This window comes from Gordonia oleivorans (assembly GCF_040044975.1).
GTDB classification, from domain to species: domain Bacteria; phylum Actinomycetota; class Actinomycetes; order Mycobacteriales; family Mycobacteriaceae; genus Gordonia; species Gordonia oleivorans.
The window spans coordinates 1-57671 of sequence record NZ_JBDZDI010000022.1 but is presented as its reverse complement, the minus strand read 5'-3'; the positions used below and the strand labels follow the sequence as shown (position 1 = coordinate 57671).

At 68.1% G+C, this 57671-nt stretch carries 44 protein-coding genes (1 of these 44 running past the window's edge); 30 read left to right on the top strand and 14 right to left on the bottom strand.

Translation table 11 applies throughout. The features are described 5' to 3' along the window. On the top strand, positions 1-174 hold the end of the coding sequence (locus ABLE92_RS22125; protein WP_348806953.1) for a hypothetical protein. 1335 nt of this gene lie to the left of the window's left edge; 174 of the gene's 1509 nt are visible here — the last part of the coding sequence; its start codon lies off the left edge, out of view; it ends in the stop codon at positions 172-174. Between the two features lie 10 nt (positions 175-184). Continuing rightward, a complete protein-coding gene (locus tag ABLE92_RS22120) occupies positions 185-760 on the top strand; it encodes a GNAT family N-acetyltransferase (RefSeq protein WP_348806952.1) in 576 nt (191 codons plus the stop codon). Between the two features lie 12 nt (positions 761-772). Here ABLE92_RS22120 and ABLE92_RS22115 read toward each other — a convergent pair whose 3' ends face one another. From ABLE92_RS22115 to ABLE92_RS22090, 6 genes are all read right to left on the bottom strand, one after another. Continuing rightward, positions 773-1345 carry a hypothetical protein gene (locus ABLE92_RS22115; RefSeq protein WP_348806951.1) on the bottom strand — a complete coding sequence of 191 codons (573 nt, stop codon included), beginning with the start codon at positions 1343-1345 and terminating at the stop codon, positions 773-775. A gap of 69 nt (positions 1346-1414) precedes the next feature. Further along, positions 1415-2362: an 8-oxoguanine DNA glycosylase OGG fold protein gene (locus ABLE92_RS22110; protein WP_348806950.1), complete on the bottom strand. Its 948-nt coding sequence runs from the start codon at positions 2360-2362 to the stop codon at positions 1415-1417. A 107-nt stretch (positions 2363-2469) separates the two neighbouring features. Next, positions 2470-3195: a hypothetical protein gene (locus tag ABLE92_RS22105; protein ID WP_348806949.1), complete on the bottom strand. Its 726-nt coding sequence runs from the start codon at positions 3193-3195 to the stop codon at positions 2470-2472. A gap of 83 nt (positions 3196-3278) precedes the next feature. Beyond that, on the bottom strand, positions 3279-5033 hold the full coding sequence (locus tag ABLE92_RS22100) for a glycosyltransferase family 87 protein (RefSeq protein WP_348806971.1): 1755 nt from the start codon (positions 5031-5033) through the stop codon (positions 3279-3281). Continuing rightward, a complete protein-coding gene (locus ABLE92_RS22095) occupies positions 4924-7260 on the bottom strand; it encodes a transglycosylase domain-containing protein (RefSeq protein ID WP_348806948.1) in 2337 nt (778 codons plus the stop codon). The genes ABLE92_RS22100 and ABLE92_RS22095 overlap by 110 nt, the downstream gene beginning before the upstream one ends. Positions 7261-7452: 192 nt before the next feature. After that, positions 7453-7842: a DUF5318 family protein gene (locus tag ABLE92_RS22090; protein WP_348806947.1), complete on the bottom strand. Its 390-nt coding sequence runs from the start codon at positions 7840-7842 to the stop codon at positions 7453-7455. Positions 7843-8018: 176 nt separating this feature from the next. Between ABLE92_RS22090 and ABLE92_RS22085 the strand changes: the two genes are divergently transcribed. Both ABLE92_RS22085 and ABLE92_RS22080 read left to right on the top strand, forming a co-directional pair. Next, the gene (locus tag ABLE92_RS22085; RefSeq protein WP_348806946.1) at positions 8019-8747 is read left to right on the top strand and encodes a PadR family transcriptional regulator; all 729 of its coding nucleotides are present in this window, start codon (positions 8019-8021) and stop codon (positions 8745-8747) included. Next, the gene (locus ABLE92_RS22080) at positions 8740-9837 is read left to right on the top strand and encodes an inositol-3-phosphate synthase (protein WP_348806945.1); all 1098 of its coding nucleotides are present in this window, start codon (positions 8740-8742) and stop codon (positions 9835-9837) included. The genes ABLE92_RS22085 and ABLE92_RS22080 overlap by 8 nt, the downstream gene beginning before the upstream one ends. A 154-nt stretch (positions 9838-9991) precedes the next feature. Here ABLE92_RS22080 and ABLE92_RS22075 read toward each other — a convergent pair whose 3' ends face one another. The 3 genes from ABLE92_RS22075 to ABLE92_RS22065 form a co-directional block, all read right to left on the bottom strand. Then, the gene (locus ABLE92_RS22075; RefSeq protein WP_348806944.1) at positions 9992-11680 is read right to left on the bottom strand and encodes a plasmid pRiA4b ORF-3 family protein; all 1689 of its coding nucleotides are present in this window, start codon (positions 11678-11680) and stop codon (positions 9992-9994) included. Positions 11681-12016: 336 nt separating this feature from the next. Beyond that, positions 12017-13093 (bottom strand): hypothetical protein, encoded by a 1077-nt coding sequence (locus ABLE92_RS22070; RefSeq protein WP_348806943.1) that lies wholly within the window; start codon positions 13091-13093, stop codon positions 12017-12019. A 69-nt stretch (positions 13094-13162) separates the two neighbouring features. Next, positions 13163-13828, bottom strand: a complete 666-nt coding sequence (locus ABLE92_RS22065) for a TetR family transcriptional regulator (protein WP_348806970.1) — start codon at positions 13826-13828, stop codon at positions 13163-13165. Between the two features lie 131 nt (positions 13829-13959). Here ABLE92_RS22065 and ABLE92_RS22060 point away from each other — a divergent pair, with 131 nt between their 5' ends. The 7 genes from ABLE92_RS22060 (at position 13960) to ABLE92_RS22030 (ending at position 25608) form a co-directional block, all read left to right on the top strand. Next, a complete protein-coding gene (locus ABLE92_RS22060; protein WP_348806942.1) occupies positions 13960-14763 on the top strand; it encodes an SDR family NAD(P)-dependent oxidoreductase in 804 nt (267 codons plus the stop codon). 25 nt (positions 14764-14788) lie between these two features. After that, positions 14789-15193 (top strand): ester cyclase, encoded by a 405-nt coding sequence (locus ABLE92_RS22055; protein ID WP_348806941.1) that lies wholly within the window; start codon positions 14789-14791, stop codon positions 15191-15193. Positions 15194-15366: 173 nt separating this feature from the next. Continuing rightward, positions 15367-18969 carry a DUF4132 domain-containing protein gene (locus ABLE92_RS22050; RefSeq protein WP_348806969.1) on the top strand — a complete coding sequence of 1201 codons (3603 nt, stop codon included), beginning with the start codon at positions 15367-15369 and terminating at the stop codon, positions 18967-18969. Then, complete coding sequence (locus ABLE92_RS22045) at positions 18966-20075, top strand: ATP-binding protein (protein ID WP_348806940.1); 1110 nt, start codon at positions 18966-18968, stop codon at positions 20073-20075. Before ABLE92_RS22050 ends, ABLE92_RS22045 begins: the two co-directional genes overlap by 4 nt. A gap of 12 nt (positions 20076-20087) precedes the next feature. Next, positions 20088-22505: a DUF5682 family protein gene (locus tag ABLE92_RS22040; RefSeq protein ID WP_348806939.1), complete on the top strand. Its 2418-nt coding sequence runs from the start codon at positions 20088-20090 to the stop codon at positions 22503-22505. Then, a complete protein-coding gene (locus ABLE92_RS22035) occupies positions 22502-23641 on the top strand; it encodes a VWA domain-containing protein (protein ID WP_348806938.1) in 1140 nt (379 codons plus the stop codon). The genes ABLE92_RS22040 and ABLE92_RS22035 overlap by 4 nt, the downstream gene beginning before the upstream one ends. Then, positions 23638-25608: an SWIM zinc finger family protein gene (locus tag ABLE92_RS22030; protein WP_348806937.1), complete on the top strand. Its 1971-nt coding sequence runs from the start codon at positions 23638-23640 to the stop codon at positions 25606-25608. Before ABLE92_RS22035 ends, ABLE92_RS22030 begins: the two co-directional genes overlap by 4 nt. A gap of 2 nt (positions 25609-25610) precedes the next feature. Here the strand turns inward: ABLE92_RS22030 and ABLE92_RS22025 are convergent, their stop codons facing one another. From ABLE92_RS22025 to ABLE92_RS22015, 3 genes are all read right to left on the bottom strand, one after another. After that, the gene (locus ABLE92_RS22025) at positions 25611-25955 is read right to left on the bottom strand and encodes a hypothetical protein (RefSeq protein WP_348806936.1); all 345 of its coding nucleotides are present in this window, start codon (positions 25953-25955) and stop codon (positions 25611-25613) included. A gap of 125 nt (positions 25956-26080) precedes the next feature. Further along, positions 26081-26578: an LURP-one-related/scramblase family protein gene (locus tag ABLE92_RS22020; RefSeq protein ID WP_348806935.1), complete on the bottom strand. Its 498-nt coding sequence runs from the start codon at positions 26576-26578 to the stop codon at positions 26081-26083. Positions 26579-26603: 25 nt separating this feature from the next. Next, positions 26604-27443: a hypothetical protein gene (locus tag ABLE92_RS22015; RefSeq protein WP_348806934.1), complete on the bottom strand. Its 840-nt coding sequence runs from the start codon at positions 27441-27443 to the stop codon at positions 26604-26606. An 11-nt stretch (positions 27444-27454) separates the two neighbouring features. Between ABLE92_RS22015 and ABLE92_RS22010 the strand changes: the two genes are divergently transcribed. Then, positions 27455-28357, top strand: coding sequence for an HNH endonuclease family protein (locus ABLE92_RS22010; protein WP_348806933.1), 903 nt, complete (start codon positions 27455-27457; stop codon positions 28355-28357). 67 nt (positions 28358-28424) lie between these two features. On the opposite strand, the gene ABLE92_RS22005 is transcribed toward ABLE92_RS22010, so the two are convergent. Next, positions 28425-28961, bottom strand: coding sequence for a Uma2 family endonuclease (locus ABLE92_RS22005; RefSeq protein ID WP_348806932.1), 537 nt, complete (start codon positions 28959-28961; stop codon positions 28425-28427). A 489-nt stretch (positions 28962-29450) separates the two neighbouring features. Between ABLE92_RS22005 and ABLE92_RS22000 the strand changes: the two genes are divergently transcribed. The 13 genes from ABLE92_RS22000 to ABLE92_RS21940 all read left to right on the top strand — a co-directional run bounded on the left by ABLE92_RS22000 (position 29451) and on the right by ABLE92_RS21940 (position 51692). Beyond that, on the top strand, positions 29451-29960 hold the full coding sequence (locus ABLE92_RS22000) for a hypothetical protein (RefSeq protein ID WP_348806931.1): 510 nt from the start codon (positions 29451-29453) through the stop codon (positions 29958-29960). Then, the gene (locus tag ABLE92_RS21995; RefSeq protein ID WP_348806930.1) at positions 29957-32896 is read left to right on the top strand and encodes a vWA domain-containing protein; all 2940 of its coding nucleotides are present in this window, start codon (positions 29957-29959) and stop codon (positions 32894-32896) included. Before ABLE92_RS22000 ends, ABLE92_RS21995 begins: the two co-directional genes overlap by 4 nt. A 59-nt stretch (positions 32897-32955) precedes the next feature. Next, a complete protein-coding gene (locus ABLE92_RS21990) occupies positions 32956-36558 on the top strand; it encodes a tubulin-like doman-containing protein (RefSeq protein ID WP_348806929.1) in 3603 nt (1200 codons plus the stop codon). Further along, positions 36558-39257 carry a hypothetical protein gene (locus ABLE92_RS21985; protein WP_348806928.1) on the top strand — a complete coding sequence of 900 codons (2700 nt, stop codon included), beginning with the start codon at positions 36558-36560 and terminating at the stop codon, positions 39255-39257. Before ABLE92_RS21990 ends, ABLE92_RS21985 begins: the two co-directional genes overlap by 1 nt. Then, positions 39257-41725 carry a SaeA-related protein gene (locus ABLE92_RS21980; protein WP_348806927.1) on the top strand — a complete coding sequence of 823 codons (2469 nt, stop codon included), beginning with the start codon at positions 39257-39259 and terminating at the stop codon, positions 41723-41725. Before ABLE92_RS21985 ends, ABLE92_RS21980 begins: the two co-directional genes overlap by 1 nt. Beyond that, a complete protein-coding gene (locus tag ABLE92_RS21975; RefSeq protein WP_348806926.1) occupies positions 41722-44376 on the top strand; it encodes a GAP1-N2 domain-containing protein in 2655 nt (884 codons plus the stop codon). The genes ABLE92_RS21980 and ABLE92_RS21975 overlap by 4 nt, the downstream gene beginning before the upstream one ends. A gap of 1 nt (position 44377) precedes the next feature. Next, entirely contained in the window at positions 44378-45385 is a 1008-nt protein-coding gene (locus ABLE92_RS21970; protein WP_348806925.1) for a vWA domain-containing protein, read from the top strand. Next, complete coding sequence (locus ABLE92_RS21965; RefSeq protein ID WP_348806924.1) at positions 45382-46539, top strand: TRAFAC clade GTPase domain-containing protein; 1158 nt, start codon at positions 45382-45384, stop codon at positions 46537-46539. Before ABLE92_RS21970 ends, ABLE92_RS21965 begins: the two co-directional genes overlap by 4 nt. A gap of 3 nt (positions 46540-46542) precedes the next feature. After that, a complete protein-coding gene (locus ABLE92_RS21960) occupies positions 46543-47280 on the top strand; it encodes a hypothetical protein (protein WP_348806923.1) in 738 nt (245 codons plus the stop codon). Positions 47281-47325: 45 nt separating this feature from the next. Further along, positions 47326-47841 (top strand): TerD family protein, encoded by a 516-nt coding sequence (locus ABLE92_RS21955; RefSeq protein WP_348806922.1) that lies wholly within the window; start codon positions 47326-47328, stop codon positions 47839-47841. Beyond that, positions 47841-48773, top strand: a complete 933-nt coding sequence (locus tag ABLE92_RS21950) for an NADP-dependent oxidoreductase (protein WP_348806921.1) — start codon at positions 47841-47843, stop codon at positions 48771-48773. Before ABLE92_RS21955 ends, ABLE92_RS21950 begins: the two co-directional genes overlap by 1 nt. A gap of 481 nt (positions 48774-49254) precedes the next feature. Next, entirely contained in the window at positions 49255-50673 is a 1419-nt protein-coding gene (locus tag ABLE92_RS21945; RefSeq protein WP_348806920.1) for a phenylacetate--CoA ligase family protein, read from the top strand. Positions 50674-50681: 8 nt separating this feature from the next. After that, positions 50682-51692: a ThiF family adenylyltransferase gene (locus ABLE92_RS21940; protein ID WP_348806919.1), complete on the top strand. Its 1011-nt coding sequence runs from the start codon at positions 50682-50684 to the stop codon at positions 51690-51692. A 21-nt stretch (positions 51693-51713) separates the two neighbouring features. On the opposite strand, the gene ABLE92_RS21935 is transcribed toward ABLE92_RS21940, so the two are convergent. Then, positions 51714-52442: an MSMEG_1198 family transcriptional regulator gene (locus ABLE92_RS21935; protein WP_348806918.1), complete on the bottom strand. Its 729-nt coding sequence runs from the start codon at positions 52440-52442 to the stop codon at positions 51714-51716. A 142-nt stretch (positions 52443-52584) separates the two neighbouring features. On the opposite strand from ABLE92_RS21935, the gene ABLE92_RS21930 reads away from it, so the two are divergent. The 5 genes from ABLE92_RS21930 (at position 52585) to ABLE92_RS21910 (ending at position 57207) form a co-directional block, all read left to right on the top strand. Then, positions 52585-53181 carry a helix-turn-helix transcriptional regulator gene (locus ABLE92_RS21930; protein ID WP_348806917.1) on the top strand — a complete coding sequence of 199 codons (597 nt, stop codon included), beginning with the start codon at positions 52585-52587 and terminating at the stop codon, positions 53179-53181. Positions 53182-53251: 70 nt separating this feature from the next. After that, positions 53252-53686 (top strand): hypothetical protein, encoded by a 435-nt coding sequence (locus tag ABLE92_RS21925; RefSeq protein WP_348806916.1) that lies wholly within the window; start codon positions 53252-53254, stop codon positions 53684-53686. 42 nt (positions 53687-53728) lie between these two features. Further along, positions 53729-55120, top strand: coding sequence for an acyl-CoA synthetase (locus ABLE92_RS21920; RefSeq protein WP_348806968.1), 1392 nt, complete (start codon positions 53729-53731; stop codon positions 55118-55120). 211 nt (positions 55121-55331) lie between these two features. Further along, a complete protein-coding gene (locus tag ABLE92_RS21915; protein WP_348806915.1) occupies positions 55332-55907 on the top strand; it encodes a TerD family protein in 576 nt (191 codons plus the stop codon). A gap of 118 nt (positions 55908-56025) precedes the next feature. Further along, positions 56026-57207: a DUF475 domain-containing protein gene (locus ABLE92_RS21910; RefSeq protein WP_348806914.1), complete on the top strand. Its 1182-nt coding sequence runs from the start codon at positions 56026-56028 to the stop codon at positions 57205-57207. The last annotated feature ends 464 nt before the right edge of the window (positions 57208-57671 follow it).

The following is a 57671-nucleotide window of genomic DNA, read 5'->3' as shown; positions in this document are numbered from 1 at the left end:
AACGTCGGGGTGTGGGTGCATGCCGTCCTGCTGGTGTATCTCATCTGGGCGTTCGTTCATGCCGGTATGCGTGAACCGCTCGCCTCGATCGGTCGCCGCCGGGTTCCGGCGCCGTACGATCCACCCGAACCCGACGACGTCGGACCCGGCGACCACATCCGGGAAGACGCATGAGAGTGGTTGTATGAGTGGCTGGTTGGGCACCGACGCGCTCGTCGGCGATCGGGTGACGTTGCGTCCCTTCACCGTCGACGACGCCCCCGCACTGGCACGGGTGGTGGGTGACCCGGGCCGATTCCGCTGGTCACCGGGCATCCCCACCGGCGTCGACGCCGCCCGCGAGTGGATCACCGCCGCGGACGCCAACCCGGAACGTCGCGTCGCCTACGCCGTCATCGACAACTCCGACGGCACGCTCGTCGGATCCACCAGCTTCTACGACATCGACTCCCCCAACCTGGCCTGCGCCATCGGGTACACCTTCTACAGCGAACGAGTGCAGGGAACCGCCGTGAACCCGACCGCCAAGTACCTGCTGATGTCGCACGCCTTCGAGCGCTGCGGGGCCGTGCGACTGGTGTGGCACACCCACGAGAACAACACCCAGTCCCGGGCGGCGATCACCAAACTCGGTGCGACATTCGAGGGGTTGCTGCGCAAGCATCGGCGCTTCGGCGACGGATGGCGCACCACCGCTCAGTACGCGATGATCGACGACGATTGGCCGGCGGCGAAAGAGGCTTTGCGCGCGCGACTTTGACGTTGTGCGCAGTCAGACGCCGGCGACATTCCACACGCAGGGAGTGGTTCCCGGTCGCAAGGTGATCAGGAACTCGCGAGTGGTCGTCGTCGGTTCACCGACGTAGTCGGAGATCGCCACCGTCATCGTCAGATCCAGCGGCACCTCCGTGTCGGTTCGGCGTGCGGTGTCGATGGTCGCCTCCGGCGTGCCCACCGGCTTCGTCGTCAGGTTGGGTGAGTTCGTGATGGCGTTCTCGGTGTCGGTGATGTTCGCCTGGAGCTGACCGCGCGCCGGCGACCCCTCGCACGTACGGGTCAGCGCGGCCCGCGGCTGAGACACATCACCGCCGGTGACCGTCGCGACGTCGACCGCAAACGTCCGGGCGAAGGCGACGTAGTCGGCATCGGACGGGCCGGCGTCACCCTGATCGCGGTGTGTCACCACCACCCAGACCGACCCCACGACGACGAGCACGACGGCCGCCCCGAGCGTCAGGCCGACGACGAATCCCAGTCGGCGTCGACGCGGCGACCCCGCCTGCGTGAAACCCGACTGCGTGGAGCCCTCGTGCGACGACCGCACTCCGGTTTGTTTCGCGGTCATGGCCACATTCTGCGCGACTCATGTGGTCCACACGTGCGGATCGGCGACGACACGCTGGACCGAACCTCGTCAGTAGTCGGGGTAGCACTGATCGCGATACCGTGCGGGCCCCTCGTCGTCGCCGCGCGGATACGGCGGGGCACCCACATCGCCGTGCAGGGACGTCGAGATCTTGCGGCCGAGTCGCGAGAAGTCCTGCGCCACCGGCGACATCGGATAGAGAGTCGCGAACATGCCGAGCCAGTGGAAGATTCGACGCAGTTCCGCGGAGTTGAGAGGTCCCGGAACCCAGCCGTCGCGAGGCCAGGAGTCGCGTTCGAAGTTCTGCCACGGGTGGTCCCATCCGGTCGGTGGTGCGGTCGACACCAGACCGCGCACGATGACGTCGTTGCGGTCCGCGTCGGTTTCGTCGCGCCATCGACCGACGAGTGCGCAGTAGTCGGCGTACTCCTGTGGGGTCCAGGTGGTTGCGTGGAGGTCGTGCCATCCCGCACGTTTCAGGGCACGGGCGATCGGCGCCTCGAGCGGCTGACTCGGATGCGTCACCTCACCGGCACCCGCGAAGTAGAGGTACCAGGTGAATCCCGCGGGCCCGAAGCGGTCAATCTTGTTGCCGCCCTGGGATGGTCGCAGCATCTCGTACGCGGCGGCCGGATCCTCGCGGCCGCAGATCGCCGCGGTCTGCAGCAGTGCACCCAATCGTTGCCGGTCGACGCTGACGGCCGTGATGCGCTTCTTGGTGTCAGTGGTCTTGCGCCCGACGCAGAACGCGATGGTGTTCCACAGCAACGCGATGGCGTCGTCGGGGGAGTTCACCGCGGCGGCACCGAGGCGAAACAGGTCCTCTCGGCCGACCCAGTCGCCACAGATGACGTCGGGGAAGTTGCGTTCGACGAGTTCGGCTGTCCACCAATGTCGGTCGATGTAGACCTTGTCGGCGAGAAGCTGCGCGGTGCGATCGGCCTCGGCGAGCCATGCGGTGAGGTCGGCGGGAACGGGAAGGGTTGTATGCGTCATGGTGGGTTGGACGCAGAAGCAGGCTCCACGGTTCCATCGAATCTCAGTGGGTGTGGAGCGAGTGCGTCGGGGCCTCGTCGTGGTCGGCGGCGTCGTCGTCTGCGGCGTCAGCGGAAACGGTTGACGCGCACCAGTTGTCCACCGTGCTGCACCAGGTGATCCTCGAGCGCCGAGGCGAGGGTCGGAAGGTCGGGTCCGAAGTCGAGCAGACACAACCGCTTTCCCTCGGTCGACGACGATCCCGGTGCACCGACCTCGATATGAAGCATGCCGTTGCGGAGCAATTCGAACCTCGAGGACCCGATCACCTCGGCGGGAATGAGGTGATCGCGTCCGTTCATGTCCACCCACTGAACGCCCTCGGTACTCAGGACGATGCGGGCATCGGACCTCCAGGCCCGGTAGGCGGCCACGGCACCGGCGACCGCGCCACCGCCGGCGACGAGGCTACCGGCGAGGGCAATGGTCCGATCACTCGCGTCAACGGCCAGACACCAGACGGCCACAACCATCAGCGTGCAGAAGGCGACGTAGAACCCGCGCTCGACGATGGGCCAGTTGTTGCGTCGAAAACTCGTCGCGCGCACAGGGACGGTGCGAAAAAGGTGATGTCCCCGACCCATTCGGGCCACGATGGCCAGTACGAAGATTCCCAACGCGAGTCCGAAGAGCAGGAATCCGAACGCATGTGCCACGGTCGCCGTCGGGATGAACGCGACCGCAACCGACAGCGACACCAGGATCACGGCACCGACAGCGAACGCCACGACACCGGCGTACGCCACCGCGGGCCGCACCCCCGTCATGCGGCCGGTCGCCCCGGCATCGTCCATGTCTGTGTTGTACCCGATCGCCGTCGGCGTCGGGAAAGCGCCGTCAGTGACATACAGCGCTGTCAACGTGGGAGAGAGAGCTGTCAACGTCGGTGCGGGTCGGTGTCTGGCGCCGGGCCCCACGATGGTCCACCGCTTCCGGTCATCGCGGGCAGTTCAGCGTCGGCGTCGTCGTCGTGCCGGGGCCGGGTGAACACACGATGATCCGGCGCGCCGTCGAGGACGCCGCCGGCCGGGTCATCGAGGTCGTTGCCCTCGTTGTCGCGACGCATCAGGTCGTTCTCCGGGCGGTAGATCTGCCAGAGGACGATGGCGCACAGGGCGATCACGAACAGTGCCCGGATGATGATGATCGTGGTGAACCATTCCTGCGGCAACCACTTTCGCGACGGGTCGATGAACAGCGACATCCGCGGAATCCAGACGAGTGCGTCGACGGTCATCCATGCCAGCAGCAGCCGGGTGTGCGGGATGGCCAGCACCGCAAGGGGAACCAGCCACAGCGAGTACTGCGGACTCCACACCTTGTTGACGAGGAGGAAGCCCGCCACGATCAGGAACAACAGCTGCGCGACCCGCGGGCGGGTCGGCGCGGTCAGCGCCACCACCGCGATACCGATGATGACCACGATCATCAACCCCAACGAGACGACGTTGAGGACATCGACATTCCAGCGCACCCCGACCGCCTTGGCCGCCAGCCGCAGCAGCGTGTCGGAGTCGGCATTGCGGTCGGAGTTGAGCCGGAAGAATTCGTACCAGCCCTGCGGATACCGCAGGAGGATCGGCAGATTGACCGCCAGCCACGCGGCCAGCGCAGCCAGCGCGGCGGCACCGAAGTCGCGGAGCTTCCCGGTGCGCAGGCACAGCACGAACAACACCACCAGGGCGAGCACCGGATAGAACTTGGCCGCGGCCCCCAGACCGATGAATAGGCCTGCCAGCCACGGTTTCCGGCGCGCCCAGCAGAGGATCGCGACGGCGAGGAACGCGGTGGCGATGGCGTCGAAGTTGGTGAAGGCGTGCACGATCACCAGCGGTGAGACGGCGGCGACCCAGGCCGCCCAGATGCGCGCTCGTGCGGTCAACGCGGTCGCCCAGATCGTCACCAGCCAGAACAGCGCCAACCCCAGTGCGGCCAGGTCGAAGTACAGCACCGCGGGCAGGGCTCCGGGAATCCCCCAGCTGTCCATGGCCTGCGACCACCGCAGCGCGATGCGGGAGACGCCGTACATGTACATCCCGGTGAGCACCGGGTACTCCATGTACCGGGTGGTCTCGACGCCGTTCTCCGGTTCGGTCCACGACGTGCGGTACGGGAAAGTCGTGACGTCGTCGAGCTGCTCGGCCGGAAAGAGCTGCAGCACATCGGAGTAGCAGAGGTCGGTGAACAGCCGCTGATCGTCGTGGTCGAGGGTGAACGTCGCCGCGCCGGGCGCCGGGTTCACCACCTGCTTCTGCTGCAGGCAGCCGGCCTTGCCGAACCAGCCCAACGCGAGCGTGCACAGGGCGAGCAGGAACAGCACGCGGATGGGCGTCCAGTTGCGGCTGCGCCCCACCGCGGCGTGCACGCCGAGCGGTCCGCCGACCACTCGGGACGCCTCGGCGACGACGGGATCCTGATGGCTCGGGATCAGCCGCCTGGTGTCGACCCGGAGGTCCTCGGCGAGCGGTGCCGGACTCTCGTCCGGGCCGCCGTCGGCGTCATCGGGCCGGCGCGAATCCGCGTCAGCCGCCGGACTCAGGGACCGCTCCTCCGTTGTCGAAGTCACCGCCGCCGCCGGTACCGCCCGTATCTCCGCCGCCGGTCTCACCACCGTTTCCGGTGCCACCACCATTGCCGGTACCGCCACCGTTACCGGTGCCACCACCATTGCCGGTGCCGCCACCGCCGTTGTTGGTGCCACCGCCACCGCCGGGTACCGGGATGGTGATGCCGGGTGCAACCGTCAGATTGCCGTCCTGACCGGCGCCGGGAAGGCGCGGGATCGACGGCTGCTGCGCACGCGTCGTCGGATACTCGGTGTTGTACGTCGTCGGCGGCGGCTCATAGGGGACACCCGCCTGACCACCGACGGCGGCCGGCTCCGGGAACTGTTCGATGGGGTCGCCGGAGAGGGCGTTGTCCATCGTCTTCTTCCAGATCTGCGCGGGCAGACCGCTGCCGTACACCGACGCGCCGCCGTAGTTCACCAGCGCGGTGCCGCGGTCGGTACCGACCCACACCGCGGTGGACAGCTGCGGGGTGTAGCCGACCATCCAGGCGTCCTTGTTCTGGCCGGTGTCGCCGAGCTGCGCGGTACCGGTCTTGGCCGCCGACGGACGCGAGCCGAGCTCGTCGTCGTAGAGCGAGTTGCCGTTGGAGTAGGCCGCGATCGGTTCGAGTGCCGCGGTCACGTTGTCGGCGACCTTGGCCGGGAACACCCGCTTTCCGGCATCGGGCTGACGCTCGTAGAGCACCTCACCGCTGGAGGTCTCGACCTTCTGCACGAAGTGCGGCGCGCGGTAGATGCCCGACGCGGCCAGGGTGGCGTACGCCGAGGCCATGTCGATGACACGCGACGGATACTGCCCGAGCACCACACCACCCTCGACGCTGCCGTTGGCCTCCTGCAGGGTCTTGGCCGTGTCGCCGAAGGATTCGGCCACACCGGCGGCGTGCGCGGCGTCTGCGACGTCCTGCGCCTTGTGATCGAGATCCATCATCAGGCGGTAGTAGACGGTGTTCAGCGACATCTTCATCGCGGTCGCGAGGTTGCACGATCCGCAGCTCTCACCGTCGGAGTTCTCGACGGTGATGTCGGTGTTCGGGATCGAATACGGGGCACTCGAGTACACCTTGGACAGCGGAACACCCTGTTCGAGAGCCGCGACCAGTGCGAACACCTTGAACGACGATCCGGTCTGCAGACCGGCCTGCGCGTAGTCCCAGCCCTGGGCGTCGTCGCCGCCGTAGTAGCCCAGGACCCCGCCGGTCTTCGGGTCGATCGACACCACGGCACTGCGGATCTGTTTGGGCTCGCCGTTGAGGACGCCGTTCTCACACGGGTAGATCGCGTTCGCCCGGCACGCCGCCTGCACGGCGGCGTTCTGCACCTGCGGGTCGATCGTCGTGGTGATCTTGAGTCCTTCGGTACTCACCTGCTGCTCGGAGATCCCGAGGTCGGCGAGTTCGGCGAGCACCTGGCGTTTGATCAGGCCGTTGGGTCCGGTGGTCTCGCCGGTGGCCGTCGGCGGCGCGGGCACCTTCGGATACACCATCGCGGCACGGTCGGCCTGGGTCAGCGCACCGGTCTGCACCATCCCGTCGAGGACGTAGTTCCAGCGGCCCACCGCCGCGTCCTCGTTCACCGCCGGGTCGTAGTACGAGGGTGAGCGGATCGCCGCGGCCAGCACGGCCGATTCGGCGGGGGTGAGGTTCTTGACGTCCTTGCGGAAGTAGGCCTGTGATGCCGCGGCCACACCGTAGGCACCGCGACCGAAGTAGATGGTGTTGAGGTAGGCGGCCATGATGTCGTCCTTGGACCACTCGCTCGACATCTTGGTGGCGATCACCAGCTCACGCAGCTTGCGTTCGTAACTGTGTTCGTCACCGACCAGCGCGTTCTTGACGTACTGCTGGGTGATGGTCGATCCGCCGCCGGCGAGATCGTTGTCGGTGACGCGACCCCACACGGCGCGGGAGAGGCCCCGGACGGAGAAGCCGTCGTTGGTGCGGAACTCGCGGTCCTCGGCGGCGATCACCGCTTCTTGCAGGGACTTCGGGATGTCGTTGATGCCGACATCGGTGCGGTTGCCCTCCGGCGGCACGATCCTGGCGATCTCTTTGCCCTTGGCGTTGACGATGGTCGCCACCTGGTTCTGCTTGATGTCACCGGGGCTGGGCACTGTCGCCGTCGCGTAGGCGATGAGGAAGCCGATCACGGCGACCAGGGCGATCGTCGGCACGATCAGGCCGATCGCGCCGACCACCCAGGCGACGATCCGCTGACGGGAGCGGGTCGTGTCGCCCGTCTTGTCGGGGCGGGTGCGTCGCGACGTCGTCGTCTCGCGTGACTCGCTCATCGCAGGTCCTCCCACTGAACCGCGTCCATCATCGGCTCGACGTTCCTCACACTACTTGTCGGCATTTTCACCGCTGTCCACTCTGACTCATCTCCACTGCCCTGCCAAAAGCGTCACCGGCGCACGGCAGCGTCACCGGCGCACGACATGGCGCATCGCCGACGAAGATACTGGGTTCGTCGGCGACAAGTATTACTTGGCGACCCTGCGACGACGCTGAGAGCGCGGGGGCAGACCGGCAACGTAGGACTGGACCAGATGGTTCCAGCTGCAGGTGCGGCACACCTCGACGACGTGCACGGAGAACTCTTCGGCGCTGGCATCGAGGCGGGCGATCTCCTCGGCCGAGCGGGCCGATCCCGAGACCTGGCCCAGCCGTTCGCCGAACACCCAGGAGACCAACGTCACCTGTTCTTTGCGGCAGATCGGGCACAGCGTCGGGGTGGTACGCCCGTGGAACTTGGCGGCCCGCAGCAGATACGGGCCGGCGTCGCAGACCTCGGACACCGCGACCCGCCCGGAGTGCACCGCGGACAGCCGCGCTCGCCGCTGCAGGGCGTAGTCGACGATCTGGCGTTGCACGTGAACCAGGGTACGTGGTCCACCCGGACGACGTTGGCGTGACCGTCTCGGCCTGCCGTCCACCCGCTGTGCACCAACTCGACACTTTTTATATCGGTGCGATACATTGGGAAATGCATCGGCACGAGGTGTTGTTGCATCAGTGTCGGCGATACACGGAGCGAAGGGAGGCGTCGGTGCTCGAACTGGCGATCCTCGGTCTCCTCATCGAATCCCCGATGCACGGCTACGAGCTGCGCAAACGTCTCACCGGGCTGCTCGGTGCGTTTCGCGCGTTCTCCTACGGCTCGCTGTACCCGACGCTGCGTCGCATGCAGGCCGACGGCCTGATCGACGAGGCCAGCGCCCCGTCGGGGGCCAAGGTGCGTCGCGGACGCCGCGTCTATCAGCTCACCGACGCCGGCCGAGTCCGGTTCAACGAGCTCGTCGCCGACACCGGGCCGCAGAACTACACCGACGACGGCTTCGGCGTGCACCTGGCGTTCTTCAGCCGCACCCCGGCGGTGGCGCGGATGCGCATCCTCGAGGGCCGTCGCCGGCAGGTCGAGGAACGCCGCGAGGGACTGCGCGAACTCGTCGGACGCGCCACCGGCAGCTCCGACCGCTACACCCGGCAGATGCACGAACTCAGCCTCGAATCCAGCGAACGCGAGGTGCGCTGGCTCAACGAGCTGATCGCCGCGGAAGCCTCTGAGGCTCAGCCGCGGGCCGCCGAGGTACAGCCGAACCCCGCCGAATCGCAGCCGAGCGAGTCGGCCACCCCCACAGATTTCCCGCACGCCGCGTCGTCGACGACCGGTGCGCAGGGTCAGGAAGAAACCGAGCGTGACCAGCTCGGCCGAACCCCCGTGTCACAGCCCAGCGCTGCGACCCGACAAGAAAGAGGAGAACCCGACCATGGGTGAGCCCAATAAGGTGCGCGTGGCCATTGTGGGCGTAGGAAACTGCGCTTCATCCCTGGTCCAGGGCGTGCAGTACTACAAGGATGCCGACGAGAACTCGACCGTTCCCGGTCTGATGCACGTCACGTTCGGCCCCTACCACGTGCGTGACGTGGAGTTCGTCGCCGCGTTCGACGTCGACGCCAAGAAGGTCGGCTTCGACCTGTCCGACGCGATCTTCGCCAGCGAGAACAACACCATCAAGATCGCCGACGTGCCGCCGACCGGCGTCACCGTGCAGCGCGGCCACACCCTCGACGGCCTGGGCAAGTACTACCGCGAGACCATCACCGAGGCCGACGGCGACGGTGTCGACGTCGTGCAGATCCTCAAGGACGCCGAGGTCGACGTCCTGGTCAGCTACCTCCCGGTGGGTTCGGATCAGGCCGACAAGTTCTACGCCCAGTGCGCCATCGACGCGAAGGTCGCCTTCGTCAACGCCCTGCCGGTGTTCATCGCCTCCGACCCCGAGTGGGCCGAGAAGTTCCGTGCGGCCGGTGTGCCGATCGTCGGCGACGACATCAAGAGCCAGGTCGGCGCGACCATCACCCACCGCGTGATGGCCAAGCTGTTCGAGGATCGCGGCGTCGCCCTCGACCGCACCTACCAGCTCAACGTCGGCGGCAACATGGACTTCAAGAACATGCTCGAGCGTGAGCGTCTGGAGTCCAAGAAGGTCTCCAAGACCCAGGCCGTCACCTCCAACCTGACCGGCTCGCTCGCCGGCAAGGTCGAGGACAAGAACGTCCACATCGGACCGTCGGATCACGTCGAGTGGCTCGACGACCGCAAGTGGGCCTACGTCCGCCTCGAGGGTCGCGCCTTCGGTGACGTTCCGCTGAATCTGGAGTACAAGCTCGAGGTGTGGGACTCCCCCAACTCGGCCGGCATCATCATCGACGCCGTGCGTGCGGCCAAGATCGCCAAGGACCGCGGCCTCGGTGGCCCGATCCTGCCGGCCTCGGCCTACCTGATGAAGAGCCCGCCGGAGCAGATCGCCGACGACATCGCGCGTCAGCAGCTCGAGGCGTTCATCATCGGAGCCGACGCCTGACGAACTGACAGCCAATTCGGTTGTCCGCGAACATGATTGTCGCCCGCGAGTGAGTTCTCACTCGCGGGCGACGGTCGTTTCGGGGCGTGGATCGGTCGGCATTGTGCGCAGCGGCCGGGTGATCATCGACCGGGATGTGCGAGTGGCCGGGCCCTCACACCCGAAGTGCGCGATTGACTCCCACCACGTCGAAGGCCGTCGGATCGAAGCTCACCCCGGGCGGCAACCCGGCCCAGTTGCGGAGCTCCTCGTGGCGCCGATATGCCGGATCGTTGATCGCGGCGACGAGATCGGCCCACCCCGGCGGACCACCGGAATCCTCGAAAGGCGCTGTGCCGGAGCCGTCGAGGACCGCCGCGATGGGATCCTCATCGGTTTCCGGATCGATCGATTCGACGACGATGCGTACCTCCCAGCCGTCGCCGAAGTCGTACTCGTAGAACAGTTCCGCGCCGGGTTCACCGAGGAGGTCGCCGATGGACATGTCGTCCTCGGACTCGGTGCCCGGGGCCACGTCGTAGCCCCGCTCGAGTGCCTCACCGGGCATGTACCGATGGACGTGCCCCTCGCACGGTGAGGTGAACTGGTGTAGGTGGTGGTCCTGCCATCCCATCACCACCTGAAGGATCTGGTGCATGTCCGCGAGACCGACCATCGACGCGACCCGGACCCGACGCCACACCGGCGGATCGATGTCGGGCATATCCACACGCAATGTGAGCATGCCGGCCTCGGGCATCAGATCCGGATTCCACTCATCGGGAAATCCTTGCGACACAGCCGGTCTCAATTCCGGGGGAACGATGTAGCAGCCCTGGGCGTCGAGGGTGAGCCACCCATCGTCGACGATGTCGTGGAGGCGAAGACGCGCGATGGCGGTGGCAGTGCGCATGATCGGTTCGGCCGGTTCGCCGTCGAAGGAGTCCTTCGGGAACCGGATCGGCGTCATCCCCTGGTAGATCACCCGCGACACGATCATCGCGGCGGCAGGGTCGCTCGAGGTGCCGGCGAGGGTGTGGGCGACGTGCGCCGCCAGAGCTGCTCTCCGAAGATCGAGTCCATTTGAGCTGCGCCACAACTGCGCAGCGTGCCCCGGACGAACGCGCACCGTGTTCACCTCGATGAGGCCGAGAGCCTGTGCCAGCTCCCACAATTCGGAGAGTAGAGGATCCTGGCTCATCGACGTGACGGCACTGCCGAACCCCATGTCGAGATCGCGGACGAGGTCGGGAAGCAGCGCCGGCTTGAGCCACCGGTTCGCCGTGGTGGGTTTCTCCGTCCCGATCCATTCGAGCAGCACATCGAGGTGGCCGATGGTGCGGGTGGCCGTCAGAGCCGCGTACTCGTCTACGGCGTCCACCTCCGGGATGTCGGGGTGCCCCATCCCGGTGTGGTCTTCGATCCAGCCGTCGAGGGCGTCGAGCACGATGTCGGCGGAGACCGGCGTGCCGGTCCAGCGCGATGTCTGTACCAGGAAGTCGACGAACATCCGTGCTGCCAGGATCAGGTGCACCGCCGACGGGCCGTCATCCTGCTCGTCCATGTATTCGGCAAAGGAATAGGCGCGGTCGACGTCGTCGAGAACCCAGCTGGTCATCGAGAATGCGGGGCCGGTGCCCTCCAGCGCCCGGACCACCGCGAACGCGGAGAGGACCAGCCCCTCACGCTCGGCGTCGTCGTCCTGCCCGGTCTCGTCGAGCCACTCATCGAACGCGGGGAGCAGCCTCTCCACGTTCGCGCTGTCGCGTCGGATCGGTATGACGTTGCCGGCGCGGCGGTTGCCCCGCCTGCGGGACTTCTCGGTCCGCTTGGCACCGCGATTACCTTTGTCCTTGGAACCCATCGGGGAACATCGTAGTGCCTGATGGGACCGTTGACGACGGTGATCATCGGGTGCATTGCGGGGGCGAATCCTGCGGAGCTCACTGCGCGCGATGGCGGTGACGGGTTCGCGTTGTCGTTCTGCACCGTCGAGATAGCCTTGAGAGCGGCCGGGAGGTATGGATGATGGGCGATGTTCTCATTCGCGATGTGCCTGACGATGATCGACAAGTGAGCTCTCGCCCGATTCGGTCAAAGTCCCCACGAAGAGAACTGAAATCGAGAACGTGCGTTCCCACGCTCCCGACGTTTCGGCTTGACCGAACGTCGGTCGGGTGAACACCGATGAGTGGCGCGCTCACCACCGCCGACCGCGACCTCGGCCGCGGCGTTTGCGCTCACGGCGTTCCTCACGACGCCGATACTGCATGTGATCGAGCTCTTTCAGCCCCGCGCGCACACGGATGTAAAACTCTTCGGGCACAAACCATTTCCCGCCCTCGAAGCGGATCCACCCTTCGGCCACGAACTCGTCGAGGGCGGCCCGGACCCGGTTGGGGTCGGCGTAGAAGTCGGGGTCGTCCTCCGGCAACTCGTCAGGATCGAACTCCTCGAGTCGCGATTCGAAGTGCGCGACGTCGGGCGGGTTGGGGCCCAGCGCTTGGTGGACGAGATCGCGCAGCTGCTCTTCCTCTTTCGGAAAGAGCGCCGCACTGTTCGAGTCGAGGCGATAGGCGATCCAGTCCGCCATCGCCTCGCGGATGTCGCCGATCGGCGGTCGATCACCCCGCCACGTCGACGCCGCCGCACCGCGATGCACCTTTCCGCCTCCGGTGCTGATCAGATCGCGGCGTAGCGCGAATCGCCAGAGTTCGCCGGTGAGCGAGTCGGGCATCGGCAGATGCGCGTCGAGATCTTCCCTCTCGACGGCGAATCGCCCCTGCGGGTCGGTGTCGCGGCCCTTGCCGATCCACCGAAGCAATTCCAGCAGGCTGCGCATGGGTTCGACGGCGAGGTAGACCCGCCTCTCTTCCTCGATGACCTCGGGCAGGCGGTCAGTGATGGTGCGATCCAGCGCCTCCCGCGCATACGCCATCGATTCGGTGGTGCCCGTCCACTGCTCGTGGTCGCCGAGGAACACCAGCATCGTGTGGAGTCCCACGCCGAGCTCCCCACCGAACTCTGTGGTCGCAAGTGACTCGACCTGCATGGCGCGCTCGAGCTCGACCAGGAGATCGGCGTCGGCATGCGTCCACGCGGTCGGATCGAAGCCGGGATGTGCCGTGGCGGCCGCCCGGAAGGCGATCCGCAGGAGTCGCGTCACCTGGTCGGTGCGATCGGCGTCGAACTCGGGAATGGTGACCTTCACCCACTGTGCATGTGCGGCGAGCAGGTCGTCGAAGCGTGTGCGGTCTGCGGTCGAATCGTCCGGCATGGTGTTCGACGGTAGCGGGATCTGACCACGGCGTGCACGGAGCCGCGGTCGTCGACTGCTCGTTCCGTCTCAATCGACCACGTCGGCGGAGGAAGCCGGTGGATCAACCGAACACTGCTCCGGCCCGGCGATGTAGTGAAGCAGAGCCTCGTTCAGAAAACTCGCAGCTTCGGTGAATGGGCCGTCATCGTCCACGGACACGGTGTCGTGGATCGCCTTCACACCGTCGAAGGCTCCCACGAATACCGTTGCGGCAATAGCCGGATCGACGTTCGGTGAGACCGCTCCGATCTGCTGTGCCTCGCGAATCACTGTGGCCACCAGATCGATCCAACGATTCGTCAGTTCCGCCGCACGTCGATGGGTGGAATCCAGTTCCGTGAGATTGCGGGTCAACTTGGAGACCGACCAGGTATCGGGATCTCGACGGTGCACATCGACAATTGCCGGAAGCAGAGCGGCAAGTCTGGCAGAACCCGGGGCAATCGTACGAATGCTGTTGTCCACCGCGGTGATCCACGCTTCGTGTTTGGATTCCAGTACTGCGACCGCGAGTGCCTCCTTGCTCTCGAAGTGGAAGTACACCGCGCCCTTGGTCATACCCGTCGCAGCGACAATCTCGCTCATTCGCGCACGGTCGTAGGTACGAACAGCGAATATCCCGGCCGCGGTGTCGATGATGTGTTGCCTGGTGGCCGCCCCCTTCAGCGAGGGGCCGGGGGGTCTACCGGGCATGCGCGGTGACGCGTCGTCGCCCACCGTGCGCCTCCGTTCTGCGATCGCCCATTGCTACCGCCGTTCGAGAGTGTAATACTTGGACGTAATTATTAATACCGCGCGGTCGGTTTAATTAGGAGGTCCATTCGATGGTCAACTCGGCCACAGAACTGTTTTCCGGCAAGAGCGTTCTGATCACCGGCGCATCGTCGGGCATCGGACGGGCCTTCGCGTACCGGGCCGGAGCGGCCGGGGCATCCCTTGTCCTGGTCGCCCGACGGACCGAGACTCTGCACCGAATCGCCGACGAGCTGCGCCGCGAGTACGGGGCAGCTGTCGTCGTCCTCCCGAGTGATCTGGCCACCCCCGGCGCGGCCGTGCGGCTCTGGGAGGCACTCCGGGACCAAGACATCAGGATCGATGTGCTCGTCAACAACGCCGGTATCGGGATTCACGGTGACCTCGGCGCCGGTTCCGTAGCGGCCGTGACAACACAAACCCAGCTCAACATCACCACGCTGGCGGAGCTGACCGCGCTGGCGTTGCCGGACATGCTCGCCCGTGACGCCGGGACCGTGATCAACGTGGCCAGTACCGCCGCGTATCAACCGGTCCCACACATGGCGGTCTACGCGGCCACCAAGGCTTTCGTGCTGTCCTTCACCCGCGCGGTGTGGGCCGAAACCCGCAACACCGGTGTCCGGGTCCTCGCCGTGAGTCCCGGAGCAACAGACACGGAATTCTTCGATACCGCCGGCGACGACGCATCCCTCGGCAACCGTCGACACCCCGACGACGTCGTCGACAGCGCACTCGCCGGGTGGGCGCGCGGTACCCACAGCGTCGTTGACGGATGCTCCAACGCATGGCTCGCCAACCTCGCGCCCCGACTACCGATACGAGTCGCACTCACCGCCGCAGAGCGATCCGTCCGACCCAGCGCAACTACGTAACCCCATCTGCTGCAAGGAGTCCACCATGTTCATGCGTCAGTTCGCCGACGCCGCCGCAACCGCGGTCAACAATCACGACGCGCATGCGGTCGTCGCCCTGTGGGCCGAGCCCGCCACCTACACCTCACCGTTGACCGGCCCCCAAGAAGGTCTCGACGCACTCTACGCGCGCGAAATTGCCCTGTTCGAAGGCTTCCCCGATCTCCGGGCGACGATCACAGTGCTCGATGACCAGGGTCGCACCGGAACCATGCTCGTCCACTTCGACGGAACCCACGACGGAACCTATGCGGGGCACCCCGCCACCGGCCGCACCATATCCATGGAGATGATCGCCGTGGTCACCTTCGATGAGTCGGGGCACGTGACCGGCGAGCGCGTCTTCCTCGACAGCATCGACATCGCCACGGCATTCATCGATACGCAATAGCCGACTCGGCGCCAGACGCAGGCGCGAGATCGGGCGCTCCATTGATCGCGGCCGGCACGTAGCCGTTTGGGCAGATGACGTGGCCGGCCCGGATGTCGGTGGGCGTCGGTAGGCTCGCACTGTTTCTGATGGGCTCGGGTTCTGATGCGTTCGGGAGGAGTGCGGTCGTGGCGATGCGCTGGGGTCGGTCGCGGGCGGACAAGGCGGTCACCGAGTTCGCCGACGCCGCCCGGGCGGCGATCGCGGCCAATGGCGTCAGCACCCGTGATGCGTCGCTGCCCGATCGCGTCGCCCGCTACGTCATCGACGGGGACGACCTCGGGGTCATCGCGGCCATCCGAGCCGCCCACCGTGGGGGCTGGTCGTCCGACTGGAAGCCGTCTCAACGCGAGCCCCGACGCACGATGTACCGACTCCTCGACTCGGTACCGCCGGAGGTCGGGCTGCGCTGGGCGCACGTGCTCACCGCGTTCGGGCACTGGGGGCTGACCCTGGCGCCGATCGCCGGTGGCGACTGGGCCGAACTGCTGGTCGACGACATCGGCAAGTGCTTCCGGTGGGGCGCGCTGCAGGATCGCGAGCCACTCCCCTGCACCTACGCCGGAATCGAGGCGATCATCCTCGCCGGCGGTGGACGTCGCGGGGAACTGCTGGCCGCGATGTTCTCCTACAGCCCGCTGACCCCGCCGCAGGGAAACACCTTCGGCAGCTTCACCATAGGGCCGATCTCCCGCGCATACGCGGGCCTGTTCTCCGGGGCCCGATCCATCGTGTGCGCGATGAGTGACTACCGGCCATCGGTCGCCGCTCATGCAAGCGAATTGTCCGATCTGGCACTGCATCCGGGCAAGGGCGGACCCACCATCATCCAGTTGCTCGAGGCCCTCGACGACGACGGACTTCGCCCGTTCGCGCCGGCCATCGCGGAGTTCCTGACCGGCACCAACACCACCCTCGCCCTCTCCGCCGAGAAGTTGGCCGGTCGGTGCCCGGCGGCGGAACTGACTGCCGCGCTGCAGGACCGCGCGGTCGAGGGTGCGGGTGGGCAGCAGCTCCGCGCACTGCGCGCCCTCTGGAAGCTGGGGTCACGGAATGTCGAATCGGCGCAGGATACGCGTTCGTGGGCAATGGATTTCGTTGCCACCGCAACGTCGGCGGCCGCGAAGGCACTGGCGCGCGAATGGGCGGATCTGCCGGCCTACGGTCCGTCGCCGGGGTCGACCGCGTCGTCACCCCGGGCGAGAACCGGCACGCCCGGGGCGTGGCGGATCGAGATGACGCCGGAACTGCACACCGCGTTGCTGAGGTTCCAATCCGACATCAACGTCGAGGTCGACGCGAAGATCCGCGAATACGAGGCCAGCGAGTACCCGAAGATCCGTGCCGCCGCATCGAACTACCGGCACTTCAGCGACCGTGACCTCCGAGCCCTCATCGCGACGCTCGCCACGGCGGGCCCGCCATCACCGGAGGACACGCCTCGCGACATTCGGAAACGACAAGCACCGCGCGGGCTGGGCACGCTCGACACGCGCGCCATCGTGAACCTCAGCGGGACAGCCGAACTCACCGTCGAGGCCATGCTGACCGTACTGTCCTTCGTCGACTCCCTGCGGTATCCGGCCGGAGATCGGCGGCTGTCCTGGGAGGCCGTCAACTCACTGCGCGCCATCGCCGAACGATCCTGGAGCGGAGACCATCCCGGCCTCACCCTGACCCGGATTCGCGAACTTCTCGATCAGTTGGGCCTGGTCGGCAACGATCTCGTCTTCGACGCGTACTCGGGCTTCGCGCGTGGCCTTCCCGATGCGGCGGTGACCGACTTCGTCGAGTCGAACCTGTCGCGCTTCGCCGGATTGCTCAACGACCCGCCGAGCTACTACACCGACGACAGCAAGCCCTACCTCGCACTCGCCACCCTGCCGGCGCTGCCCGCCGATGTGGCCGACACGATGTATCGGGTGGCGCTCGGCACCAGCTCCCGCAATCGTGAACTGGCCCAAGACACCTTGGCCGACGACCCGCAGCGCACGGCCCGCCTCAACACCGCGCTGCGGGCAAGTGACGCCGACACCCGCGCCATCGCCGCCGCCTGGCTCGGCCGTAGCGGGACGCGCGACGACATCGCCGAGCTGGAGTCGGCGTATCACGCGGAGAAGACCGAGCGGGTGTCCCAGGCTCAGCTCGATGCCCTTGCCGCACTCGGGAATCCGCCATCGACCTATCTGAACCGGGACACCCTCACCGCGGCCGCCGCCACGGGGATGCGCAAGGGACCGGCGCCGCTGATCGCGTGGATCGACTGGGACACACTGCCACCGGTGCGGTGGTCGGGCACCGACGAGGTGGTCGACATCTCGATCCTGCAGTGGCTGCTGGGTTCCGCGGCCAAGCTCAAGTCGCCCGAACCCACGGTGGCGATCCGCTACTACTGCGCATTGTTCGATGCCGACGGTGCGGAGCGGTTCGGTGATCACCTGCTGAACGTCTGGATCGACGTCGACCATCAGGGCGGCTTCGGCGGGCAGTCCGTCTCGGCGGTCAAATGCAAAGGGCTGCTCGCTATTTGCGCGGCCACCTGCCGGGCGAACGCCGCACCGATCGCCGAACAGGAGATCCGCGGACGCTACGGGTACGCCGCGTCGCAGTGCCGATCACTGCTGGGCATGCTGGCGTGGATCGACCAACCCAACGCCATTCAGCTCGTGCTGTCCATATCGACCAAGTTCCGTACCAAGGGAATTCAGGACGAGGCCCGCAAACAGGTCGACGCACTGGCAGCCCGGCGTGGCTGGACCCGCGCGGAGTTGGCGGATCGGACGGTACCCGACGCGGGATTCGGCGCCGACGGCACGCTGGTGCTCGACTACGGCCCCCGGCAGTTCACGGCCCGCATCGGCGACGACCTCAAGCTCTACCTGTCCGGCCCGGACGGCAAACCGGTCAAGGCACTTCCCGCTCCCCGCGTCACCGACGACGATGCCCGGGTCGCGGAGGCCAAACGTCTCCTGAGCGGGGCCCGCAAGGCGGTCAAGACCCTTGTTCCCCAACAGGTTGCCCGTCTCGAGGAGGCGATGTACGCCGAGCGGTCCTGGCCGGTGGACGATTGGGAACGCTACCTGCATCGGCATCCCATCGTCGCCATCCTGTGCCGACGGCTGGTGTGGGCCGAACTCACCGCCGACGGAACCCTCCGGCGGACCTTCCGCCCACTCGACGACGGGACGCTCACCGACTCCGACGACGACGAGGTGACACTGGACCCGGAGTCGCACGTCACGGTGGTGCGCCCGGGACTCCTCGACGGTGCGCTCACCGAAGCATGGCGCACGCACCTGTCCGACTACGAGGTGACGCCGCTGTTCGATCAGCTCGGCGAACGCTACGAGCCCGCCGCCGATCACGATTCGGCGCAGACGCTGACCGCGTTCGAGGGGCACCTGTTGGAGGCCTTCACCCTGCGGTCGATGGCCCGCAAGCTCGGCTACACCCGCGGCGAGACCGGTGACGGCGGCGTCTTCTTCGACTACGTCAAGACCTATCCGTCACTGGGACTTGTTGCGGTGCTGGGGTTCTCCGGAAGCCAGCTCCCCGAGGAGAACACCACCGTCGCGCTCACCGAGATGTCCTACCGCAGTGTCGAGGATGGTTCCCCGGTCCCGCTGCGCGACGTGCCGGTCCTGCTGCTCGGCGCCGGCCATCGTGATCTCGCCGCGACCGCCGCGGCGGGGCCGGGTTACGACCCGAACTGGCGAACGAAGGTGAACTACGCATGAGCACATCGCCGCAGGGCACCGGATCGGTGGTACGGGCACCGGCCGAGGAGATCTACGCCGATCAACTCGCCCGGCTCGCCGAGAACGACGCCCATCCCCGACCCGCCGGATGGACACTGTCACCGAAGGCCGTGCGGGACTTCATCATCGGCAACCCCCGACTGGACATCGCGCCGAAGTTCCTCGGCGACAACGCCCTCGTCGAACGATGCATCGTGACCCTGATGAGCAATCGGGCGCTGCTACTGGTCGGTGAGCCCGGAACGGCGAAATCGATGCTGTCGGAACTGTTGTCGGCGGCGATCAGCGGGACGTCGGGGCTGGTGGTGCAGGGCAGCACCGGGACCACCGAAGACAAGATGCTGTACTCCTGGAACTACGCGCTCCTGCTCGCCGAAGGGCCGTCGCGACAGGCATTGGTGCCCGGGCCCCTCTACAGTGCGATGGCGTCCGGGGCGATGTGCCGCTTCGAGGAGGTCACGCGGGTGCAGCCGGAGATCTCCGACTCGCTGATCGGCGTGTTGTCCGAGAAGGTCATTCACGTTCCCGAGCTCGACAACGACGACGGGCACCTGCTGGCGCAGCAGGGCTTCAACGTGATCGCCACCGCCAACCTGCGTGACCGCGGCGTGCACGAGATGTCCAGTGCACTCAAACGGCGGTTCAATTTCGAGACGGTGCAACCCATCCGGGACCGCGAGGTGGCGGCGCAACTCATCACCGCCCAGACCGCCGGGCTCCTTGACGCGGCCGGCGTCGACACCCGGCTGGTCCCCGACGTGGTGGGTCTGCTGGTGGAGGTGTTCGACGATCTCCGATCCGGCCGGACCGCCGACGGGGTGGCCGTCGAGAAACCCGCCGCGGTGATGTCGGCGGCCGAGGCGGTCGCGGTCGGCTATTCGGCGGCACTCGACGCCCACTATTTCGGGGACGGCACCGTGGGCGGCGAGCATGTCGCACGGCAACTCATCGGCACCGTCCTCAAGGACAATGCCGACGACGCCTCGAAACTCGATCAGTACTTCGACGTCGTGGTTCGTGGCCGGGCGAAGAAGCAGAAGACGTGGTCGGCGGCGCTGGCCGCGCACCGAGAGTTCCGGCGCTGACGGCCTCCGGACATGCCACCGACATCCGTCGACGCGGCCGCGGTTCACCACATCGCGGCACGATTGCTCAGCCCCGAGGTGGTGATCCTGCCGGTCCGGCACCACTCACCCGCCTGTGCGCTACAGGTGCGTCGTGCCATCGAAACCCTCGGTCCCGCAGCCGTTCTGGTGGAGGGCCCACGCAGCTTCACCCCCCTGATTCCCGCACTGACCAGCACGCAGGCACACGCACCCCTCGCGGTGTACACCTACCTCGACCCGACGGGCCGCGCACCCGACGCACCCCGTCTGGGCGCCTACTACCCGTTCTGCGACTTCTCCCCCGAACTGGTCGCACTGCGTGAGGCGACGCGGCGCGACATCCCGGTACGGTTCATCGACCTCGAACTCGGGGAGCAACACACCGTCAATCGAGCCGGCGAGGAGGTGATCCTCCTCGACGAACACCACTTCCGGCTCAGCGACGGATTGGCCCGACTCACCACCGACCTCGGCTGCGTCGACGAGGAAGACCTGTGGGAGAACCTCTTCGAGAGCGATGCGCACACCACGAGCCTCACCGATCACCTCTCGCGGCTCACCGCGTACTGCCTCCTCGCCCGCGCCGACGCCACCCCCGACCAGTTGCGCGCCGACGGTACCGCCGCACGCGAAGCCGAGATGACCTGGCATGTGCGGCAGGCGATCTCCGAGTTCTCCGGGAGCGGTCCGGTGCTGGTGGTGGTCGGCGGATTTCATGCGGTGGCGCTTCCGGATCTGCTCGCCGACCCGCCTCCGCGGCCGTCGATCACTGCACCGGCCGCGCAGGCGGCGCTGGTCCGATTCTCCTTCGACCGCGTCGACCGCATCAACGGGTACGCCGCCGGGATGACAGCCCCGGCCTGGCACCAACGCGTCTGGGATCAGCTGGCCGCGGCGGCACCGCCCGCCGACCCGCGGGCCTCCTCCGCCCGGGCCGCACTGCTCGACATCGCCGACGAACTCGACCGCCTCGGTCGGCGCCCCGCTCAGCCGTCGGTGACCGACGCCTACACCCACACCCTCGGGCTGGCATCGCTGCGGGATCATGCCGGGCCGTTGCGCTCGGACCTGCTGGATGCGGTGCGTGCCACCCTGATCAAGGGTCACGTCGACGTCGAGGGATCGGTGATCCTCGACGCCGCCCGACAGGCATTGTCCGGCAATCGGATCGGCGCCCTTCCACCCGGGGTGGCGGCACCGCCGTTGGTCGCCGACACCCTCGACCGCCTGCGTCGTGCGCGTCTGGCCGTCGATCAGCCCGGCGCGTCGACGGTGTCGCTGTCGGTGTATCGCACACCGTCGCACCGCGTCGCCAGCCGACTCCTACACGGACTCACCGAACTCGACGTGCCGTTCGCGACGTGGATCGGTGGACCGGACTTCGTCGCCGGCACCGACCTGCACCTGATCACCGAGCAGTGGCGCTATCGGTGGTCGCCGGGTACCGAGGCCGCGCTGGTGGAGGCGTCGCGTTTCGGCAGTACCCTCCCCGACGCGGTCGCCGCCTGCTTCGATGCGCACCTCGTCGACCTCACTGCGGCCGGGCGGCATCATGATTCGGCGACGAGCGCCGGGTTCCTGATGCGGGCGTGCCGGCTCGGCCTCGTCGACCGGGCGCAGCGCGTGCTCACCGTGGTCGCCGACGACCTCGGCGCCGATCCCTCGTTCTGTGGAGTGATCGCCGCGGCCACCAGCCTGGCTCTGCTGCGGCAGGCCCGCGAACCGCTCGGCGCCGAGAACCTCGATGGCCTCGGCGAGCTGCTGCAGACCGCCATCCGGCGCGCCCTCTACCTGGGGCGGCTGATCCCCGCCGAACCCGCGACCGACGTCGTCGCGGCACTGGTCGCGCTGCGTGAACTGGTCGCCGAACCCGACGCAGATGACGCCGCGGCTGCCGGATTGTTCACCGAGGTGATCGCCACCCTCGCCGAGGTGCACACCGATGCCCACATCCGGGGCGGTGCGGTCGGATTGTGTTACGGGGCAGATCTATTGGATGGTCCGGCGGTGGCCGGAGTGCTCCGCGGAACGCTGGCGGGCACGCTCGCCCCGGATGCCGCGGTGGCGTTCGTCGCCGGACTGCTCAGCACGGCTCGCGAAACACTCTGGCAGGAACCGGAACTCGTCGATGTGCTCGGCGACGTCGTCACCTCATGGCCGGATGAGGAGTTCATCGCCAGACTTCCCGCCCTGCGGTTGGCGTTCGCCGAGCTGACGCCCCGGGAGACCGATCAGGTGGCGCGGGTGGTCGCACGACGTCTCGGCGTCGCCGACCTGGGGCCGCTCGACCGGGGCGAGTTCGGCGCCGCGGAGGTGGCGGCGAACGTGGCGGCCTCGCGGCTCGCCGCGGATCTGCTGATCGCCGATGGTCTCGGCGAGTGGGTCGGTCATCCGGGAGCGCCACGATGAACGAACTCGATCGGTGGCGGCTGATACTCGGCCGATATGCCGAGGAACAACTCGACTCGGCCACCGAAGGGTCGGTCGCGGCGCGGCGGGCGGCCGCGCTCGACGAGCTCTACAGCCGGGCGTATCGCGGTCGAGGGGTTCGGCTCGACGACGGCACCGACGGCGCCATCGGCCCTGGTAACGGCGACCCGTCGGACCCTCGCCTGGTCGAATGGCTCGGCGAGGTCCGCGATCTGTTCGGAACCGAGGTCTCCGAGGTGATCGTCGAGCACGCCCTCGAGCGTTTCGGGCTCACCGGCATTCTCGCCGACCCGGTGGTGATGGAGTCACTGCCGGCGAGTACAGATCTCCTGAAACTGCTTCTGGTGCTGCGTCGTTCGCTTCCCTCCGCGGTCGATTCGCAGCTGCGGCGGATCGTCGCGGAGGTCGTCGCCGACATCCGCCGGCGCCTGGAGCCGGAGATCCGTCGAGTCCTCGCCGGTACGCAGCGGTCCTTCGGGCATTCGCCGCTGCCGGTGGCCGCCAACTTCGACATCGCCGGGACGGTGCGACGCAACTTGGCGCATTACGATCCGACGTCGCGCCGGCTGGTGGTCGAGGAGCTACTGTTCTTCGACCGCAAGAGCAAGCAGGTCCCGTGGGATGTCATCGTGTGCGTCGATCAGAGCGGCAGCATGGCCGAGTCGATGATCCACAGCGCGGTGATGACCGCGATCCTCGCCGGACTGCCGACCCTGCGGCTGCGGCTCGTCGTCTTCGACACCTCGGTGGTCGATCTCAGCGATCACGTCGACGACCCGATCACCACCCTGATGTCGGTACAACTCGGCGGTGGCACCGATATCGGTGCGGCACTGCGGTATTGCCGGACCCTTGTCACCAACCCGCACCGCACCGTGCTGGTGCTCGTCACCGACTTCTGCGAGGGCGGTTCGCCCACGGAGCTCTACCGGGTGACCGCGGGCCTGGCCGGCGACGGGGTGCGCCTGCTCGGGCTCGCCTCGTTGGCCGGGGCCGACGCCACCACGCCGTTCTATGACCGGGCGATCGCGGCGCGGCTCGCCGAACACGGCATGCACATCGCGGCGCTGACCCCGCGGCGGTTGGCCGACTGGCTGCTGGCGGCCACGTCGTGAACCAGCTGATCGGCATCTACCGCCGCATCGATGACGCCATGTGGACTTCCGTCGCGAATGCGGGCCTGCTGCGCCGCGCCCGCAAGGACCTCGCCACCCTCCACCCGGAGATCGTCGACGAGACCGATGACGCGCTCACCGTGGCGCTCGACGCCGTGCGGGTGACGCTCGATGCCGGTGGTCCGGCGACCGCGGTGTGCGATTGCCCGTCCACCGGGGTGTGCCGCCACATCATCGCCGCCGGATTGTGGTTGGCCGCGCTGGAACCGGACACGCCCGACAGTGCTGGTGTGGCAACGGAATTGGCGGCGTTCGACCGGGAGTACCTGCTGCGGCATGCGGGCCGTGCCGGTTATCGGTGGGCCCGTGATCACGTGGTCACCCTCGATGCCGACCACGTGATCACGCTCGACGATGGGTCGATGCAGCTGACATTGCCGGGTGTGATCCTGCGGTTTCCGGGTGGTGAGCTGACCGCGATGACCGCCGAACCGCCGGTCGACGATCTGCCGCGGTGGCAGGTGTGCGCGGTCCTCAGTTATCAGCGGTCGGTGGGTGTGTCGGTGGGTGATCCGGGTCCGCTGGAGCCGACACCCGCCGAATGTCGTCGCGCCGCGGAGCATCGGCAGATGTATGACCGGGTGCGCCGGCTCTTGTGCGACATCGTTTCCGCCGGGACCGCGCACATGTCGGCGGCCACCGTTGAGCGCTGTGACGCCGCGGCCATCACCGCGCAGACCCAGGATCACTTCCGGCTGGCGGCATCGCTGCGCAGGCTCGCGGCGGGGGGCCGCGCCATCCTCGACCGCACCGCGCGGGCCGGCGACGAATCGCTGTTCGCGGAATTGGCGTGGTGTCTGACGCTGGTGTCGGCACTGGCGGCCGCACCGTCGCCGCCGGAACGCCTGCTCGGTAGCGGCCGCACCGGGTACCGCGAGGTCGGGACGCTGGAACTGATCGGGCTCGGCGCGTATCCGTGGCGTGCGGACTCCGGCTATCTCGGACTGACCGCGGTGTTCTGGTGCGTCACCCGATCGGCCTTCCTCACCTACACCGACACCCGCCCCGCCACCATCGACACGTTCGACCCGCGCGCGCAGTATCGGCGTCACGATCCGGTGTGGACGGGCCTGTCGTCGGTGTCCGCGGCGACCGGGGCGCGGGTCCTGTTGTCGGAGGCCAAGATCAACGAGCAGGGACGACTGTCACGGTCGGCGGAGTCGCATGCCGTGGTGACGACGCTGGATCACCGCGACATCGTGGCATCGCTGCCGGTCATCGACGAGTGGACCGCGGTGGCCGGCTCCGGGCGCGGACGCGCACTGCTCGACCCGCCGGAACCGAATGGCGACTGGGTGGTGCTCTCGCCGAGTGCCACGGGGATCGGACGCTTCGACCCGATCGGTCAGGTGCTCACGCGTCCCGTGTTCGACACAGCCGACCGCTCGCTGGATCTGCGTCTGACCTACGACGAGGTCACCGGCCATGCCGTCGCCCGGTTGGATACCGATACCCGATTGCCGGCAGGCGGATTGATCGTCGGGCGGAGAAATGCGGTGGGTGCCGGCGCGGACTCGACGTCGACGGTGATGCCGGTGAGCGTCATCGATGCCGACGCCACTCGCACGAATCCGGTTGACGCGCTCCACTTCGACCCGGCGTGGACAGACCCGTCGGGTGAAGCGCTTCCGGCGGCACCGACCACGCGGCCGGCGCCTCGCACCGCGACAACGGCGCTGCTCGACACGTTCGCGGGCCGGCTCATCGGCACCATGGAACGCGGGACCGGCGGCCGGGGCGCTCGCGAACTCGACGATCTCGACGTCTGGCATCAGCGACTCGACCGAGCCGGTTTCGGCGTGTTTCACGTGAAGCAATCCGATGAGGTGGACGGTGTCGGCGGGGAGGAGCGGCTGCTGCGGTCGTATGCGGTGCTGTTGCAGGTGCTGCGATCGCGGACGACATGACGTCAGTCGTGGCGACGCCCATGCCCGTCAGCCAGCTTCGCCTGCAACCACTCCGGCTGAAGCTTCACATCGCGCGGATACTTCTTCGCATCCGTCACGTACGCGATCGGATCAACCGGAGCTGCCCACTGTGGCTCATCGTCGTGGTTGAATTCCCCGTCGATACCTCCGGACGGATCGACCCGCAGTACCGCGGAGAACCACGTCCCCAGCCCCGGCTGATACATCGCGTCACGCATCGCGGTGAGGGTGTCATCGTCGAAACCGCCACTGGGGGCGATGTTCTCCGAACGCCCATTGCCCCAGTCGACTCGGGCATGGATCTCCTGGAGTGCCACCAAACTCACTCACCCAGACGATCAGGAAAGAGGCACCCTCGGGAATCTCTGCCGCCGCCATGCGCCCGAACGCAACCTGCGCCCTCTGCAGCGCAAGAAATGAACCACCGTCGACCCCCATCTCGGAGCCCCCTTTACGTACTCGCCGAACTCGCAGCGCTCTCATCGGCACGCACCCGATCGATGGCGATGACCAACGAGATGATCATCGGCTCGAGGGCATCGTCGAAGACGTCGACTTCATAGGTGTCGGCCCACGACAGGAGTTTGCGGTGGATGCGTGCCACCTGTTGCCCGCCGCGCTGCACCGTGAAGTCCATGTCCCACCAGTCGCCGGATACCTGCAGTTCGGCGCCGTCGATGGAGTAGCGGGGCTTGAAGAAGCTGAACTCCTTACGGATGGTCGCGACCACCATGCCGCCCATCTCGACGGTGAACCGCGGCAGGAAGCTGAACACCGTCTTGGTGATGTCGGCCACCGGCGCGCCGGCGACGTCGGTGACCGCGAAGGTCTTCGGAATCTTCATGAAGCTGCCCTCGACGAAGTAGCGGGGCTGCTGCCTCTCGTCGAACACGGTGAACTTGCCGCCCACCGAGAAGATTTTCTGTTTGATGAAGAGTGTGGACATCATTGCCTCCCGGGAGTCCTGACCCACCTTAGGGAACGCCTGGCGTCCCCCACCCCCGCTCGTCATTCAGATACAGCTCGATCAGACGATCATTGACGCCGTCGATGTCGAGCGCATCGGGACCACCATCGATCAGCAGCATCGGCACGTACGACGACCGCTCACCCCACACGGTCTCGAGAACCACGCGGTACCGCTCCACCTCGCCGTCGTAGCGATGGGTGTAGGCGATGACGGCATCGCCGACACTACGCATCATGCTGACGCTCATCAGATCGGCAGCGAAGCCGCCTCGTTGCGCGAGGCCGATCAGGCCGTCCGGTGCGGAGTCGAGCGGCGTAAGGAACTGGCCGTCCCCGTCGATGAACTCGTACTCGCCGATCGCAGGGCGACCGAACAGGGCCTGGATGACAGCTGCCAGACCGGTGAGTCGCATCCAGTCCGGAACCTCCAACCGGCGCCACTGACGTGGCGACCCGTCCGGCCAGAGGAGTTCGATGCCGAGTGTCAGGGTCAGTTCGTCGTCGTAACCGTCGTCATCGTCAAACAGGTCATCGTCATCGTCGAACAGCCCGCCGTCATCGTCGTAGCAGTCATCCACATCGGATATCTCGATGCCACGACCGGCCATCTCACCGGTCGAGGCGACACCCGGCGACTCCGCCATGGACACGACCGGGACGACCCGCCGATCCGACCGCGCGGTCCCGCTCTTGCCCCCGACCTTTCCCCGGCGCTTGGCCTTGCGCCGATCACGCCGTGCCTTCTTGTCCTGCGATCTGATCCCCATGACCGAGACCATAGAACCCGACACCGACAATTCGGGCGCGGCGAATCCGGGCACCGGTACGTCGGCGACGTCGGGCACAATCGGCGACGATGACCGACCCGTTCCGCCCACCGCCACCACAAATCCCGATTCCGCCGCCCGATGCCGCCGGCGGCAGTCCGCGGCGATCGCCGATCTGGCCGTGGCTTGCCGGCGGCGCTGCATTCGTGCTGGTCGCGATCATCGTTCTCGCGGTCGTGCTCGTCGGAACCTCGGGCACGCCGGACTCGGAGACCGCCGCGAATCCCTCGGCCAGCGGTGCGGCCACGACGCCGTCGACGACGAGTTCTGCACAGTCCGGGTCGTCTCCACAGCCCGAGTCGTCCACGCCTCCGTCGTCCGCTCCGCTGTCGCGTACGGCCTCGCCGCAACTCGTCACCGCCTGGACCCAACTGCAGACACTGCCGGTGAAGGGCCGAGCGCCCAAGACCGGCTACAGCCGCGAGCAGTTCGGACAGTCCTGGACCGACGACGTCAACGTCGACGACGGACACAACGGATGCGACACCCGAAACGACATCCTGCGCCGCGACCTCGACGACGTCGTCCTCAAACCCGGCACGAACGGATGCGTCGTCGCGTCGGGAACCCTGCACGACCCGTATACCGGTACGTCCGTCCCATTCATCCGGGGCACCACGACGTCGTCGGAGGTGCAGATCGACCACGTCGTCGCGCTCGCCGACGCGTGGCAGAAGGGCGCCCAGCAGCTGACCCCCGAACGCCGGGCCGACTTCGCGAACGACCCGCGGAACCTGCAGGCCACCATCGGCCGGGTCAACCAACAGAAAAGTGCCGGCGACGCCGCGACCTGGCTACCGCCCGACACCGCCTACCGATGCACGTACGCCGCGCGGCAGATCGAGGTCAAGGCCGCCTACGACCTATGGGTGACCGCCGCCGAACGTGATGCGCTGGAACGCATCCTCCGCGGGTGCGGCGTCGGGGACTGACGAGGCGGCGACTCCCACTTCCTCGTCCGTGGACTCACCCTGGCATCCTGCCCACCGGCCTCGGGGCCTACCCGGCGTCAAGAACGACCGTCATCGGGAATGGTGATCGCACCGTCACCTCGCCGCTGGCCTGGTCACCGACATATCCCTCGGGCCCCAACCTCAGAACGGTGAAGGTGATCGGGGCATCAAGGTCGATGATCCAGTAGTGGGCGATACCAGCGTCGGCATACTCACTGCGCTTCATCACGTGATCGGTGCGCCGCGAGCCCGGCGAGACGACCTCAACGGCCAACACCACCTGATCACCAGTGATCATCGAGTCATCGGCATCGGTACGCCGGACAATCACATCAGGAATCCTCACTGTCGCCGGCGTGGCCGCGTCGATAACCACCTCGACCTCTTGCAACGCTTCGAAGCCTTCAGGAAGCTGCGCGGCCAACTGCTGCCACACTCGAGACGCGGCGCGGGAATGTGCCGGGGTGGGACGCGGAGAAACGATCGCCAGGCCTTCCTGAAGCTCGACTCGCTGCGCGGGCGCCTCCGGCAGCCCACGCCACTGCTCCAGCGACATCAGCTGGGGATACGCGGCAGCGGTCATGACCACGATTCTAGGGCGTGTCTCCCATTGTTTCTGCGAGGGATTGGCGGAATCGATTGGTCTCTGGCAAGGCGGAGGAGGGAGCAATAGCGGAGCTATTGTGACCGACGACAACGCAGCCAGGGGGCAATCGAGCCGCCAAGACCCGCAAAGGGCAATGGGAGACACGCCCCCAGAGTCCGGTCGCGGCGCGCGGCGGCTCTTTGAGCCCCATCACCTATCGACCCTGTCGAGGCCGCCGGTGAACACGCTGTCGGTGAACACGATCCGGCCCGGTGGCGCGCCGATCCACTCACCGCAGCCGAGCGTGATGCGCTCGAACGCATCCTCCGCGGGTGTGGCGTCGGGGACTGACGAGGCGCTCGACTCTCAGTCGTCCCTGCCCCGTCGCCGGCCATACCCGCAGGCCACCAACCTCGGTAGCCCATTCAAAGGAAAAGTTGCGGCGGCCTGAGCACATTGTCGGTGTTGTGTGACAGCATTCGTGCTGTGTCGACTCCCCCCAATCCGTTCGGGCCCCCTCCCGGCGGTCCGGGCGCGCCGCCCCCCAGTGGCCGCGGTGCCGCGCCGTTCGGCGGCCCGTCACCCTACGGCGGGCAGGCCCCGACCAGCGGTGGTCAGTCCCCCTTCGGTCCCGCTGCCGGCGGTGGTGGTCTCCCCGGGGGAGCACCGATCGCCCCGTCGACGCCGTCCTCCACCGCGCCGGCCGGCCCACCGACGGTTCTGCTGATCGTCGCGGGCGTGATCGCCGCCGTCGGCATCGTGGTCGGCGCGGTGTTCTGGGGCAGCTGGATCGCCGGCATCGGCTGGCTGTTGGCCGGCCCGGTCGCGATCGGCGTCGTCGCCGTCTTCATCGCCAAGGACACCGCTCGCCGCGCCGAACCGATCTACCTGCGCCCCGGCTGGATCACCGCCGCCTACGCCGTGGTGATGGTGCTCGTCGCGGCCGGCGTCATCGTCGGAGCGCTCGGATTCGCATTCTGGATGGGTCGCCGGTGAACGCAACTGTCTCGACCGCGGCCACCCGCCGCCGTCGTCTCCGCACTGTCCCGATCGTCGTGCTGGTGGCCTGGCTGCTGACCTCGATGTTCGCGCCGTCCATGGCGAATGCGGCACCCGCCGACGACGCCAACGCCGGCGTCAACCGCTTCGGTGCGTGTCTCGCCGCGCAGCATTCCGGACAGGTGCTGCTGCTCATCGACGAGTCGCGCAGTCTGCAGCAGACCGACCCGCAGGCCGCCCGCGTCACCGCCGCGAAATACCTCACCGAACAACTGGCCGACTTCGCGACGTCGACCGACGCCAACCTCGACATCGCCGTATCCGGATTCTCCGACAGCTACCACAACTACCTCGGCTGGACGAAGCTTCAGGGCTCGTCCGTCGGCACCGTCAACTCGGCCATCGACCAGTTGGGCAACGCGAACAACGGGCAGGACACCGACTACTGGCTCGCCCTCGACGGCGCCCGGCAGACCCTCGCGCAGAAGCGGCCCGCCGACGCGAACGTGCAGGGCTGCCAGATGATCGCCTGGTTCACCGACGGTGAGCTCGACTTCACCCCGCGGTCCGGCGTCACCAAACCCTACGCGCCGGGACAGTCACTGGACACCGAGGCCGACCGCACCGCGATGATCGCATCGGCCCAGCAGAGCATCTGCCGCTCCGGCGGCCTCGCCGATCAGCTCCGGTCGTCAGGCATCGTCACGATCGCGATCGGGCTGTCGGCCAACGAGGGACAGCAACCGAACTTCGACCTGCTGAAGTCGATCGCCACCGGTGAACCCACCTCGACCGGACCCTGCGGTGACATCCGCGAACCGGTGCCCGGTGATTTCTATCCCGCGTCCAACATCGACGACCTGCTGTTCGCCTTCGACAACCTGTCCACGCCCGGCCAGCCACCGCTCACCCAGGAGACCGGCGCGTGTGTGGTGCGGGTCTGTGAACAGGCAAAACATCGCTTCGTCCTCGACAGTGCGGTCGGTTCGGTGAGCATCCTCGCCGCCGCCGACCGGTCAGGTCTGGTGCCGGTGCTGATCGCGCCGAACGGCAGCGAGATCCGTATGCAGCCGTCGTCGCCGAACAGCGTCACGCAGGGCGGGGTGAAGATCGACTACCGGTTCCCGTCCGACAAGTCGGTGTCGATCCAGATGTCGAACTCGTCGGCGCAACTGTGGACCGGCGTGTGGGCCCTGGTCTTCCTCGCCGACAGCGACGAGGCCGCCCGCACCCGCTCGAGCATCCACATCACCGGCGATCTGCGCCCGGTGTGGACCGGCGAGGACACCACCACCCTGCACTCCGGTGACACCGACATCCCGATGTCCTTCGCCATCCAGAACACCGCCGGCAATCCCGTCGACGCCGCCGGCCTGCCCGGCACCGCCGCTCTGACGACGACACTGGTCACCGCATCGGGCAAGGAGATCCCGATCGCGGCCAACGTCGGCAAGGACAAGATCACCGCACCGCAGCGCCTGAACCTTGACGGTGTCGACCCCGGGCGGGCCACCCTGCGGATGACCCTGGCCGTCACCACCGCGTCGGCGCGGGACTCCACCGGACGCACCGTGCCCGGCACCGAACTGTCGCCGTCGACGGTGGACCTGCCCGTGGTGATCAGCCCGCCGGTCGGCTACCCGACCATCGCCGGCCGCGTCGACTTCGGCACCATCACCGGGGCCGGCAGCGGCACCGCGGCACTGTCGATCACCGGACCCGGATGCGTGTGGCTTAATGCCTCCCAGCCGCCGAAGTTCCTGGCCACCCCGGACGACGCCGGCACCCTCACCGTGGGCGCGAACGCGTCCGCGCAGGACGCGTGCGTGAAGGTCGACGAGGGCCAGACCGGCAACCTGGATCTGACCCTGACCGCGCCGAACGCCGTCAACGGCACCGCCAACGGCACGGTGATCGTGATGGTCGCCCCCAAGGACGGCTCGGGTGAACCGCTCCCGGTGGAGGTGCCGTTCACGGTGGCACTGCAGAAACCGTTGAACACCACCAACTTCATCGTCACGCTCGTCATCGCCCTCATTCTCGGGCCGCTGATCCCGCTGCTGCTGCTCTATCTGGCCAAGTGGTTCACCGCGCGGATCCCCGGACATGCGTTGCGCGCCGAGCAGTTCCGCATCCGCCTCAACGGCACCACCGTGGTCCGGGAGAACGGGGCCCCGTTCGCGGTCGGCGACACCGACTTCGTGCGGCTCGTCCCCGCACTCGACGGACCGGCCCGCCGGATCGACCTCGGGGGCGTGGTGCTGCGCACCCGGATCGGCAAGTCGCCGTTCGGCGCCGGATTCGTCACCGCGTCCGCACCCGGGATGGCCGGCGCCGCGGGCAAGGCCGCCCAGTGGTGGGGCAAGACCCCGGACGCGAGACTGCCTCTCGCGGTCCACAATTCGTGGTTCATACTGCACGATCCGCGGGGTCCGGAGCAGTCGGCGACCCTCGTCATGCTCGTCGGCGGGGACGCCGACCGCAGTCGCATCGATCAGCTGGTCCGTGAGGTCAACGAGTCGGTGCCGACGGTGCTGCCGCGCCTGCGGGCCAAGGCCCTCGAACGACTCGGCGACGACGCCCCGCCACCGAGTTCGGGTCCCGACGTCAACCCGTTCGGTGGTGGCGGAGCTCCCCCGGGCGGCGGACCCACCCAGGGCAACCCGTTCGGCGCGTCGGGCGGTGCTCAGCCGCCGGGGCAGGGTTACGCCCCGCCGACTCAGGCCGGACCGGGTTATGCGCCACCGACGCAGGCCGCGCCGCGACCGCCGGGCCAGGCATATCCGGGGCAGGGACATCCGGGGCAGGGGCATCCGGCACCGAACAATCCCTTCGGTCCCGGCTCGGCGGGCCCACCGCAACAGGGACCGTCGGGTCCGTTCGGACCGGGGCCGTCCGGAACCGGCCGCCCCGGCAACCCGTTCCAACCCTGAGCATCCCCCTGATCGTTGTCCCCTGAACCGTTTGTCACCGAGGTAAGGACACCACTCACATGAAGCGACTGTTGATCGTCGGATGCGGCGGTTCCGGCGGCGCGGCGCTGGCCTACATGATGGACCAGCTGCGCTCCGACCTCGCCGGTCACGGGATCAGCCGCCTCCCCGCCGGCTGGCAGTTCGTCCACCTCGACGTGCCGACGTCACCGTCGTCGGTGGAGGGCGTCGGCAGTGTCCGCGACCAGGGCGGCACCTACGTCGGCACCGGACCCGAAAGCGACAGCTACAAGGTCCTCGACAACGCACTCACCCAACGACTGGCCACCAACCAGGCGATCGACACCATCGCCACCTGGGCACCCCGCGACCCCGAATCGGTGTACACGCCGCTGTCCACCGGCGCCGGCCAGTACCGCGCGCTCGGCCGGATGATCACCCTCAGCCGCGTCGGACAGGTCCGTGATGCCCTCCAAAAGGCTTGGGACACTCTCTATCTCAACTCCACCGACAGCGAGATGCGGTCGCTGTCGATCCCGGGGGCCGGGGCCTACAGCCCCGACGATCAACCGCTGGTGCTCGTCGTGTCGTCGATGGCCGGCGGCGCCGGTGCGTCGATGGCCCTCGACATCTGCCGCATCCTCACCCTCGTACAGGGCGTCGACCCGCGCCTGATGGCGGTGTTCATGGTGACCCCGGACATCTTCGAATCGCTGCCGGCCTCCGCGGTCACCGGCACCCGCGCCAACGCCCTGGCCATGCTCGGCGAAATCGTTGCCGCGCAGACGGGTTCGGCCCGCGAATCCGATGTTGCGCTGCTACGTGCACTCGGTTACGAACGTGGCCAGGGCGAGCGCATCCCGTTCGCGCGGGTCTTCCCGGTGGGCCGCTACGTCGGCGCGCAACGCACCGTCTTCGGCGACGGCACCCCCAACGCCGTCTACCGCGGCCTCGGACGCGGGCTCGCCGGTCTGACCCTGTCGGGTCCGGCCCTGCAGCAGTTCGTCGAATGGGACCTCACCAACGGCGTCGGTGACCAGGGATCGCTGGAGTTCCTCGGCTGGGGTAACCGGCAGTGGAACAACATCCCGTGGGGCACTTTCGGTTACGCGAGCCTGAGCATGGGACGTGACCGCTACGCCGAGTACGCCGCGCAGCGGGTGGCCCGGGCCAGCGCCGACAAACTGCTGCACGGGCATCTGCAACCCGGTAACGACGCCTCCGACGAGGAGCAGGTCAACTCGATCCTGGACAACCAGTGGGAGAACATCTGCCGGCGTCTGGGCCTGCCCGGCACCGAACCGGTCGGGCAGTGGCTCGGCTCGACGGTGCTGCCCGCCCAGCAGGTCGGTGCGCACGCCACCGGCATCATCAACAAGACGGTGCGCCCACGGATCGATCAGAGCCCCGGTGTCAACGGCGATCAGTGGGCCGCCTCGGTGTACCGGGTGCTCGGCGAACAACGCGAATCCATCAAGGGCGAGGCCGGCAACACCGCCTACGCGGTGGCCTACAGCTGGCATCAGTACTTCGCGGGTGCCCTGCAGCAGGTGACCACCGACGCCCTCGCGCAGATCGGCCTGCCCTACGCGACCGGCCTGGTCAAGCGGGTCGCCCGCCTGATGAGCGACATCATCCTGCCCGAGGCCGGGCAGCTTTCCGGGTACGCCCCCGGCGACGTCGTCGAACCCGGACCGGAGGCGACGCGAACCCTGGCCTCGCTCAAGGGAACCCTGGCCAACACCGCCGCGGTCAGCGAGCAGGTCTTCAGCGGGTTGCGTCCCCAGGTGGAACGTCAGATCTACGCGATGCTGGCCTACCAGATCTCCAACGCGGCCGGAGCCATCGTCGGCGAGATCTTCGATCCGCTGCTCACCGCGCTCAACGAGGCGCAGACCCTGCTGCGTCAGGCGGCCGCCGCCCCGCGGCGCGAGACCGGCCTGGCGCATCTGCAGACCACCGAGTACGCCGCCTGGCCCGCCGATTCCGACGAGCGCGTGGCCGCCCGCTTCTCCGAGGCCGACAACGAGGTGATGCTCACCCGGTCCGGAGAGTTCAAGCAGCGCTATGAGATCGACCTGCCCAGCTCGGTGGGAGCGGCCACCGCCGACCCCCACTCGTTCCGGCTCGCCGTCGCCCGCGCCGCCGGACACGTCATCACCGGATCGTGGCCGACGGTCGGCGGGACCCGCCCACCCGGTGAACGGCAACCGACGGTGGAACGCACCGCGGCGTGGGTCTCGCGGGCGTTCCCGCGGCACCCGGAGAGCGGCGAAACCCTCATCGCCTCCCCCGCCGCCTTCGACGTCCATCTCCGTCCGGCCGAATTGCTCTCCCGGGCGCGCGAATTCATCGCACGCCCGGGTGAGGCCTTCGACCGGTTCTGCTCGGTGTCGTTGCGCGAGTATGTGACCGGACGCACCAGCGGGGATCTGCAGGTCGCCGAATCCGAATTGGCCTCGCGCCGTAAGGATCTGCTGCTTCGCTTCGGCGAGGCGGTGAGCCTGGCGCGGCCGCTGGCCAGCGTCAACGAGAATGCGATGCAGGCCATTCACGGGGTCTCGGAGATGATGTACCGCTACAAGTTCTCCGCGGTGCCCTTCCACAGTCTCGCCGTCGCCGACGACCTCTCGACCTCGCTGAATCAGCAGATGCGGGTCGACAAGAACAGCGTCGGCGCCTTCACCAACGCGCTGTCGGACGAGGCGAACATCAAACGCATCGACATCTTCGGGTCATACCCCAATTACTCTCCGCTGGCCTATGACTCGGTGATCGAACCGGCGTCACGGCAGTGGTTGGAGGCCTCGGCCGCCGAACGCAAGGCCTTCTGGACCTACCGCCGTGCCCGCCCCCTCGCCGCGAGCCTGCCGATGCACATCGACGAACGCCGTGCGATGGTCGGCGGCTGGATCCTCGGCCGCAGCCTCGGCTACGTCAGCGTCCCCGACGCGCCGTACACGCAGGGTGCCCGCGTCTGGGACGACGAGACCAAGCGGTGGCTGCCGTTCCCGGCGCAACTGCTCACGCCACCGTCGGAATTCCTCGCCGACTACGACTGGCTGCCGGCCATCCTCGAGTCGGTACTGCTGGCGATCGCCAACAGTCACCAGCCACCGGCGATGAGTTCGATGCATCCGTATCGGGCATTGCGGCGCATCTACGACGGTGCCCAGCAGAACACGACATCCGGGCTCGAGCAGGATCAGCTGGCCGGTCGCCTGCACATGATCGACTGGCTGCGCACCGGGGATGCCGGCACCGGCGTCGCGTCGGTGATCGCCGACACCGGCCCCGAGACCTCCGTCGACGCCCGCGCCGAACGGCTCACCGCCTACCTCACCGATTACCGGCAGTTCGTCGGCACCCACTTCATGAAGCCCGGCGACGGGGCGGTCGACGGACATCCGCCGGCACCCGGCGGCGGTGTGTTCTCGATGATCACCGTCCGGGCGCAGGCGTCGAAGACCCCGTTCTTCCGCGACCTCGCCGCCGATGTGTATTGGGCGGCAAGCCAATTGCTGGATCTGGTGCCGGCCGCGGCGGCCGCCGCCGCACGCCCGGTGTCCACGCCGGGACCGCAGACACCGGCGTCGGTACGCGAAGACGATTGGACACCACCACATATGGACTTCGGATCGGGTTCGGGGAGTGTTTTCTGATGGCCACACTGACCGTGTTCGTTGCACCGAGCGGCCCCGCCGACGGTGTGCTCGCCGCACTCACCGACCTGTCGGCGGCCGGCCTCGTCGACGAGTTCGCCTGGATCACCGACCCGGTCGCCGAGCATCCGCCGCAGGCGGTGATGCTGGTGGCCGCCGGTGCCGCCCGCGACGTCGCGCTGACCGAACTCGTCACCAACCGCCGCATCACGGCCCTGCGGATCTGCTCGATCGTCCCGGTCGCCGACGACGCGCCACGCCTGTCGATCGGCGCCGAACTGAGTGTCGGCTCGACGCTGGCGTCGGCGACCGGCGCCACCACGATCATCCGGATCCGGGCGTTACTCACCGGCTCCGAGGGCATCGACGGTCCGCTGTCGGCGCTGGCCGTCGAGGGCTGGCACAACGTGGTGATCTCACCGGAGGATTCCCGCGCACCGGGATTCGGCCGCGTCCCGATTCCCGCCGAGCCCACCGCGACCGACTTCGGACGGTTCTGCGGACCGGCCGTCGCCGGGCTGACCGGACTGTGGTCGGGTATCGAACACACCCCGCTCGACGACGCCCCGGTCCTGCCCGGCCAGGTGGTGCGACTGGCACGCTCGTACTACCGCAAACTCGAGACCGCCGACATCGAGAACACCCTGCGCACCGAGCTGCTCAGCCAGGACGGGCACCTGCCGCTGCCGAGTGATCAACGGGCCCAGGTGGTGTACCTGCAGGACACCGGTCTGGCCGGCACCACGATGGCCTCGGCCCTGTGGCACAAGTACGGTGCGGTGCTGCGCGGACCCCGGCTGAGCTATCAGGCGCAGTCGGTGGAGGTCACCGGCCCCTGGGCGGCGATCAAGATGTTCTTCGGATTCCTGTGGGCGTCACTGCGACTGGCGCCGTCGTCCTGGTACAACAAGATCGCCGGCGGCGTGGCGAGCCGGGTGGCGATCGGCGTCCAGCAGGCGGTGTTCACCCAGGCACCGGCCGCCTACGAGGTGGTGGTGCGGGGTCGCCGCGCCAACGGACAACACGCCGGCTGGGCCGACATCGGCGCCGCGTCGGATCACCTGCGGGGCCTGCTGGCCGGGCCCGCACCGGTCCACGACGCCGGCACCGACCTGTCCGGACTGTGGCAGGACTACGCGAAATCCGCTCTCACCCTTGCCGACGCGGGCAACCGCTCCTCGGATCTGCCGCCGGTGCAGGTGGGGGCGGCGCGCGGCGTGATCCGTGAGGCCGCCGCCGTCATGCCCGGACCCACCGAACGTTTCACCGACATCCCGGGCGTCATCGGTGCGGCCGCGGAGACCGACGGGGTCGACGCCGTCGACGCCCTCGGCGTCCACGATCTGCAGTTCCGTCTCGCCGACCTGCAACGCGACCCCAACCACGGGCTGGCGGCCGGCTCCACGCTGTCGTCGCTCAACGAGTGGCGCCAGCACCACGAACGCAGTTTCGGTGCGGCCGTGGGCAATACCCTCGCCGACTCCTTCCGCGGCTGCTACGCCGAGGTCCAGCAGTTGCTGGAGAAGCTGCGCAACGCCCAGCTGCCGCCGGACCCGGGTTCGAAGAACCTGGGCCTGGCCCGCTGGATCCAGGTGGCCGCGGTGATCTGGATCCTGCTGACCGGAGTGTTCGTCTGGTTCGCGATCGATCACATCGTCGTCTGGTGGGTCGCGCTGATCGTCGTCGTCGGCAGCCTGCTGTTGCTGCTGCTCGCCCTCGGCGTGGCGTTCATCAGTACCCAACGACGATTGTTCGCCCTGCTGCATCAACGTCGGTCGGTGATCGCCGAATACGAGGTCGATCACCAGAATCTGCTGTCGGCCTTCCAGGATCTGCGCCGCCTGTCCCAGGCCTACGGGCAGTTCCTGTCGTGGAGCCGCATCATCGGCAGCTTCCTGGCCGCGCCGCTGGGACCGGACATGCACCGCAGCGCCGAAGTGCTCCACATCTCGAACGGCATGCCGATGTCGACGCAGGTCGGCGTCGCCCGGCCGGCCGCCACCGAGGTCGGGACCACCGCCGGCTACCTCAAACGCGACCTCTTCCACCCTGGCTGGCTCACCCGATCGTGGGAGGAACTCATCCTGCGGGCCGCACCACCGCAGCCCGGCGCACGCGACACCACCGTCGGATCGTCGGTCCTGTGGTCGGAGCGGGGACGTTTCTCCGGGTCTCGCCTCGATCAGTTCTCCGGCGAGATGTACACCGGCACGGTCACCTCCTCGGGTGCCGACGTCGTGTGGCGTCAGGCCCTCGAGCGGCTGGCCGGTCCGATGAGTGGTCTGGTGCCGCGGCTCCTGGCGGTCGTCGCCCCGGTGGGCGGCGCCGAGACCAGCATCGGGGAATTCCTCGGCGGACTCGACCAGCAAACCGCACCCGAGGGTTCGTTCCCCGACACCCTGCTCACCGACGGTGCCGTCATGTCGTCGGTGGCGAAGGTCGTCACCGACTACCGTCGTCCCCGGCTGCACGGCCTCGGCATCATCTGTGCGGCAACCCAACTCAGTGACGCCTTCGCCGTGGACAATCTGGTGACCACAGCCGACCGCAGCGCCCGGGTGGACACCGAATGGACGCCGCAGACCACCACCGCCCCGGACTTCACCGACCGCGCCGCGGGCGGGACCACCGCACCTCTACCGGCCACCGAGCCGCAGGAGTACCGCGCACCCGACCTCGGACGAGGATTCGAGTTCTGATGACGCCGGCAACTCCCGAGGATTACCTCGACGTCCTGCGCCTGTGGTCGGACTGGACCGTCGCGCAACGATTCCCGACCGTCGGACCGTCCCGCCTGGTGGAGATCTCCCGCGACCCACAGGGCTGGTCGACGGCGGCGTTGACCCCGGTGGAGGCCGGGTGGGCACCGACGATCCAGCACCTCCTCGATCAGGTCGCCCTCGGCGTCCGCCCGCAGATCGCCGTCGCGCATCTGCCCGACCGGTTGCGCCGGGCACCCGATGTGCCCGACGACGAGCCGCCGACGACCCCGGCCACGGAGCCCGCGAGTGGGGCCCATGCCGACAGTGCTGCCGCCGACGACCCGCTCGCCCGGCTCACCGCCCTGCTCTTCGAATGGCGCACTGAGCAGATCGCGCGCGGCGTCGAGGGTGCCGACACGATCCGCGACGTCACCCTGCGCAAGCTCGCCGAACTCGGCTGGACCGATGCCGCCCGCATCCAGGGCCGGCTCACCGGACCGGCCGCCGGAGCACTCGCCCTCGAGATCGCGCAGGTGATCGCCGGGTTCAAGGGTGAGGCCTCGCAGGCGCCGGCCGCGGCGGCCACGCCACCGGCATCCACGACGGCGCCGCCCGCACCGCCGCAGGCATCGACACCCGAGTGGAGCACCCCGACCCCACCCACCCCGGAGCCGGCTCCGAGTTCGCGGCCCGCGAGCACCGCACCCCCGGCGGACGCCGCGTCGCCCTCCGTCACCCCGGCGCCGCCGCCCCCGATGGCGCCACCCCCGATGGCGCCGGGCCGCACCTGGTCACACGACGATTTCGCGGTCTATGACTACCCGGAGACCGACGTCCAGCCGGGTCGCATCACCGTGGCACCGGTCGGCGACGCGGTGCGGCTGACCTGGGACGACTGGCCCGCCGCTGCCGGCGAGATGGTCCTGTACCGCGTGGTGTCCAGCGATGACGTCGCTCCCTACAAGCCCGAATCCGGCGAACTGCTCGACGTCACGACCACCCCGTCGCACACCGACGGCCGGTTCCTCAGCTCCGCGGTACGCATCTATCAGGTGTGGGTGCACGTCGGCGCCGACGAGGCGAGTGCCCGTGCGGCGCAACCGATTCAGTGGGCCGGCGGCGAGGAGGTCAGCCCGGTCGACAAGATGCGGTTGTCCGAGGAGTCGGGACGGGTGATCGGCGAGTGGGAGGTGTTCCCGGGCACCCGCAGCGTGCGGATCTTCCGGATCCCACTCGACGGCGGCGGACCCCCGACCGCCAGTCCGAGCAACCAGATCCTCACCGACCAGGCCAATCTGACCGGGTTCGTCGACGCCGCCGTCCCGCGCGGCAAACGATTCCTGTACTCGGTGCAGGCCGAGGTGATGGTCAACGAGTCCGCGCGCCTGTCCCGCGCCATCAAGAAGGACATCCTGGTGTCGGTGGATCTCGTGCCGATCACCGACCTCGCGGTCGAGATGGCCGAATCCGGCAGCACGTTCAATCTGCGGTGGACCACCCCGAAGGAGGGGCAGCAGGTCCGCATCCACCGTTTCCCCGCGCCGCCGCCGGCCGGCCTGGAGAACGAGGACCGCGACGAATCCGCGATCACCGTGCAGGGATTCACCGAGGAGACCCGCATCAAGGACCCGGTGACCGCACTCGATCCCGAGACCTCGCAGATCACCGGGGTGTTGTGGCCACCCACCTGGGAACGGGCCTATCTCACGCCGGTGACCACCTTCAACGGCCGGGTCCGGATCGGCACCACCCAGGTGCAGACACGCCCGCTGCCCGCGGTGATCGAGCCGCGGATCGTCGAGCGGTTCAACACCGAACTCATCACCTTCGGGTGGCCGGTCGGCGCCGCCGCGGTGCAGGTCTTCGTCGGGCCGAAAACGCTGCCCCCGGAACAGATCTGCGCGCAGCCGCAGAGCTTCGCCGAGGTGACCGCGTCCACCCATCGGCGTGACGGCGCCATCATCCTGCCGCAGGCGCTGCCCGGCAACGGTTGTACGGTATGCCTTGTGCCCGTGGCCTATTCGAGGGGTGAACAGATCCGCGGGGAGATCGCCACCCTGGACTATCCGGGGCTGGCGCGGGTGTTCTACTGGTTCGACGCGGTCGCCACCCCGAATCCGATGTCGCGCGTGCTGCGTCTGGTGATGCGGTCCTACACCGAGATCGCCAACCCTCCGGCACTGGTGCTGGTCGCCAATCCGCAACGGCTGCCGCTGGATTCGCGGGACGGACAGATCCTGCAGTTCCACCATCGGGGGCAGTCACTGCCGCACTGCGACCTGCCGCGCATCCCGCACGGCACCCACCCCACCGAGTACACCGTCGACCTCGGCGACACGTATGCCTTCATCCGGCTGTTCGTCCACGAGGCCGGCGAGGTGACACCGGCGATGGCAGTACATGATCCGGCCCTGACCCAGCTGATGCGCTTCCAGCCGCCACTGCCGCCGGGAGAACCGGTATGACCGAACCGTTCTCCCCCGCACGATCGCGCAGTGCGCAACTGATCTACACCTCCTTCGACGACGGTGCCGGACGCGGCGGGTGGCAGGTCAAGCAGATCGCCGGCGATCTCGACGACACCGAACGCGACGCGCTGGTCGGGCGGGTGGTGACCCGCTTCGATCTCGAACCCCGCCTGCCCGACTTCCCGACCGCCGAGCAGATCGCCGCCCGTCCGGCCCGGCTGAGTTACGGGCGGGTGGAGGGGCTCGGCGCCTTCTGGCATACCGTCGCGGCGGGACCGGATGCGTCTGGTCGACCGGGAAATGTGTTCGCGCACATGGCCGTCGACCGGGCCACGCCCACCGACATGACGTATCGGCCGATCGCGCTGTGGGGGTCACCGGACTGGTTGCGGCCCTATGGTCCGGCCGAGGTCGCCGCGGCCGCCCTGCCCGGTGCCGAGCTGCCGCAGGCCAATCCGGCCATGTCGGCCCGCGCGGCCATCGACTTCCTCACCGACCTGCACACCGACCGGCAGGGCGTGTTCCGGGTGTTGCTCGACGCCGTGGTGGAGGCGCTGGCCACCTCGTCGTCGGTGGTGCTGCTGACCCGCTCGCATGAGGAGTCCGCGTCGTGGATCGCGGCGGTGTCGCACTTCCTGCCGCTGGCAGCGACGCACCGGCTCTCCTGGACCACCCACGACCGATCCGATCAGGTGGCCATCGACATCGATCGCGGGCATCACCTGATCGCGGTGCCCGCCGACAGCGTCGACGAACGCACCCGCTTTCCCGGCGCCATCGTCATCGACGCCGCCGAGATCCCCGGGCTCGCCATGCCCGGCGAATCGCATCGGGTCGCCCGAGGGGAGGTGGAGGCGTCGGCGCTGTCGTCCTTCGTCGAGGGCATCCTCGAGGATCCCGACGTCGCGCTCGCCGTCCTCGATCGGCGTGATCGGGTGGCCGCCGACGTCACCGATCCCGCCATGGTGCCCGCCTGGCCGCTGGCGGTCGCCGTCGCCGAACATCCCCAGTTGGCGGAGTTCCACGACGACGCCCTGCACGTCGTCGCCTTCGAGGCACCCGCCGGCGTCGAGCAGATCGCTTGGGCCGGTGAACTTCTGGGACGTGCGTATGCGCGTCATCCGCTGACTCCGGCCGACACCTTCCATCCGCTGCAGCGTCTGGTGCGGCAACGGCAGGACACCGCGGTCGCGGCCACCCGGTTCCTCACCGCGGTGCTGCATGACCAGCAGTGGCTGGAGAATCAGCCGCTCAACACCATTCCGTCGGTCGGCTCGGTCGATCTGGGCGCACTGCGCGAGGTGATCTCCGAACGGATCGGCCACTTCGTGGCGTCGACGGAGTCCGACCCGGTACGCCACGCCGCCCTGATCATCCGCCTGACCGTGATCCTGTATCGCCTGGGTCGACGCGACGCGGGGTTCACCGGCGTCCTCGCCGACCTCACCCGCGCATGGGAGGCGATCGACATCTCGATCGTGTGGTCCGGCCATCGACCCGCCAATCTGCAAGACACCAAGGCGATCTCACCGGTCATCCGCGCCGAACTGCTGCGCCCGGCGTTGCTGCGGTGGCCTCGGGAGGTGCTGGAACGGTTCGACGGTCCGGCGTGGGCGTGGTTCTACGACGACGGGAGCGGCGCCCCGCTGCCGCCGCCGGCCAACCCGTCGGCCGCCGACCTGACGCTGTACCCGATCGCGGTGGCGTCGACGTTGCAGGGCAGCGCCCTACCGATGAGCCCCGATCAACGCCGCGCCGCGGTGACCGAGGCCGTCGAATTCGCGCTGTCGGACCCGGAACTCGACGACGCCGCCTGCCGCGACCTCACCGACACGCTGATCTCCCGGCATCGGCCCGACGCCGCGTCGATGCTGGCGTGGGCCGCCCGGGAGCCGAACCGGACGTCACCGGCGATGCTGCATGCCGCGGTCTTCTACGAGCCGCCGGACATGGGACTGCTCGCCGACCTGGCCCACGGGCAGAACGCGGACGACGATCCCGGGTTGCGCGCGTTGGTGGCCGCGTCGCGGTTGCGTCTGGCCGCGCGCGATCCGCGGCAGTGGCCGCAGACACCGGCCCTTTTCGACGACGAGGTGGCGGCCTGCCTCGCCGATCCGACGGGCTGGGACTATCGGCTCGCCGAGGATCTGGTCACCATGCTCTACGCCGGTATCGTCGCCGCGCAGTCGCGCCGGGTGTCGTTCGCCACCGACCCCACGGTGACCGCGCGCCTGACCAATCAGCCGCCGCGGTCGCCGGGTGGCCTGGAATCGACGCTGCGGATCGTCGCCCAACGCGGATTCCTCGATCTCGGCTGGGTGGCCGCGCGATCGTTCGTCGCCCGATTCGACTCCCTGCGACCGGAACCGGTGATCCTCGACCGTCTCCACCGCGACGGCACCCGATGGTCGGACCGGCTGCTGGAATGGGCGCTCGAGGAGAACCGGTACCCGGGCCCGACCACCCCGATCGAACTGCGCGACGCGGCGTGGCCGATCGTGGCCACCGGCACCGCGGCCGATGCCCAGGATTTCTTCGACGAGTACGAGTCACGCGCCAAGGACTGGGCAAAAGCGTTGCACCTGAACAACTCCGATCCGTCGTCCGGCCGGTCGATGATCGGTCGCTTCACCCGAGAGGACCGATGAGATGACCACCTACGTGCTCGACGGCAAGGCCTCGGCGTCGCTGCCGCGGCGACCCCTCGCGGTCCGCATGGCCACGGCGGGTGGCTCGGTGCTCAGTGCCCGGCTGGCCGCCCGGTCGGCCGACGGGCAGGCACCCCGCGTCATCCAGCAGTCCGGTGGTCTGCTGATCCTGCCGCGGGTGGACGGTGAGGTCACCATCGTCGCCGTCCCCGAGACCGGGCTCTCCCGATTCGATCCGGGCACCGTGCTGCATGTGTCCTTCGGCCCCGACAACCTCGACGATCTCTCCGCCGACGTCGCCCAGTTGACGCCGCGCGACGTGTCGGGGATGAGCTTCATCGAGCTGGCGACGGTCGCCCCGGGCGGTGCGGATTCGCTGGTCGTGCGGACACGTCTGGCGGTCCCCGACGCACCGCTGCCGCCGTTGGCCGCGAGTGCGCGGGTGGCGTGCCGCGCGGTGCTGCGTGCCGATCAGATCGCCGAGACCGACACCCACAGCGTGCGCTGCGTCATCGACACCTCCGCCTCGATGGCACGGCTGTTCGCCGACGGTGTGGTGGCGGCATCCGGGGAGGTCATCGCCGGAATCGCCGCGGTGATCGGCGAAGGGGCGGCGGTGTCGTGTGCGTTTGCCGGCGGTGACGTCACCGACATCGAACCGGCCCGGCTCGGTGACTTCCTGGCCCGTCCCCCGGCCCGTGGATACGGTTTCGTCACCCCCGTCGAACCGGCACACCCGCTGCCGGACGCGTCACGCTCGCTGACGATCGTCGTCACCGACGGCACCACCGCGGCGGCGGCAGCCACATCGCCCTCGGCGTCGACGGCGACACTGGTGCTGTCCGCGGCGCACTCGGCCGTCACCCGCGCCGGTTTCACCGGCGCACTGTTCCCGCCCCCGCCGGCCGGTCAGGACCCGCGTGCCGCCCTGGCCGCCGACACCGAACAGCTCAGCGCCATCGTGTCGGGGCTGCTGGCGCCGACCGGACTGGTCGGTGCACGCCGATGACGACGGGATACGTCGGCACCAAGTGCCCGCGCTGCTTCAATCCGCTGCCCCACGACCGGGTGTCGTGGACGGAGGCGACCCCGGAGTCGGTGTCGCACAACCCGACCGCGTCGGCCTATGCCGGTGTGGACACCACCACCGGGGTCATCCACAGCGCCGACCGCCCGCTGGGTGGCGCCGCCGACTGGGCCCCCGCCGGCTACGACCCGGCCGTCCACGTCGAGGTCTGTCCCACCTGCCATTACACGCTGCCGCCGCTGTGGCGGTGGGGTGATGCGACCTGCATCGCGATGGCCGGGGCCCGCTACACCGGCAAGACCGTGTTCATCGCGGTGCTCATCAAACAGTTGCAGCAGTACGCCGAGCGGTTCAACCACGAGGTCATCCCGGCCGACGAACTGACCGCCTCGCGGTACGAATCCATCTACGAGACACCACTGTTCGTCGAACGCGGCATCGTGCAGGCCACGCCGAGCGCCGCGTCGCAGGCACATCACCCGCTCGTCTTCAGCCTCGGCATGTGGGACGGCGTCAACCGCTTCCTGGTGATCCGCGACGTCGCGGGCGAGGACCTCGAGGAGGCCAAGGTGGGTGGACGCGCGTGGGAGTTCTTCGCCCGCGCCGACGCGGTGCTGTTCCTCTTCGATCCGCTGCGGGTGGAGGACGTCTCCGATCAGCTCCGCGACCTCATCCCGGACACCGCGCGGGTCGGTGGTGATCCGCGCGAGGTGCTGCGCGTGGTGATGCGCCTGATCTCCGGCGGCAATCCGAGACTGGGTGTGATCCTGTCGAAATTCGATGCGCTGCAAGCACTGTCGAATGTGCGCCGAAGCGCGTGGGGTCGCGTCATGGGACATGCGGGTGCGGCGTTCAACCGCGATCCGGGATTGGTCAACCGACGCTACGACGAGGTCGACGGACAGTTGCTCGACGCCGAGGTGCGCAGTCTGCTGCAACGCCTGCACGCCGGGCCGTTGCTGCTGAACATGACCAATCCGGTCACCGGTCAGCAGTATCACAACCGGTTCTTCGCGGTGTCCGCACTCGGCGAGTCCCCCGAGGGAGAACGACTGCACCGCAACGGGATCTCGCCGTTCCGCTGCATGGATCCGATCCGTTGGGTGCTCGCCGACCGCAACGTCCTGCAGGAGTGAGTGATGTACCCGAACCCGTTCGGCGAACCGCCACCCGAGCACCGCGGCACCGGGTATCCGGCCGCGCCGCAGCAGGGTTTCACACAGTCCGGCATGCCGCAGCCGGGTGCGCCGTGGCCGAGCACCCCGCAGCCGGGTGCCGCCGGACACAATCCGTTCGCACCGCCGCCGTATCCGGCCGACCCCAATCCCTACGCCGCCAATCCCGCTACCGGCAATCCCTACGCCGCCAATCCCTATGGGCAGCCGCCGCCCACCGCGTCGCCACCCGCCGTCCGGCCACGACTCACCCGTCCACCGACCGTCGTCGCGGCCACCGCGCTCCTGGTGCTGGCTGCCGTTCTGGTGGTGGTGCAGGTGGTGGCGGGGTCGATCGCGATCGCCCGCGTCGACCGTGCCGTCGACGCCGCCTCACTCGCCGATCCCACCGACACCACCGCCTGGGCCGGCGACTGGATCGACACCGGGCAGACGTGGGCCATCGTGCTCGCCGCCCTCCTCGGACTGGCGTTCGTCGCGACCTATCTCGCGTTCGCGTACGCGGCGTGGAGCGCAAGGTCGTGGCCACGATTCGCCGCCCTGGTGTTGGCGGCGTTCTCGCTGTTCGGGCTGCTCGGTGGACCGATCACCATCGCCATCGTGGTGGTCGGCGTCGCGGCGACGGTGCTGCTGTGGGTGCCGCCATCCCGTCACTACGCCTCGCCGTACACACCGCCCCCACCCGACCCGTTCCGCGGCTGATCACTGATCAACCATCCCTGACCCTGCGACCCCACGAGGACTTCGATGCCGACAAAAACGCCCGACCGCCTGGCCGTGGTCGTCGCCGCCCTGGACTGGGATGCCGAGCACACCGCCGACGATCGGCTCGACCTCGACCTGACGGCATTCGTCCTCGGTGGTGACGGGCAGGTGATCTCCGATGACTACTTCGTGTTCTTCAACAATCTCTCCTCCCCCGAGCAGGCCGTCCGACTGACCGGTGGCACCGACGGGGTGCGCTCGGAGACCCTCGTCATCGACACCACCGAGCTGCCACCGCAGGCCCGCTCGGTGGTGATCGCGGTGACCGTCTACGACGGGCTGGCCGGATTCGGCCAGGTGGCCGACGCCGTCATCACCGTCGACGACAGCGCCTGCGGCAGCGTCGCCGAGTACTCGCTCAGTGCCGGGCATCGCGATGCCGCGGCCGTCGCCTACGCCACGCTGGTCGTCGAGAACGGCAAATGGAGGTTCCAGGCCTCCGGTGAGAAGTTCCCCTCGCTGGCGGCGATGACCGATCGTTACGGCATCAAGACCTGATGCACGCGCGACGCTGGGTGGCGATCGGCCCGAACGGACTCGACGACCTCGCGTTCGTCGACGCCGAGGTGGCCCCACCGGGCGTCGGCGAGGTGACCATTGAGGTCGCCGCCGCCGGGGTGAATCCCGCCGATCTCAAACACGCGATGGCGGCGACGGAGTTCCCGCTGCCGATCGGCTACGAGGTGGCCGGGCGGATCGCCGCCGTCGGTCCGGATACCGCGATCGCCTCGGGTCCGTGTGCGGTGGGCGAGGAGATCCTCGCCTTCCGGGTGCGGGGTGGGTACGCGACCGCACTCACCGTGCCCGCGGAGAAGGTGTTCGCGCGACCGCCCACCCTCGGCGTCGACGAGGCCGCGGGTCTGCTGCTGGCCGGAACCACCGCCGCCGACATGCTGCGTGCCGCGCGCGCCGGACGTGACGACCTGATCCTGCTGCATGGCGCGTCCGGTGCGGTGGGGATGGCCGTCCTGCAACTCGCCGGCCTGCGCGGCATCCGGGTCATCGGTACCTGCGGTCCGTCGAGTGCCGACCGGGTCCGCCGCTTCGGCGGCCTCCCCGTCGAGTACGGGCCCGACCTGCTCGACAGACTGCGCACCATGCTCGGCGGCCATCGGATCGACGCCGCCCTCGACGCCGTCGGCACCCACGACGCGGTCGAGACGTCGCTGGCGCTGGTCGCCGACCGTTCCCGCGTCGTCACCGTCGCCGCACCGGCCCGCGCCGCGGCGGAGGCTTTCGTCGCCCTGGGTGGACGCCTGCCCGAGAGCGCCGAGTTCCGCGACACCGTGCGCTCCAGCCTGATCCGGCTTGCGGGCAACGGCGAACTCGTGGTTCCGATCGCGGCGACGTTCCCGCTCGAGCAGGCACGCGACGCCGTGGCCCTGGTGTCCTGCGGACATGCCGGGGGCAAGGTGGTGCTGCATGTGTGAGATCAGCTGCAGCGCATGGGGAGTTCTCCCCTCACGCACCGCCATTGCGCGCGTGTAGCACAAGGGTCTGACACCAGAATGGGGGCCATGGGGAGTTCTCCCCTCTCCCAACATGATCCCTCTCGATGGGGACTTCTCCCCTCGGCGTGATTGCCACCGGAATGGGGAGTTCTCCCCCGCCACAACGTGATTCCGCGCGTCGATAGCATGACCATCCGACACTCCGTGGCCATGGGGACTTCTCCCCCACACTCCCCCCGTCAACAATAGTTGTTGTCGCACAACGTATTTACGCGCATCGGTGATCTCGGGTAGTTCTCCCCCCCGGTCGTGTGACTGGCCGAATTGCCTGCGCGGAGCTGGCTTTGGCGATCACGGCGACACACACTGTGACAGTCACCAAAACATCCTGGGAATCCCCGAGGACGTGACGGCGCACCACTCTCCCGACATCCATCCCCTCGACGAGAAGGACCCCGTGATGAACATCAGCGACCTGGACCTGGCGGTGGCAGTGACCGAACGCGCACGACGCCGCGTCCCCGCCTACGCCGACTTCCTCCGCCGCAACGGTGTCGACCCCTGCGACCGGGTCGACGCCGCGTCGTTCACCCGCCTGCCCGAGATGACCAAGGACAACTACCTGACCCACTACCCGCAGCCGGAGCGCTACTGGGACGGCCGGCTCACCGAGGCGACGGTGTGGTCGTCGAGTTCCGGGTCGTCGAGCGGAGTACCCACCCAGTTCGGCCGTGGCGCCCTCGCCCTCGACCAGAGCGCCGCCATGTACGACCGGATCTTCACCGCTTCCTTCGCCTCCCAGTCGCGGACGACGTTGCTCATCAATTGCTTCGCGATGGGCACCTGGATCGGCGGGACCTACACGATGGCCGGCGTACTCGAACTCGCCCACCGCGGACACCACATCAGCATCGCGACCCCCGGCATCGACATCGAGGTGGCGGTGGCCACGCTCGCCGACCTCGGCCCGCATTACGACCAGGTGGTCCTGGCCGGGTATCCGCCGCTGATCAAGGACCTGCTCGACAACACCCCGGCACACCTGCGGACCATGGACGTCAAGATCCTCCTCGCGGGTGAGGCGATCACCGAGAAGTGGCGGGATCACGTCCTGGCTCTGCTCGGCCGCGAGGGAGAACCGGAACGGATCTGCCTCAAGTACGGCACCGCCGACGCCGGCCTGATGGGGTACGAGACGCCGACCTCGGTGGCCATCCGTCGGGCCGCGCTCGACGACGACGCGTTGTCGCAGTCGCTGTTCGGGGTGAGCGTCGACGAACCGCAGCCGACGTTCGTGCGGTATCACCCCGAATACCGTTACACCGAATGCGATTCCGAGGGCTATCTGCTCTTCACGGTCGACTCGGCCATGCCGTTGATCCGCTACCGGATCAACGATCGCGGAAAGGTGCTCGACGCCATCATGATCCGGCGTCTGCTGCGCGCCTCCGGGCAGACCGAACTCGCCGACCGGGTGGAGCTCGGCGCACATTTCCTGGTGCTGCACGGGCGTACCGACATCGCGGCGATCTTCCACTCGCTGAACATCTATCCGGACAACATCCGGCCGGCGTTCGAGGAACCGGATCTCGAGAACGCCCTCACCGGACGGTTTCTCGTCGAGGTCCTCTCCGACGAGGAGCATCGCCAGTCGCTGCACATCCGGGTGGAACTGGCCCGCGGCGTCGGAGGCGATGCGCGGATCGCCGAGCTGTTCACCGAACGCAGCCAGGCGTCACTGGTACGCACCAACTCCGAATACCGCACGCTGAGTGCATCATTGGGCGACGCCGCCCGACCCGTCGTATCCCTGCACGATTACCACTCGGCCGGTTTCGGCTCGGGTGCCAAGGACGTCTACATCCGAAAGGCCGCATGATGATCGAGATGCTCCACCCCACCCGCGACCGCCGTCGCCTCGCCACCCTGCTCGACGACGAGGGTTACCGGTTGGTGGATGCGTGGGTCAGCGCACTGCCGGAACTGACCGCACTCGCACGGTTCAGCGGTGATCATGTTCCGGGGGCCGACGAACTCGACGCCCACAGCCGGTATGCGGTGTACCCGTGGCGACGCACCGTCGTGCGGGTGCCCGTTGACGACCTCTTCCATCGGCTGCGCACCGCACGGAACCGTTTCCTCATCACCGACGACGAGCAGCGGGCGTGGTCGACGGCGCGGCTGGCGATCGCCGGACTGAGCGTCGGCGCGTCGGTCGTCGGGGTCGCCTCGCTGACCGGGGCACGACGATTCCACCTCGCCGATCCCGACACGTTGGGGCCGACCAATCTCAACCGGCTCTCCGGGTCGGTGTGCGACCTCGGGGTGGCCAAGGCGACCCTGGCGACCCGGCGCGTGCTGGAAACCGATCCGTATGCGTCGGTGGTGGCGTGGGAGCAGGGGTTTCGCCCGTCCGCGGCGTCGGACTTCCTGCGTGGCCGCGACGGCCGCCCGGTCGACGTCGTCATCGAGGAGATGGACGACCTGGCGATGAAGGTCGAGATGCGACGCCACGTCAAGCTGGCCCGGCTGCCGCTGATCATGGTCACCGACGACGGTGACAACGTCATCCTCGACGTCGAACGCCACGATCTCGACGCCGATTACCCGCCGTTCCACGGATCGGCCGGGGACATCACCGAACTGGATCTGGCCACCCTGCGCGATCCGGCGAACCGGGTGCAGTTGGCCGGCGCCATCGTCGGCCACGACGTGGCGCCGCGCCTGGCCCGGGCGCTGGCAGAGGTGGGACACACCATCCCGTCGTGGCCGCAGCTGGGCACGGCGGCCAGCCTGGCCGGTGTGGTGGGCGCGTTCGCGGCCCGGACCATCGTGTGTGGCGGTGAGTTGCCTTCGGGCCGTTACCGTTTCGCGGTGGACAAGGCGGTGGCGGCATAGCGAGTGGCCCTCGGGATCAGATCAGGGCACCAGGACGTCGGAATGGCCGTTGCGGCGGCACCAACTGCGCAGGTACCGGGCGTGCACGCCGCACCAGCGGTACACCGACGCCTGCGTCATCGGGAGGTCCTCGTCGTGTTCACCACGTTTGATGATCATCGGGCCGAGGTAGTGGCTGGTGATCTTGTTGGCGGTGTTCGGCGACACCTTGGCCACCCGCGCCAGGGAGGCGTTGTCGGAGACGTGCCCCGCCGCGATCGCGCCCGCCATCCGTCCCGCGGTGTTCCCGCGTTGGCCGGCGAACAGTTCGTAGAGGCTCGGTCGGCGATTGCCGGCCGAGCCGTCGCCGATCCGGCGTCCGAGGGCGGCCGAGCGCAGGGAATCGGAGAACACCCTGAATCCTTCGGCCTTCGCCACCACCCCGACGACCTCGGGTCGTTGCCGCGCCTCGTCGAGGAGATCGTCCTCCATGCTGTGACCCTGAGTTGCCAGCAGCACCGGCGCGAGACGATCATGTGTCCGCAGTGCTTCGATGACGTCGAGACCGTCGAAGGACCACTCGGTGTCGGGCCGGTTCCACACCAGGTCGGCCGAGACCACATCGAACCGGACGCGTCCGGCGACATTGTGGATGAAGTCGCCCTCGTCGGTGGCCACCACAACGGTCCAGTCGGGGTACGCCGTCGCGAGCGGCGCCGCGATCACCTTGCCCAGCGGGGAGGCGATCAGCACCCGCATACCTTCGCTCATGCGTTAATTGTGCCTCACAACGATCGATCGTGCGTAATCGCGCATGATTAGCAGGGGTCAGAACCGTTTCATGCTCAACTCCGCCGATTTCATGTCGCAAGATATGGTGACTCGCGCATCTCCGGACGACAGTCTTGATTGCGTGACATCACATCGTGGACAACTCACCGTTGCCGTCGCCGCCGAAGGCGACATCACCGACACCGCCCTGTGCGCCTACGTCGAACGGCTCGGCTTCACGGCTGTGCTCGTCCACGCCGACGCTCCGGTGACCGCGGCTCCCGACCCGGCGGACGCCGTCGACGTGGTGCTGATCCGGTCCGCCCATCAGATCCCCGCCGTTCGCCAGCACTCCTGGCTCTTCGAGGCGGCACTCGTCGGCATCGGTGTCCGCGCCGGTGACCCCCGCGGAATCGACGTCGCCGACTCGGGACGATCGGCCTCGGTGATCGCCGGTTACCTCGCCGACCTCGCCGAGAACCGTCAGCCCCGGACCGCCACCGTCCGGATGACCGAACGCGAACGGCAGATCCTCACCACCTACGCCCTCGGTGCCACGATGAGCGCGACGGCCGCCGCTCACCACATCGCCGAGAGCACCGTGCGCGAACACTATCGGCGTGTGGTCCAGCGCTACAACGACGCCGGGCGCCCGATCGGCAACAAGGCGCAGCTCCTTCTCCGGATGATGGCCGACGGCTGGGTACAGCCGCGCGAGATCCTGAGCGCGGCCGGCTGAACCTGCCCGACTCGTAGGCCGTGGCCTTCGCCTCTCGTGCGGAGGGCCCGCGGCGGCCCACGATGGAGGTATGACGCCGCCACCCACGCCACTGCGCACCCGCCCCTGGTCGGCCTGGGTCCTGGCGGTGGTGGAGGCGTTCATCGCCTACCAGGCGGTCGCCGGTGGTATCGCACTCATCGACGATCGTTGGGAGATGTCGCGGGAATGGTTGCAGCGCACCCCCTTTGACACGTGGACCGGTCCCGGCTGGGTGCTCATCACGCTGATCGGGATACCTCAGGCCCTGGCCGCCCTGGTGATCGTGGTGGTCGTCGTCGACGCGCGCCTGGCCTTCCTGGCCGGGTTCCTCGCCGGGGCGTCGCTGCTGGTGTGGATCGCCATCCAACTGGCCCTGCTGCAGGTGTTCTTCTTCCTCCAGCCGGTGATCGCCGTCGCCGGACTGATCGAGATCGGGTTGGCGTGGTGGTGGCGACGCCGGATCGATGCCCGCCGGACGGCATGAGCCGTCGGTGACCCGTGTGTCACATGGCACAGTGGATCCGTGCTGCTACTGCCCACGATGTTCCCCAATGCACCCGACCTCGACGATGCCGTCGTCATCGGCGACGACCGCCTCTCGCGCGAGGAACTCGTCGGCGCGGCGACCGCGGTGGCCGAACGCATCCGCGGGGCGCACACCCTGGCCGTCCTGGCACGGCCCACGATCTCGACGATCCTCGCCATCGCGGGCGGTCTGATCGCCGGCGTGGCCATCGTCCCGGTGCCGCCGGATTCCGGACGCCGCGAACTCGACCACATCCTCACCGACTCCGGCGCGCAGGCCTGGCTCGGCGACGCCCCCGACGACGCCACTCTCCCGACGATCCCGGTGCGGCGGTATGCGAAGTCCTGGCATTTCCATCCGGAGCCACCGGCCGATTCCGTCGCACTCATCCTCTACACGTCCGGCACCACCGGATTACCGAAGGGTGTGCCGATCACGCGTCGCGCCATCGCCGCCGGTCTCGATGCCCTCGCCGATGCCTGGGACTGGACCGCTGCCGACACCCTCGCGCACGGGTTACCGCTGTTCCATGTGCACGGGCTGATCCTCGGGGTGCTGGGTCCGTTGCGTCGCGGTGGGCGGCTGCATCACACCGTCAAGCCGACTCCGGAGAACTATGCCCACGCCGCCCAGACGGGCGCGACCATGTTCTTCGGTGTGCCGACGGTGTGGTCCCGGGTGGGTGCCGATCCGTCGACGGCACGGGAACTGTCATCGGCGCGGCTCCTCGTGTCGGGCAGCGCGCCCCTGCCGGTGCCGGTGTTCAACGAGATCCGCGAGGCCACTGGCCACGAGATCGTCGAACGCTACGGCATGACCGAAACCATGATCACCGTCAGCACCCGCGCCGACGGTGAACGACGTCCGGGCTGGGTCGGCATGCCGGTGACCGGCGTGCAGACGCGACTGCGTGAGGGTGCCGACGATCTCCCGCACGACGGCGAGAGCGTCGGTGACCTCCATGTCCGCGGCCCGATGGTGGCCTCGGGCTACCTGAACCGTCCGGAGGCGACCGCTGAATCCTGGCTCGACGACGGCTGGTTCGCCACCGGCGATGTCGCGGTCATCGGAGCCGACGGCATGCACCGCATCGTCGGCCGCCGCGCCACCGACCTCATCAAGTCCGGCGGATTCCGGATCGGCGCCGGCGAGATCGAGACGGTGTTGCTCGCCCATTCCGCGGTCACCGAGGTGGCCGTGGTCGGCGTCGACGACGACGATCTCGGGCAGCGGATCGTCGCCTACGTCGTCGGCGAGCAGGTTCCCGACGCCGAGTTGATCGATCTCGTCGCCGAGGAATTGTCGGCCCACAAGCGGCCCCGCGAGATCCGTTGGGTCGCATCGCTGCCGCGCAATGCGATGGGGAAGGTGCAGAAGAAGCTGTTGGGGTAGCACCCTGGTTTACGTAAACTGTTGCCGTACAACATGTTTCATCCAGGTGTCCGCAGAATCGAGGAGTTCGTCCGCAGTCGCGGGCCCATGCGGATTCCATCGTTCAGGTGACCTACCCGGCCCTGTCACATGTCCGACTCTTCCCATACAGTGTGGGTCATCGCACGTAGAGTGGCGGATGGCCGTTCAACGACAGAAAGGCAGCACAACCATGGGCGTAAGCCTGAGCAAGGGCGGAAATGTCTCGCTGACCAAGGAGGCCCCGGGACTGACCGCGGTCGCCGTGGGTCTGGGCTGGGATGCGCGTAGCACCACCGGCACCGACTTCGACCTCGACGCCAGCGCCATCGGCCTGGGCGCCGACAAGAAGGTCCTCTCCGACCAGCACTTCGTCTTCTTCAACAACCTCAAGTCGCCCGACGGCGCGATCGAGCACACCGGTGACAACCTGACCGGTGAGGGCGAGGGCGACGACGAGGTCATCAACGTCGATCTGGCCGGCACCCCGCCGAACGTCGACTCCATCGTGTTCCCGGTTTCGATCTACGATGCCGACACCCGTGCCCAGTCCTTCGGCCAGGTCCGCAACGCCTACATCCGCGTCGTGAACCGCGCCAACGGCACCGAGATCGCCCGCTACGACCTCTCCGAGGACGCCTCGACCGAGACCGCGATGGTCTTCGGCGAGATCTACCGCAACGGTGCGGAGTGGAAGTTCCGCGCCATCGGTCAGGGCTACGCGTCCGGTCTCGCGGGTATCGCCCGCGACTACGGAGTCAATGTCTGATTAGAGTAGTTCCCACCACGGATGCCGCACTCGTTCATGAGACCGGGTGCGGCATTCGTCGTCCACCGGGCGTCGCGACGCGGCACGCCCTCCGCGTAACCAGAAAGGCCACGCCCTCGTGGTTGTCCGAATATTCGGCTTGTCCATCATCATCACGATCGTGTCGTTGATTGTCGCCTTCCTGTACGGCGGCACGACGGCACTGTTCCTCACCCTGATCCTCGGCATCCTCGAGGTCTCGCTGTCCTTCGACAACGCGGTCATCAACGCGACCGTGCTGCGGCGGATGAGTGAGTTCTGGCAGAAGATCTTCCTCACCATCGGCATCCTGATCGCCGTCTTCGGTATGCGCCTGGTGTTCCCGCTGGCCATCGTGTGGCTCGCGTCGGGCCTCAGCCCGTTCCAGGCACTGGATCTCGCGCTCAACCCGCCGGCCGACGGCGCCGAGTACTTCCCGGACGGCAGCCCGTCCTACGAGACGATCATCACCGACGCGCACCCGCAGATCGCGGCGTTCGGCGGCATGTTCCTGCTGATGCTGTTCCTGGGCTTCATCTTCGAGGAGAAGGAGATCACCTGGCTCTCCTGGATCGAGCGTCCGCTGGAGAAGATCGGCAAGCTCGATCAGCTCGAGGTCGTCGTCGCTTCGATCCTGCTGGTCATCACCGCGGAGTTCATCGCGCCCGACGAGGAACGGTCGACGGTGCTGTTCGCCGGCCTACTGGGCATGATCACCTACATCGTCGTCAACGGCTTGGGCGAGTTGTTCAACACCGAACAAGACGAGGACGATCCGGACGAGTCCGAGGACGAACGCGCTCAGGCGGAACGCACACCTGGGGTGAATGAGGCGGCGTCGGTCGCCGACGCCGAACTGCGTCGCCGCTCCGGCCCCAGCGACCTCGCGAAGGCCACCGGCAAGGCCGGTTTCTTCCTGTTCCTCTACCTCGAGGTCCTCGACGCGTCGTTCTCCTTCGACGGCGTCATCGGCGCCTTCGCGATCACCGCGGACCCGATCATCATCGCCCTGGGCCTCGGCTTCATCGGCGCGATGTTCGTCCGTTCGCTCACCGTCTACCTGGTGCGCAAGGGCACGTTGAGCGAGTACGTCTACCTCGAGCACGGCGCCCACTGGGCGATTGGTGCCCTGGCCCTGATCCTGTTCTACTCGATCGGCACGCACGTGCCCGAGATCGTCACCGGCCTCGTCGGTGTCGTCCTGATCGCGGCCAGCTTCATCTCCAGCATCATCCGACGTCGCAACGAGCCGGAGGACGCGAAGGACCACATCGAGATCTGACAACTCCAGAAGTTCCGACAGCCCCCAGGCGACTATTCGCCGGGGGCTGTTGGCGTTGATGAGGCGACCACGACCGACCGTGCGAACCCAACCCGCCGATCGAGACCCCAGATTGTTGGCCGAGCCACCACCCCGCCGTCCGAGCCCAACCCCGCCAGCCGATCTCCAGTCTGTTGGTCGAGCCCCTCATCCCGCCGGCCGAGCCCCTCATCCCGCCGGCCGAGCCCCTCATCCCGCCGGCCGAGCCCCTCATCCCGCCGGCCGAGCCCCTCATCCCGCCGGCCGAGCCCCTCATCCCGCCGGCCGAGCCCCTCATCTCGCCGGTCGGTGAGTGTCAAGCCGTGGTGAGTCAGTTCCCGATTTTGTTGTGTTATGCGGTGGGTTGGTGGTGCAGGTTGATGGCGACGCGTTGCTGCGGTCGTTTGACTGTGGGTGGTTGGTGGAAACGTTCGGGGTGGTCTCGG

What these genes read in the sequence shown, in the direction of transcription:
- ABLE92_RS22120 (WP_348806952.1), top strand. Translation starts at nt 185, where the DNA reads ATGAGTGGCTGGTTGGGCACCGACGCGCTCGTCGGCGATCGGGTGACG.
- ABLE92_RS22115 (WP_348806951.1), bottom strand. Translation starts at nt 1,345, where the DNA reads ATGACCGCGAAACAAACCGGAGTGCGGTCGTCGCACGAGGGCTCCACG.
- ABLE92_RS22110 (WP_348806950.1), bottom strand. Translation starts at nt 2,362, where the DNA reads ATGACGCATACAACCCTTCCCGTTCCCGCCGACCTCACCGCATGGCTC.
- ABLE92_RS22105 (WP_348806949.1), bottom strand. Translation starts at nt 3,195, where the DNA reads ATGGACGATGCCGGGGCGACCGGCCGCATGACGGGGGTGCGGCCCGCG.
- ABLE92_RS22100 (WP_348806971.1), bottom strand. Translation starts at nt 5,033, where the DNA reads ATGGTGGTGGCACCGGAAACGGTGGTGAGACCGGCGGCGGAGATACGG.
- ABLE92_RS22095 (WP_348806948.1), bottom strand. Translation starts at nt 7,260, where the DNA reads ATGAGCGAGTCACGCGAGACGACGACGTCGCGACGCACCCGCCCCGAC.
- ABLE92_RS22080 (WP_348806945.1), top strand. Translation starts at nt 8,740, where the DNA reads ATGGGTGAGCCCAATAAGGTGCGCGTGGCCATTGTGGGCGTAGGAAAC.
- ABLE92_RS22075 (WP_348806944.1), bottom strand. Translation starts at nt 11,680, where the DNA reads ATGGGTTCCAAGGACAAAGGTAATCGCGGTGCCAAGCGGACCGAGAAG.
- ABLE92_RS22070 (WP_348806943.1), bottom strand. Translation starts at nt 13,093, where the DNA reads ATGCCGGACGATTCGACCGCAGACCGCACACGCTTCGACGACCTGCTC.
- ABLE92_RS22065 (WP_348806970.1), bottom strand. Translation starts at nt 13,828, where the DNA reads ATGCCCGGTAGACCCCCCGGCCCCTCGCTGAAGGGGGCGGCCACCAGG.
- ABLE92_RS22060 (WP_348806942.1), top strand. Translation starts at nt 13,960, where the DNA reads ATGGTCAACTCGGCCACAGAACTGTTTTCCGGCAAGAGCGTTCTGATC.
- ABLE92_RS22055 (WP_348806941.1), top strand. Translation starts at nt 14,789, where the DNA reads ATGTTCATGCGTCAGTTCGCCGACGCCGCCGCAACCGCGGTCAACAAT.
- ABLE92_RS22050 (WP_348806969.1), top strand. Translation starts at nt 15,367, where the DNA reads ATGCGCTGGGGTCGGTCGCGGGCGGACAAGGCGGTCACCGAGTTCGCC.
- ABLE92_RS22045 (WP_348806940.1), top strand. Translation starts at nt 18,966, where the DNA reads ATGAGCACATCGCCGCAGGGCACCGGATCGGTGGTACGGGCACCGGCC.
- ABLE92_RS22040 (WP_348806939.1), top strand. Translation starts at nt 20,088, where the DNA reads ATGCCACCGACATCCGTCGACGCGGCCGCGGTTCACCACATCGCGGCA.
- ABLE92_RS22035 (WP_348806938.1), top strand. Translation starts at nt 22,502, where the DNA reads ATGAACGAACTCGATCGGTGGCGGCTGATACTCGGCCGATATGCCGAG.
- ABLE92_RS22020 (WP_348806935.1), bottom strand. Translation starts at nt 26,578, where the DNA reads ATGATGTCCACACTCTTCATCAAACAGAAAATCTTCTCGGTGGGCGGC.
- ABLE92_RS22010 (WP_348806933.1), top strand. Translation starts at nt 27,455, where the DNA reads ATGACCGACCCGTTCCGCCCACCGCCACCACAAATCCCGATTCCGCCG.
- ABLE92_RS22005 (WP_348806932.1), bottom strand. Translation starts at nt 28,961, where the DNA reads ATGACCGCTGCCGCGTATCCCCAGCTGATGTCGCTGGAGCAGTGGCGT.
- ABLE92_RS21990 (WP_348806929.1), top strand. Translation starts at nt 32,956, where the DNA reads ATGAAGCGACTGTTGATCGTCGGATGCGGCGGTTCCGGCGGCGCGGCG.
- ABLE92_RS21985 (WP_348806928.1), top strand. Translation starts at nt 36,558, where the DNA reads ATGGCCACACTGACCGTGTTCGTTGCACCGAGCGGCCCCGCCGACGGT.
- ABLE92_RS21980 (WP_348806927.1), top strand. Translation starts at nt 39,257, where the DNA reads ATGACGCCGGCAACTCCCGAGGATTACCTCGACGTCCTGCGCCTGTGG.
- ABLE92_RS21975 (WP_348806926.1), top strand. Translation starts at nt 41,722, where the DNA reads ATGACCGAACCGTTCTCCCCCGCACGATCGCGCAGTGCGCAACTGATC.
- ABLE92_RS21970 (WP_348806925.1), top strand. Translation starts at nt 44,378, where the DNA reads ATGACCACCTACGTGCTCGACGGCAAGGCCTCGGCGTCGCTGCCGCGG.
- ABLE92_RS21965 (WP_348806924.1), top strand. Translation starts at nt 45,382, where the DNA reads ATGACGACGGGATACGTCGGCACCAAGTGCCCGCGCTGCTTCAATCCG.
- ABLE92_RS21960 (WP_348806923.1), top strand. Translation starts at nt 46,543, where the DNA reads ATGTACCCGAACCCGTTCGGCGAACCGCCACCCGAGCACCGCGGCACC.
- ABLE92_RS21955 (WP_348806922.1), top strand. Translation starts at nt 47,326, where the DNA reads ATGCCGACAAAAACGCCCGACCGCCTGGCCGTGGTCGTCGCCGCCCTG.
- ABLE92_RS21950 (WP_348806921.1), top strand. Translation starts at nt 47,841, where the DNA reads ATGCACGCGCGACGCTGGGTGGCGATCGGCCCGAACGGACTCGACGAC.
- ABLE92_RS21945 (WP_348806920.1), top strand. Translation starts at nt 49,255, where the DNA reads ATGAACATCAGCGACCTGGACCTGGCGGTGGCAGTGACCGAACGCGCA.
- ABLE92_RS21940 (WP_348806919.1), top strand. Translation starts at nt 50,682, where the DNA reads ATGCTCCACCCCACCCGCGACCGCCGTCGCCTCGCCACCCTGCTCGAC.
- ABLE92_RS21935 (WP_348806918.1), bottom strand. Translation starts at nt 52,442, where the DNA reads ATGAGCGAAGGTATGCGGGTGCTGATCGCCTCCCCGCTGGGCAAGGTG.
- ABLE92_RS21925 (WP_348806916.1), top strand. Translation starts at nt 53,252, where the DNA reads ATGACGCCGCCACCCACGCCACTGCGCACCCGCCCCTGGTCGGCCTGG.
- ABLE92_RS21915 (WP_348806915.1), top strand. Translation starts at nt 55,332, where the DNA reads ATGGGCGTAAGCCTGAGCAAGGGCGGAAATGTCTCGCTGACCAAGGAG.